The sequence below is a fragment of the Amycolatopsis sp. 2-15 genome (assembly GCF_030285625.1).
In the GTDB taxonomy this organism is placed as follows: Bacteria; Actinomycetota; Actinomycetes; order Mycobacteriales; family Pseudonocardiaceae; genus Amycolatopsis; species Amycolatopsis carbonis.
This window is the reverse complement of record NZ_CP127294.1, coordinates 377,672-435,342: the sequence shown is the minus strand read 5'-3', so window position 1 is coordinate 435,342 and position 57,671 is coordinate 377,672. Positions and strand designations below refer to the sequence as shown.

At 71.7% G+C, this 57,671-nt stretch carries 49 protein-coding genes and 2 pseudogenes (2 of these 51 running past the window's edge); 36 read left to right on the top strand and 15 right to left on the bottom strand.

Annotated elements, in window-relative coordinates; translation table 11 throughout:
- The 7 genes and pseudogenes from QRX50_RS01960 to QRX50_RS01930 form a co-directional block, all read left to right on the top strand.
- On the top strand, positions 1-538 hold the 3' portion of the coding sequence (locus QRX50_RS01960; RefSeq protein WP_285970280.1) for a TIGR02569 family protein. The gene continues 260 nt to the left of window position 1, outside the view; the window shows 538 of its 798 coding nt (coding positions 261-798); its start codon lies beyond the left edge, outside the window; its stop codon occupies positions 536-538.
- 118 nt (positions 539-656) lie between these two features.
- Positions 657-2,699 carry a molybdopterin oxidoreductase family protein gene (locus tag QRX50_RS01955; RefSeq protein ID WP_285970279.1) on the top strand — a complete coding sequence of 681 codons (2,043 nt, stop codon included), beginning with the start codon at positions 657-659 and terminating at the stop codon, positions 2,697-2,699.
- Positions 2,696-4,111 carry an FAD-dependent oxidoreductase gene (locus tag QRX50_RS01950; RefSeq protein ID WP_285970278.1) on the top strand — a complete coding sequence of 472 codons (1,416 nt, stop codon included), beginning with the start codon at positions 2,696-2,698 and terminating at the stop codon, positions 4,109-4,111. The genes QRX50_RS01955 and QRX50_RS01950 overlap by 4 nt, the downstream gene beginning before the upstream one ends.
- Positions 4,112-4,143: 32 nt before the next feature.
- Positions 4,144-5,481, top strand: a complete 1,338-nt coding sequence (locus QRX50_RS01945; protein WP_285970277.1) for an MFS transporter — start codon at positions 4,144-4,146, stop codon at positions 5,479-5,481.
- A complete protein-coding gene (gene nirB / locus QRX50_RS01940; RefSeq protein WP_285970276.1) occupies positions 5,481-8,000 on the top strand; it encodes a nitrite reductase large subunit NirB in 2,520 nt (839 codons plus the stop codon). Before QRX50_RS01945 ends, nirB begins: the two co-directional genes overlap by 1 nt.
- Positions 7,997-8,335 carry a nitrite reductase small subunit NirD gene (nirD, locus tag QRX50_RS01935; protein WP_285970275.1) on the top strand — a complete coding sequence of 113 codons (339 nt, stop codon included), beginning with the start codon at positions 7,997-7,999 and terminating at the stop codon, positions 8,333-8,335. The genes nirB and nirD overlap by 4 nt, the downstream gene beginning before the upstream one ends.
- A pseudogene (locus QRX50_RS01930) lies at positions 8,332-9,433 on the top strand (uroporphyrinogen-III synthase). The gene nirD and the pseudogene QRX50_RS01930 overlap by 4 nt, the downstream one beginning before the upstream one ends.
- A 188-nt stretch (positions 9,434-9,621) precedes the next feature.
- Here the strand turns inward: QRX50_RS01930 and QRX50_RS01925 are convergent.
- The gene (locus tag QRX50_RS01925; protein WP_353074083.1) at positions 9,622-10,665 is read right to left on the bottom strand and encodes an FAD-dependent monooxygenase; all 1,044 of its coding nucleotides are present in this window, start codon (positions 10,663-10,665) and stop codon (positions 9,622-9,624) included.
- Positions 10,666-10,928: 263 nt separating this feature from the next.
- Here QRX50_RS01925 and QRX50_RS01920 point away from each other — a divergent pair, with 263 nt between their 5' ends.
- Positions 10,929-11,402: a MarR family winged helix-turn-helix transcriptional regulator gene (locus QRX50_RS01920; protein WP_285970274.1), complete on the top strand. Its 474-nt coding sequence runs from the start codon at positions 10,929-10,931 to the stop codon at positions 11,400-11,402.
- Here the strand turns inward: QRX50_RS01920 and QRX50_RS01915 are convergent.
- Complete coding sequence (locus QRX50_RS01915; protein WP_285970273.1) at positions 11,399-12,517, bottom strand: DNA glycosylase AlkZ-like family protein; 1,119 nt, start codon at positions 12,515-12,517, stop codon at positions 11,399-11,401. The genes QRX50_RS01920 and QRX50_RS01915 overlap by 4 nt on opposite strands.
- Positions 12,518-12,528: 11 nt before the next feature.
- Complete coding sequence (locus QRX50_RS01910; RefSeq protein WP_285970272.1) at positions 12,529-12,927, bottom strand: DUF3224 domain-containing protein; 399 nt, start codon at positions 12,925-12,927, stop codon at positions 12,529-12,531.
- 61 nt (positions 12,928-12,988) lie between these two features.
- Here QRX50_RS01910 and QRX50_RS01905 point away from each other — a divergent pair, with 61 nt between their 5' ends.
- Both QRX50_RS01905 and QRX50_RS01900 read left to right on the top strand, forming a co-directional pair.
- Positions 12,989-13,966, top strand: coding sequence for a helix-turn-helix transcriptional regulator (locus QRX50_RS01905; RefSeq protein ID WP_285970271.1), 978 nt, complete (start codon positions 12,989-12,991; stop codon positions 13,964-13,966).
- Positions 13,959-14,753 carry a uroporphyrinogen-III synthase gene (locus QRX50_RS01900; RefSeq protein WP_285970270.1) on the top strand — a complete coding sequence of 265 codons (795 nt, stop codon included), beginning with the start codon at positions 13,959-13,961 and terminating at the stop codon, positions 14,751-14,753. The genes QRX50_RS01905 and QRX50_RS01900 overlap by 8 nt, the downstream gene beginning before the upstream one ends.
- A gap of 73 nt (positions 14,754-14,826) precedes the next feature.
- Here QRX50_RS01900 and QRX50_RS01895 read toward each other — a convergent pair.
- A pseudogene (locus tag QRX50_RS01895) lies at positions 14,827-15,644 on the bottom strand (siderophore-interacting protein).
- Between the two features lie 14 nt (positions 15,645-15,658).
- The gene (locus QRX50_RS01890) at positions 15,659-16,000 is read right to left on the bottom strand and encodes an MGMT family protein (RefSeq protein WP_285970269.1); all 342 of its coding nucleotides are present in this window, start codon (positions 15,998-16,000) and stop codon (positions 15,659-15,661) included.
- A 139-nt stretch (positions 16,001-16,139) separates the two neighbouring features.
- On the opposite strand from QRX50_RS01890, the gene QRX50_RS01885 reads away from it, so the two are divergent.
- Together QRX50_RS01885 and QRX50_RS01880 are read left to right on the top strand one after the other, a co-directional pair.
- Positions 16,140-19,313, top strand: a complete 3,174-nt coding sequence (locus tag QRX50_RS01885; protein ID WP_285974326.1) for an ATP-dependent helicase — start codon at positions 16,140-16,142, stop codon at positions 19,311-19,313.
- Entirely contained in the window at positions 19,310-22,732 is a 3,423-nt protein-coding gene (locus QRX50_RS01880) for an ATP-dependent helicase (protein ID WP_285970268.1), read from the top strand. Before QRX50_RS01885 ends, QRX50_RS01880 begins: the two co-directional genes overlap by 4 nt.
- Position 22,733: 1 nt before the next feature.
- On the opposite strand, the gene QRX50_RS01875 is transcribed toward QRX50_RS01880, so the two are convergent.
- Positions 22,734-23,117, bottom strand: a complete 384-nt coding sequence (locus QRX50_RS01875; RefSeq protein WP_285970267.1) for a DoxX family protein — start codon at positions 23,115-23,117, stop codon at positions 22,734-22,736.
- A gap of 106 nt (positions 23,118-23,223) precedes the next feature.
- On the opposite strand from QRX50_RS01875, the gene QRX50_RS01870 reads away from it, so the two are divergent.
- Positions 23,224-24,306: a potassium channel family protein gene (locus QRX50_RS01870; protein ID WP_285970266.1), complete on the top strand. Its 1,083-nt coding sequence runs from the start codon at positions 23,224-23,226 to the stop codon at positions 24,304-24,306.
- A gap of 169 nt (positions 24,307-24,475) precedes the next feature.
- Positions 24,476-24,895, top strand: coding sequence for a hypothetical protein (locus QRX50_RS01865; protein WP_285974325.1), 420 nt, complete (start codon positions 24,476-24,478; stop codon positions 24,893-24,895).
- Here QRX50_RS01865 and QRX50_RS01860 read toward each other — a convergent pair.
- Entirely contained in the window at positions 24,858-27,701 is a 2,844-nt protein-coding gene (locus QRX50_RS01860; protein ID WP_285970265.1) for an AfsR/SARP family transcriptional regulator, read from the bottom strand. The two genes, QRX50_RS01865 and QRX50_RS01860, sit on opposite strands and share 38 nt — an antisense overlap.
- 24 nt (positions 27,702-27,725) lie before the next feature.
- Positions 27,726-28,793, bottom strand: a complete 1,068-nt coding sequence (locus QRX50_RS01855) for a neutral zinc metallopeptidase (protein WP_434533316.1) — start codon at positions 28,791-28,793, stop codon at positions 27,726-27,728.
- A 317-nt stretch (positions 28,794-29,110) separates the two neighbouring features.
- On the opposite strand from QRX50_RS01855, the gene QRX50_RS01850 reads away from it, so the two are divergent.
- The 7 genes from QRX50_RS01850 (at position 29,111) to QRX50_RS01820 (ending at position 35,310) form a co-directional block, all read left to right on the top strand.
- Positions 29,111-30,403, top strand: coding sequence for a DUF7847 domain-containing protein (locus QRX50_RS01850; RefSeq protein ID WP_285970263.1), 1,293 nt, complete (start codon positions 29,111-29,113; stop codon positions 30,401-30,403).
- Complete coding sequence (locus tag QRX50_RS01845) at positions 30,397-31,032, top strand: DUF4129 domain-containing protein (RefSeq protein ID WP_285970262.1); 636 nt, start codon at positions 30,397-30,399, stop codon at positions 31,030-31,032. Before QRX50_RS01850 ends, QRX50_RS01845 begins: the two co-directional genes overlap by 7 nt.
- Positions 31,029-32,168: a DUF4350 domain-containing protein gene (locus tag QRX50_RS01840; RefSeq protein ID WP_285970261.1), complete on the top strand. Its 1,140-nt coding sequence runs from the start codon at positions 31,029-31,031 to the stop codon at positions 32,166-32,168. The genes QRX50_RS01845 and QRX50_RS01840 overlap by 4 nt, the downstream gene beginning before the upstream one ends.
- Entirely contained in the window at positions 32,165-33,148 is a 984-nt protein-coding gene (locus QRX50_RS01835) for an AAA family ATPase (protein WP_285970260.1), read from the top strand. Before QRX50_RS01840 ends, QRX50_RS01835 begins: the two co-directional genes overlap by 4 nt.
- Positions 33,149-33,151: 3 nt before the next feature.
- Positions 33,152-34,444, top strand: coding sequence for a DUF58 domain-containing protein (locus QRX50_RS01830; RefSeq protein ID WP_285970259.1), 1,293 nt, complete (start codon positions 33,152-33,154; stop codon positions 34,442-34,444).
- Positions 34,445-34,534: 90 nt separating this feature from the next.
- Entirely contained in the window at positions 34,535-35,023 is a 489-nt protein-coding gene (locus tag QRX50_RS01825; RefSeq protein ID WP_285970258.1) for an RICIN domain-containing protein, read from the top strand.
- A 35-nt stretch (positions 35,024-35,058) separates the two neighbouring features.
- Entirely contained in the window at positions 35,059-35,310 is a 252-nt protein-coding gene (locus QRX50_RS01820; RefSeq protein WP_285970257.1) for a hypothetical protein, read from the top strand.
- Here QRX50_RS01820 and QRX50_RS01815 read toward each other — a convergent pair.
- Positions 35,307-36,311, bottom strand: a complete 1,005-nt coding sequence (locus tag QRX50_RS01815) for a stage II sporulation protein M (RefSeq protein ID WP_285970256.1) — start codon at positions 36,309-36,311, stop codon at positions 35,307-35,309. The two genes, QRX50_RS01820 and QRX50_RS01815, sit on opposite strands and share 4 nt — an antisense overlap.
- Before the next feature lie 147 nt (positions 36,312-36,458).
- Here QRX50_RS01815 and QRX50_RS01810 point away from each other — a divergent pair, with 147 nt between their 5' ends.
- From QRX50_RS01810 to QRX50_RS01755, 12 genes are all read left to right on the top strand, one after another.
- Complete coding sequence (locus tag QRX50_RS01810; protein WP_353074082.1) at positions 36,459-37,550, top strand: RDD family protein; 1,092 nt, start codon at positions 36,459-36,461, stop codon at positions 37,548-37,550.
- A 3-nt stretch (positions 37,551-37,553) separates the two neighbouring features.
- The gene (locus QRX50_RS01805) at positions 37,554-38,240 is read left to right on the top strand and encodes a DUF2207 domain-containing protein (RefSeq protein ID WP_285970255.1); all 687 of its coding nucleotides are present in this window, start codon (positions 37,554-37,556) and stop codon (positions 38,238-38,240) included.
- Complete coding sequence (locus QRX50_RS01800; protein ID WP_285970254.1) at positions 38,233-39,804, top strand: DUF2207 family protein; 1,572 nt, start codon at positions 38,233-38,235, stop codon at positions 39,802-39,804. The genes QRX50_RS01805 and QRX50_RS01800 overlap by 8 nt, the downstream gene beginning before the upstream one ends.
- 10 nt (positions 39,805-39,814) lie before the next feature.
- A complete protein-coding gene (locus QRX50_RS01795; protein ID WP_285970253.1) occupies positions 39,815-41,110 on the top strand; it encodes a M16 family metallopeptidase in 1,296 nt (431 codons plus the stop codon).
- On the top strand, positions 41,107-42,492 hold the full coding sequence (locus QRX50_RS01790) for a M16 family metallopeptidase (protein WP_285970252.1): 1,386 nt from the start codon (positions 41,107-41,109) through the stop codon (positions 42,490-42,492). The genes QRX50_RS01795 and QRX50_RS01790 overlap by 4 nt, the downstream gene beginning before the upstream one ends.
- Complete coding sequence (gene nudC, locus QRX50_RS01785; protein WP_285970251.1) at positions 42,492-43,499, top strand: NAD(+) diphosphatase; 1,008 nt, start codon at positions 42,492-42,494, stop codon at positions 43,497-43,499. Before QRX50_RS01790 ends, nudC begins: the two co-directional genes overlap by 1 nt.
- Before the next feature lie 343 nt (positions 43,500-43,842).
- Positions 43,843-45,084 (top strand): ROK family transcriptional regulator, encoded by a 1,242-nt coding sequence (locus tag QRX50_RS01780; protein ID WP_285974324.1) that lies wholly within the window; start codon positions 43,843-43,845, stop codon positions 45,082-45,084.
- A 20-nt stretch (positions 45,085-45,104) separates the two neighbouring features.
- Complete coding sequence (locus QRX50_RS01775; protein WP_285970250.1) at positions 45,105-46,481, top strand: extracellular solute-binding protein; 1,377 nt, start codon at positions 45,105-45,107, stop codon at positions 46,479-46,481.
- A complete protein-coding gene (locus QRX50_RS01770; RefSeq protein ID WP_285970249.1) occupies positions 46,478-47,467 on the top strand; it encodes a carbohydrate ABC transporter permease in 990 nt (329 codons plus the stop codon). Before QRX50_RS01775 ends, QRX50_RS01770 begins: the two co-directional genes overlap by 4 nt.
- On the top strand, positions 47,464-48,354 hold the full coding sequence (locus QRX50_RS01765) for a carbohydrate ABC transporter permease (protein WP_285970248.1): 891 nt from the start codon (positions 47,464-47,466) through the stop codon (positions 48,352-48,354). Before QRX50_RS01770 ends, QRX50_RS01765 begins: the two co-directional genes overlap by 4 nt.
- A complete protein-coding gene (locus tag QRX50_RS01760; protein WP_285970247.1) occupies positions 48,351-49,616 on the top strand; it encodes a 6-phospho-beta-glucosidase in 1,266 nt (421 codons plus the stop codon). Before QRX50_RS01765 ends, QRX50_RS01760 begins: the two co-directional genes overlap by 4 nt.
- Positions 49,613-50,623, top strand: a complete 1,011-nt coding sequence (locus tag QRX50_RS01755; protein ID WP_285970246.1) for an N-acetylglucosamine kinase — start codon at positions 49,613-49,615, stop codon at positions 50,621-50,623. Before QRX50_RS01760 ends, QRX50_RS01755 begins: the two co-directional genes overlap by 4 nt.
- 34 nt (positions 50,624-50,657) lie before the next feature.
- On the opposite strand, the gene QRX50_RS01750 is transcribed toward QRX50_RS01755, so the two are convergent.
- From QRX50_RS01750 to QRX50_RS01740, 3 genes are all read right to left on the bottom strand, one after another.
- Positions 50,658-51,167 (bottom strand): SRPBCC domain-containing protein, encoded by a 510-nt coding sequence (locus tag QRX50_RS01750; RefSeq protein ID WP_285970245.1) that lies wholly within the window; start codon positions 51,165-51,167, stop codon positions 50,658-50,660.
- Positions 51,164-51,490, bottom strand: a complete 327-nt coding sequence (locus QRX50_RS01745; protein ID WP_285970244.1) for an ArsR/SmtB family transcription factor — start codon at positions 51,488-51,490, stop codon at positions 51,164-51,166. The genes QRX50_RS01750 and QRX50_RS01745 overlap by 4 nt, the downstream gene beginning before the upstream one ends.
- 71 nt (positions 51,491-51,561) lie before the next feature.
- Entirely contained in the window at positions 51,562-52,467 is a 906-nt protein-coding gene (locus QRX50_RS01740) for an AraC family transcriptional regulator (protein ID WP_285970243.1), read from the bottom strand.
- A gap of 54 nt (positions 52,468-52,521) precedes the next feature.
- Between QRX50_RS01740 and QRX50_RS01735 the strand changes: the two genes are divergently transcribed.
- On the top strand, positions 52,522-53,535 hold the full coding sequence (locus QRX50_RS01735) for an aldo/keto reductase (protein ID WP_285970242.1): 1,014 nt from the start codon (positions 52,522-52,524) through the stop codon (positions 53,533-53,535).
- Here QRX50_RS01735 and QRX50_RS01730 read toward each other — a convergent pair.
- A complete protein-coding gene (locus tag QRX50_RS01730; RefSeq protein ID WP_285970241.1) occupies positions 53,532-54,899 on the bottom strand; it encodes a GntT/GntP/DsdX family permease in 1,368 nt (455 codons plus the stop codon). The genes QRX50_RS01735 and QRX50_RS01730 overlap by 4 nt on opposite strands.
- Positions 54,896-55,390: a gluconokinase gene (locus QRX50_RS01725; protein ID WP_285970240.1), complete on the bottom strand. Its 495-nt coding sequence runs from the start codon at positions 55,388-55,390 to the stop codon at positions 54,896-54,898. The genes QRX50_RS01730 and QRX50_RS01725 overlap by 4 nt, the downstream gene beginning before the upstream one ends.
- A gap of 95 nt (positions 55,391-55,485) precedes the next feature.
- Here QRX50_RS01725 and QRX50_RS01720 point away from each other — a divergent pair, with 95 nt between their 5' ends.
- Complete coding sequence (locus QRX50_RS01720; RefSeq protein WP_285970239.1) at positions 55,486-56,196, top strand: FadR/GntR family transcriptional regulator; 711 nt, start codon at positions 55,486-55,488, stop codon at positions 56,194-56,196.
- A 67-nt stretch (positions 56,197-56,263) separates the two neighbouring features.
- The gene (locus QRX50_RS01715; RefSeq protein WP_434533226.1) at positions 56,264-57,289 is read left to right on the top strand and encodes a cobalamin biosynthesis protein CobD/CbiB; all 1,026 of its coding nucleotides are present in this window, start codon (positions 56,264-56,266) and stop codon (positions 57,287-57,289) included.
- Between the two features lies 1 nt (position 57,290).
- Here the strand turns inward: QRX50_RS01715 and QRX50_RS01710 are convergent, their stop codons facing one another.
- Positions 57,291-57,671: the 3' portion of an FMN-binding negative transcriptional regulator gene (locus QRX50_RS01710; RefSeq protein ID WP_285970238.1), read on the bottom strand. The gene runs 234 nt beyond the window's last position; the window shows 381 of its 615 coding nt (coding positions 235-615); the start codon falls outside the window, past its right edge — the gene reads right to left on this strand; it ends in the stop codon at positions 57,291-57,293.

Sequence of the window (57,671 nt, the reverse complement as noted above, 5' to 3'; positions counted from 1 at the left end):
CTCGGGCACGGCCGAGAACCACGTCGACGGCGCCATGCTCGCCGCGGTAAAACTGCACCGCGCCACAGCCGACCTGCCGCGGCCCGATTTCCTGTCCGCCCGCGACGACCTCGACGCGGTGGCCGACCGCATCGCGTGGGAAGAGCTCGACCGCCCGCTCGACGAGGCGAAGGGCGGCCGCTGGTTCGAGGTGCTCGCGCCCTCGCGCCGGCCGATCAAGCTGCCGTTGCAGGTCGCGCACGGCGAGCTGCTCGCGGGCGTGCTCTTCGACGGCGATGCGGCGCCCGGCATCGTCGACTTCGTGCCGTACTACCGGCCGGGTGAGTGGGGCGCGGCGATCGTGGCTGTGGACGCCATGGCGTGGGGCGGTGCCACCGGCGAGCTGCTCGACCGCTGGGCGCACCTGCCGGAGTGGCCGCAGCTGCTGCTGCGCGCGGTGCTGTTCCGCTTGGCGGCCAACGCGTTGAACCCGCGTTCGACGGGCGCGGCGCTCGACGGTCTGCGCGCGGCGGCGCGTGAGGTCAGCGCGATTCTGTAGTTCTCACCGCGGAGCCGCGGGAAGTGGCGAGTGATGTCAACTGCCTGAAACAATCAGGCATCTCCAGGTAACACGGCGTGCTTAGCGTCGGGGCCATCGCCGACCCCGAGGAGCGCCCGTGCCGCACGTCGACACGCACTGCCCCTACTGCGCGTTGCAGTGCGGGATGCGCTTGACGGGCACGCGCGTCACGCCGCGCGACTTCCCGGTCAACGCGGGTGGCCTGTGCCAGAAGGGCTGGACGTCCGGGGAGCTCCTGCGTTCCGGCGATCGGCTGACGACACCGCTGATCCGGCGCGACGGTGAGCTGACGCCGGCGAGCTGGGCCGAGGCGCTGGATCTGGTCGCGGCGAAGCTGCGTGAGCTGCGTTCGTCGCATGGGCCCGACTCCGTCGCGGTCTTCGGCGGCGGTGGGCTGACCAACGAAAAGGCTTACCTGCTGGGGAAGTTCGCTCGGGTCGCGCTGGGAACTTCGCAGATCGACTACAACGGCCGGTTCTGCATGTCGTCGGCCGCGGCGGCGGGGCTGAAGGCGTTCGGCGCCGATCGCGGGTTGCCGTTCCCTGTCACGGATCTCGCGGACGCGGACGTCGTGCTGCTGGCCGGGGCGAACTCGGCGGAGACGATGCCGCCGTTCATGCAGCACCTGCGGGGTGCCGAGCTGATCGTGATCGACCCGCGGCGCACGCCGACGGCCGAGCTCGCGGCCCTGCATCTCGCGCCGGCGCCGGGGACGGATCTGGCTTTGGCGTTGGGAATCCTGCACGCGGTGGTCGCCGAGGGGCACCTCGACAAGTCCTATGTGGATCTCCGGACGGCCGGGTTCGACGAAGCCTGGCACATTGCCGCGGCCTGGTGGCCGGAGCGGGCCGAGCGCGTGACCGGGGTTGCGGCGGCGGATCAACGCCGGGCTGCTGCGATGTTGGGTGAGGCGCACAACGCGTACGTGCTGACTGCGCGGGGCACCGAACAGCACGCGACCGGGACGGCGAACGTCAGCGGGTGGATCAACCTGGCGCTGGCGTTGGGGTTGCCCGGCCGCGCCGGCTCCGGGTTCGGCTGTCTCACCGGTCAGGGCAACGGCCAGGGCGGGCGCGAGCACGGGCAGAAGGCGGACCAGCTGCCGGGGTACCGGAAGATCGACGACCCGGCCGCGCGGGAGCACGTTGCCCGAGTGTGGGGTGTCGCGCCGGAAAGCCTGCCGGGGCCGGGCCGTTCGGCGACGGAGCTGCTCGAGGCACTCGGGCAGGAGCGCGGGCCGAAGGCGTTGCTGGTGTTCGGCAGCAACGTCGTGGTGTCGGCGCCGCGGTCCCGGCGGGTCCAAGATCGACTGTCCGCTTTGGACTTTCTCCTGGTCGCCGACTTCGTGCTGTCGGAGACGGCCGAGCGCGCCGACGTCGTGCTGCCCGTGACGCAGTGGGCCGAGGAAGACGGCACGCTCACCAACCTCGAAGGCCGGATCCTGCTGCGCCGCAAGGCGGTCGACGCACCGGTGGGTGTCCGGTCCGACCTCGGCGTGCTGCGGGAACTCGCCACCCGGCTCGGGCAGCCCGCCGAGCGGTTCCCGGTGGACGCTCCGACGGTCTTCGAGGAGCTGCGTGCGGCGTCGAAGGGCGGCACGGCCGACTACTCCGGCGTCACCTACGACCGGCTGCGCGCCGGCGAGGCGCTGCACTGGCCGGTGCCTTCGGCGGAGCACCCCGGAACCCCGCGGATGTTCCTCGACCGCTTCGCCCACCCGGACGGCCGGGCGCGGTTCGTCGCCGTCGACCACACCGGGCCCGCGGAGCTGCCCGATGCCGAGTTTCCCTTGCAGGCCACCACCGGCCGGGTGCTGCAGCACTACCAGTCCGGCGCCCAGACGCGCCGGATCCCGGAGCTGGTGGACGTGGTGCCCGAGGTGTTCGTGGAGGTCCACCCCGACACCGCCGCCCGCGCGGGCCTCGTCGAAGGGGAGCGGGCGCGGGTCCGCTCGCGGCGCGGGGAGACGGTCGCCCGGGTTCGGTGCGTCGCCTCGCTGCGGCCCGACCTGGTGTTCCTGCCGTTCCACTTCCCCGGCGAGGGGCGCGCGAACCTCCTGACGAACCCGGCGCTCGACCCGGTGAGCCGCATGCCGGAGTTCAAGGTGTGCGCGGTCGCCCTGTCGAAAGTGGATGCATGAGCGCCCGGCGCGTGGTCGTGGCCGGCTACGGGATGGCCGGGGCTCGGCTGGCCGACGAGATCCGCCGCCGGGACCCGTCGGCGGAGCGGGTGCGGCTGACGATCGTCGGCGCCGAGCCGCATCCCGCGTACAACCGGGTGCTGCTCTCGTCCGTCCTCGCCGGCGGACTGAGCGCGGCGACCGTGCGGCTGCACGACGAGGACTGGGCGGCTCGCGCTCACGTCGACCTGCGGCTGCGGACCTCCGTCACGGGTCTTGACCGCGCGAACCGATGCGTGGAGACCACCGACGGCGCCCTGGAGTACGACGCGCTCGTGCTCGCCACCGGCGCCGCGCCGTGGCTCCCACCGGTCGAGGGGCTCGAGCCGGGGCCGGGCGTCGCGACCTTCCGGACCCTCGACGACTGCACCCGCATCCTCGACGCCGCCCGGCCCGGCGCACCCGTCGTGGTGCTCGGCGGCGGGCTGCTCGGTCTCGAAGCCGCGCGGGGCCTGGCCGGGCGCGGCGCGAACGTGACCGTGGTGCACCCGCACGGCCACCCGATGGAACGCCAGCTCGACGCCGGCGCCGGCCGCGTGCTCGCGCGGCGGCTCGCCGAGCTGGGCGTGACCTTCCGCTTCGACGCCACGGCCGCGCGCCACCTGCCCGGCGACGGCGTGAAGCTCGACGACGGCAGCTTCGTCCCGGCCGACCTCGTGGTGGTCGCCGCGGGCGTCCGCCCGGAGACCTCGCTCGCCGAGGCAGCGGGCCTCGAAGTGGACCGCGGCGTGCTAGTCGACGACCTGCTGCGCACGAGTGACGGCCGCATCCACGCGCTCGGTGACTGCGCGCGGCACGCCCACGCGCCGGCCGGGCTCGTGCAGCCCGCGTGGGAGCAGGCGGCCGTGCTCGCGGACCTGCTCACCGGTGCCGACACCGCCGCGCGTTACCGGGGCACCACCGTGGTCACGCGGCTGAAGGCGCGTGGTGTCGACCTGACCGCGCTCGGCGAGACGCACGCGAATGGCGACGCCGACGTGCTCACGATCGACGACCCGTCCGGCGGTCGCTACGGCAAGCTCGTGGTCCGCGACAACCGCGTGACCGGCGCGATCCTGCTCGGCCTGCCGGACGCCGCCGCTACCGTCACGCAGTTCCACGACCGTGGCATCCCGCTGCCCGAAGACCGGCTCGCCGTGCTGCTCGGCCGCGCGCTGCCAGCGGGCGCGCCGGCGGCCGCGAGTCCCGCCGATCTGCCGGCGTCGGCGCTGATCTGCCGGTGCAACGCCGTGACCAAGGGCCGGCTCGTCGACGCGTGGCGCGGTGGCGCCACCGACGTCGCCGCGCTGGCCCGCACCACCCGCGCCACCACCGGCTGCGGCGGCTGCCACGACACCGTGTCGGCTGTCGCGGGCTGGCTGGCGGCGCAGTGAGCACTCGACTCTCTCTTGCCAAGGAGGACGCCGTGAAGAATCGCTGGATCGAGTACTGGGCACCCGAGGACAAGACCTTCTGGGAGACGACCGGGAAGGGGATCGCCCGCCGCAATCTGTGGTTTTCCGTGTTCGCCGAGCACATCGGGTTCTCGATCTGGACACTGTGGTCGGTCATCGTGCTGTTCATGGGTCCCGCGTACGGGTTCTCGGCGGCGGACAAGTTCCTGCTGGTGTCCACACCGACGCTCGTGGGCGCGATCATGCGGCTGCCCTACACGTTCGCGGTGGCGAAGTTCGGCGGTCGCAATTGGACGATCTTCAGCGCGGGCCTGCTGCTGGTGCCGACCGTGCTGACCGCGATCGTGCTGCACCCCGGGACCTCGTTGGGCACCTTCGTGCTCATGGCCGCGCTGGGTGGCGTCGGCGGCGGGAACTTCGCGTCGTCGATGACGAACATCAACACGTTCTATCCGGAGCGGTACAAGGGCTGGGCACTCGGGCTCAACGCGGGCGGCGGCAACCTGGGTGTGGCCGTGATCCAGCTGGTCGGGTTGCTGGTGATCGGCACGGCCGGGGCGACCGCGCCGCGGCTGGTGTTGTACATCTACCTGCCGCTGATCGTGATCGCGGCCCTGTGCGCGGCGCTGTTCATGGACAACCTCGCCACGGTCCGTGGTGACACCAAGGCCATGCGCGAGGTCGTCCGATATGGACACACATGGGTGATGTCGCTGCTCTACGTCGGCACGTTCGGGTCGTTCATCGGCTACAGCTTCGCGTTCGGGCTGGTGCTGCAGAACCAGTTCGGCCGCACGCCGCTGCAGGCCGCGGCCGTGACGTTCCTCGGGCCGTTGCTCGGTTCGCTGGCCCGGCCGCTGGGTGGCCGGCTGTCCGACCGGCTCGGCGGCGGCCGGGTCACGTTCGCGACGTTCGGCCTGATGGCCCTGGCCACGGTGGTGCTGGTGCTGGCCTCGTCGACGGACTCGCTGGTGTTGTTCACGGTCGCGTTCATCGCCCTGTTTGTCCTGACGGGGATCGGCAACGGCTCGACGTACAAGATGATCCCCGCGATCTTCCAGGTGAAGGCGCGTGCGGCCATCGACCTCGGCGGTGACGAGGCCGCGGAACTGCTCAAGGCCCGTCGCCTGTCGGGCGCGTTGATCGGGCTGGCGGGGGCGATCGGCGCGTTGGGCGGGTTGTTCATCAACCTCGCGTTCCGGCAGTCGTTCGCCGACGCGCACAGCGGGATTCCCGCGTTCGTCGGCTTCCTCGTGTTCTACGGGGTGTGCGTGGGCGTGACGTGGGCGGTGTACCTGCGCAAACCCGCGGCGCGGGCGCAGGTCGCGCTGGCCGGGGCGGAGGTCTGATGAAGACACTCGTGGTGGCCGGGCACGGCATGGTCGCGCACCGGCTCGTCGAAGCGCTGCGCGCGGCGGACACGGCCGGCGAGTGGCGGGTGGTGGTGCTGGCCGAAGAGAACCGGCCCGCGTACGACCGGGTGGCGCTGACGTCTTATGCGGACACCTGGGATCCGTCGGCGTTGGCGTTGGCTGGTGCGGACTACGCGGACGATCCGTTGGTGGATCTTCGGCTGCGTGACGCCGTGGTGGCGGTCGATCGGGCTGCCCACACGGTGACCACTGCGTCCGGTCGCGTGCAGAACTATGACGCGCTGGTGCTGGCCACGGGCTCGCGGCCGTTCGTGCCGCCGGTGCCAGGCCGCGAGCTGCCGGGGGTGTTCGTCTACCGGACGATCGAGGATCTCGACGCCATCCGTGCGGCGGCGTCGAAGCCGGGCCGTGGGCGGCGGTCCGCGGTGGTGATCGGCGGTGGGCTGCTCGGGTTGGAGGCCGCCAAAGCGCTGCGGGACCTCGGCTTGTCGCCGCACGTCGTGGAGATGGCGCCGCGGCTGATGCCGTTGCAGGTCGACGAAGGCGGCGGCGCGCTGCTGCGGCGGCTCATCCAGCGGCTGGACGTGACCGTCCACACGGGAACCTCGACGGACGCACTCGAAGCTGACGGGTCCCGGCTGCTGGCCAAGCTCGGCAACGGCACGGAGCTGGACGTCGACCTCGTGGTGTTCTCCGCGGGTATCCGGCCGCGGGATGATCTGGCGCGTCAGTGTGGCCTGGCAGTGGGCGAACGCGGCGGGGTGCTGGTCGACGCCGAGTGCCGCACCAGCGATCCGGCCGTGTTCGCGATCGGCGAGTGCGCGGCCGTCGAGGGGCGGGTATACGGGATCGTCGCGCCGGGGTACGCGATGGCGGAAGTCGTCGCGGCGCGGCTCACCGGGGGAGCGGCATCGTTCCCCGAGCCGGACACGGCCACCAAGCTGAAACTGATGGGGGTCGACGTCGCCAGCTTCGGCGATGCACATGCGGTGACCGAGGGCGCGCTGGAAGTCGCGGTGAACGACGCTGTGGCCGGCACGTACAAGAAGCTCGTGGTCACCGACGACGGCCGGACGCTGCTCGGCGGCGTCCTGGTGGGCGACGCGGCCGAGTACCACACGCTGCGGGCGCTGGTCGGCCGTCCGTTGCCCGCGGAGCCGGGTGCGCTGCTCGCCCCGGCCGGTGGCGGCGCGGCGGTCGGCGTGGAGGCGTTGCCGGACGAGGCGCAGATCTGTTCGTGCAACGGCGCTTCCAAGGGTGCCTTGACGCGGGCCATCCACGAGGACGGCTGTGACTCGGTCGGCAAGCTCAAGGCGTGCACGCGAGCGGGCACGTCCTGTGGCTCGTGTGTGCCGATGTTGGCGAAGTTGCTGAACGCGTGCGGAGTCGAACAGTCGACGGCGCTTTGCGAACATTTCTCCCAGTCGCGCGCGGAGCTGTTCGAGATCGTGCGGGCCACGCGGATCACCACGTTCAGCGAGCTCGTCAGCCGCTACGGCACGGGCTCGGGCTGCGCGGTGTGCAAGCCGGCGGTCGCGTCGATCCTCGCGACGCTCGGCAACGGCCACATCCTCGGCGGCGAACAGGCGACGCTGCAGGACACGAACGACAAGTTCCTCGCCAACCTGCAGCGCAACGGCAGCTACTCGGTTGTGCCCCGCATCCCCGGTGGCGAGATCACGCCGGAGAAGCTGATGGTGATCGCGCAGGTCGCGAAAGATTTCCGGCTGTACACGAAGATCACCGGCGGCCAGCGGATCGACCTGCTGGGCGCCACGGTGGACCAGCTGCCGGAGATCTGGCGGCGGCTCGTGGACGCGGGGTTCGAGTCCGGGCACGCGTATGGCAAGGCGCTGCGGACGGTGAAATCGTGTGTCGGGTCGACTTGGTGCCGCTACGGCGTGCAGGACAGCGTCGGCCTGGCGATCGAGCTGGAGCTGAGGTATCGCGGGTTGCGTTCGCCGCACAAGATCAAGTCGGGCGTCTCCGGCTGCGCGCGGGAATGCGCGGAGGCGCGCGGCAAGGACTTCGGCGTGATCGCGACCGAGCACGGCTGGAACCTCTACCTCGGTGGCAACGGCGGCGCCACCCCGCGGCATGCGCAACTATTCCTGTCCGATGTGGACACGCCGACGCTGATTCGGACGATCGACCGGTTCCTGATGTTCTACATCCGCACCGCCGACCGGCTGCAGCGCACGGCGCCGTGGCTGGAGGAGCTCGACGGCGGGCTGGAGCACCTGCGCGCCGTGATCGTGGACGACAGCCTCGGCATCTGCGAGGACCTCGACGCCGCGATGGCCAAGCACGTCACGGACTACGAGGACGAGTGGCGCGGCGTGCTGGAGGATCCGGAGAAGCTGGCCCGGTTCAGCTCGTTCGTGAACGCGCCGGGTACGCCGGACCCGTCGATTTCGTTCCGGCCGGAGCGCGCGCAACGGGTTCCGGTGCTGCTGGGTGTACCGCGGCTTGAGAAATCGGAGGTGCGGCGATGACGACGTCGATCGAACGAACCTGGACGGCTGTGTGCGCGGCCTCGCGGGTGGGCGACTGCTCCGGCGCGGCGGCGCTGGTCGAGGGCGAGCAGGTGGCCGTGTTCCGCGTCGGCTCGGAGTGGTTCGCTCTGTCCAACTGGGACCCGTGCAGCGGTGCGGCGGTGCTGTCGCGCGGGATCGTGGGTGACGTCGGGGGTGAGCCCGTGGTCGCGTCGCCGGTCTACAAGGAACGGTTCTCGCTCCACACCGGACAGTGCCTGGACGCTCCGGGTGTTTCCGTGCCGGTCTACCGCGTGCGGGTGCGGGAAGGGATCGTCGAGGTGGGCTCCCCGTGACGGACGTGCTCCCGCTGGCGGGTTTCGTCGCCGGCATCACCGCGGCGCGCCGGGCGGAGGAGCTCGGCGCGCTGCTGGTGCGCAAGGGGGCTGCGGTGCGCTACGGGCCGGCCATCCGCATCGTCCCGCTCGCCGACGACACCGAGCTGCACGCCGCCACCGTACGGCTGCTGGAGTCCACGGTGGACGTCGTGGTCGCCACCACCGGCATCGGCTTCCGCGGCTGGGTGGAGGCCGCCGAGGGCTGGAACCTCGGCGACACGCTCCTGGCCCACCTCTCGCGTGCCCGCCTCGTCGCCCGCGGTCCGAAAGCCACCGGCGCCCTGCGGGCCGCGGGCTTGTCGGAGGACTACTCCCCACCGTCGGAAAGCAACGCGGGTGTGCTGCAGTACCTACTTGACCGGTGTGGATGGTCTGACGATCGCCGTGCAGCTCCACGGCGAACCCCTGCCGTTCTTCACCGAGGCCCTGCGTTCGGCGGGCGCGGCGGTGATCGAGATCCCCGTCTACCGCTGGGTCGGCCCGGCCGACCCCGGTCCGCTCGATCGCCTGCTGGACGCCGTGCTCGACGGCACCGTCGACGCTCTGCCTTTCACCTCCGCGCCGGCCGCCGCGTCGACGCTCGCCCTGGCCCGCCGCACCGGCCGGCTGCCCGCTCTGGTCGACGCCCTGACGTCGCGCGCGGTCGTCGCCTGCGTCGGCCCCATCACGGCCGCACCCCTCGCCGCGCTGGGCATCCCCACCGTCCAGCCCGCGCGCTCCCGCCTCGGCGCCCTCGCCCGCACCATCACCGACGCGCTCCTGGCCCGCACCCCGCGCCTCACGGTTGCCGGCCACGCACTGGAGCTGCGCGGCCACGCCGTCCTCCTCGACGGCGACTGGCACGACATCGCCCCCGCCCCCATGGCCCTGCTCCGCGCCCTGGCCCACTCGCCCGGCCGCGTCGTCTCCCGCCGCGAACTCACCACCTCCCTCCCGGGCGGCGGCGAGGAACACGCGGTCGAAACCGCGATCGGCCGCCTGCGCACCGCCCTCGGTGGCCCGGCCGTGATCCAGACCGTGGTCAAACGCGGCTACCGGCTGGCCGTCGATCGGTGAAGCCGGCGCGGATACTGGAGCCGCACCGCGCATCCAGGCGGCGCCCGTTGGCACGGTAGAGCCGGATCTGTGCGCCGGCATCCGGAGTACCGAGGCCCGGAGTTCGTGCGCCTCGGGGAGCCGCCGGCCGGCGACGGCCGTCTCGGTCCCCGTGCTCTCCGTGCTCTCCGCGAGGAGGTGCACCCTGGTCAGGCGCGGCTGCCGGCCGGCCGTCGACCGGCGAAGTCCGGCAGTTCGAGCGCGCTGTGTTCCGGGCGGCCGGGGGCGTCGGGCAGCGCGGTGAGCCGGCGCAGTTCGGCGTTGCGGGTGGCCAGCGCTTCGGCCGTGGCGGGGAACATGGTGGCGTTGCCTTCGGAGACCAGGGCCTGGTTCAGCTCGACGAACGGGCGCGCGGTTTCTTCGTAGGCATCGAACGCCGTCGTGTGGTCGGCGTTGGTGGCCAGCTCGCCCGCGAGCACGTACGCGCCGACCAGCGCGGTGCTGGAGCCCTGGCCGGTGAGGAACGACGGCGCGAACGCGGCGTCGCCGACGAGCGCGACCCGGCCCGAGGACCAGCGCGGCAGGTGGATCTGGCTGACGACGTCGAAGAACAGGTCGTCGGCTGTGCGCATCGCCTCGACCATGCGGGGGATTTCCCAGCCGTCGCCGGCGAAGACCTCGGCGACGAGCTCGCGCTGCGCGTCCGGGTTGCGGAACGCCGCGAACGGCGGCTCGGGTCGCGCGAAGTTGAGGAAGCCGTGGACCTCCTCGTTCTCGCCCACCGCGTAGAGCGCGGCGCCGCGGCCGGGCAGGCTCCAGAGGGCGCCCTCGCGGTGCAGGCCGAAGGTGTTGGGCATCGTGAAGCCGGCGAAGCAGTAGCCGAGGTAAGTGTGGAACTGCTCTTCGGGACCGAACTTCAGCGCGCGGACCCCCGAGTGCAGGCCGTCGGCGCCGATGACCAGGTCGAACGTGCGGCGGAGGCCGCTGCGGAAGGTCACGTCGACACCGTCGTCGTGGTCGTCGAGGGCGGCGACACTGTCGTTGAAGAGGAACTCGACCTCTTCGCGGATGGTGCGGTAGAGCGCTTCGGCGAGGTCGCCGCGGCGCACTTCGAGGTCGCGGCCCTCGCCGCCGGCGATGGCGTCCGGGCGCAGCGACGCGACCGTGCTGCCGTCGGCGTTGAGGAAGGTGATCCTGCGCGTGTCGACGTGGGCCTCGCGCAGCCGCGGCATCAGGCCCATGCGCTCGACCACGCCGAGGGCGGTGCCGCGGATGTCGATGAGGTAGCCGCCGCCGCGCAGGGCCTCGGCCTTCTCGACGACGGTGACGTCGAAGCCGTATTCACGCAGCCAGTAGGCCAGCGCGGGCCGGCGATGCTGGCGCCGGAGATCAGGACGGTGGTCATGGTGTCTCCTCGATAGCTAAGTTAGGTATGCTTCTCGCGAGCGCGGCGGGCCCTGGACGACTCCTGCGCGCGAGGCAACTATATAGCTAACTTAGGTATGTAAGAGGTGTGATGAGCGACACTGAAGGCCGGCTCGACCCGTTGGCGGTGCTGCCGCGCCTGATGCAGCTGAGCACGGTGCTCAACCGCAGCCACCTCGGGGAACGCGCCATGGAGCAGGCCGGCCTCGCCCTCGACCGGCCGGCGCTCACCGTGATCATCACCCTCCAGATGGCGGGCAAACCGCTGCGCGTCGGCGAGATCGCCACGCGCATGCAGGTCGTCGGCCCGCACGTCACGCGCCACCTGAACGCCCTGGAGAAGCGCGACCTCGTCCGCCGCGTCGCCGACCCCGACGACCAGCGCGCCCGCCTCATCGAGCTCACGCCGGAGGGCGCCGCCGCGGCCGGGCGCTACCTCCAAGCCATCTTGAGCTGGTTCAGCGAGGCGGTGGCCGACTGGTCCGTCGAGGACCAGCGGACGTTCGGCACGCTGCTCAACCGGTTCGTCGACGACCTGACGGCCCGGCTGTCCGAAGTGGACTAGGCCCAGGTGACGGAGAGATCCGCGTATCCCCGGGCCGCGGCGGCGCGGGAAGCTTCTTCCTCGGCCGCAGCCCGATCGGCTGCGCGAAGCGGGTCGAACGCGGTCACGGTGAAGGCCAGGCGTTTGCCCGAACCGCGGGTGCGCCAGACGCCCATCAGCTCACCGTCCACGAGCAACGCGCCAGGGCTGCCGAGGATCTTCCACACCTCCTTCGCGCGGGCCTTGTCCGGCACCAGCACGGCTTTGTCCCGGGCCTGGGTGAACGGATCCAGCGGCGGCAGCAGCCGAACCACCGACGGTGTCGGCGGGTTCTCCAGCGCGGCCACCTGATCGGCCGGCAGGAACGCCCGGCGACCGTCCACTTTGACCTCGACCAGATCATCGGGCCAGGCAGCTGACAGAGCCGTTTTCGCCGTGCCCACGAAACCCGCCGCGTCGCCCTGGGTGGCGGGCCCGTTCGCGACCAGGTAGCCGCGCACCACGCGCGAAACGGCGGCCGCGTCGGGTGATGTCCGCATGCGGCCCCGGTCTTCCAGCGGTGCCAGCGTCGCCGGGGACTGATCGGCCTCCAGGCGCACGCCGCCGTGGAGGGTGGCCAGCCGCATGAGCTGCTCCTGGATGTGCGTGGTGTTGCAGGGGCGGCACCAGCGGGAGTACTCCGGCGGCAGCTCGCGGGTGGCGGCGGCGCTCACCGCGCCCTTCGACATCGGCTGCGTCACGACCTTGCGGATGGCCCGCGCCGCGGTGAAGAGCACCTCCGACGCGGGCACCCCCGTCGCGCCGATTTCCTTTTTCTGCCACAGCATCCGGGCCAGGGCGTCGGCGTCGTCGAGGGGGATCAGCGACGTCACGAGCTCGCGCAGGGCTGCGCGCCGGTGGAAGTGCGGGGCGCCGCGGTGGGACCAGACGAGCACCACGTGCGGATCGTCCACAAGGGATGTCGGCTCGACCGGCGACGAAGACCGCGCCGAGAGCGCGAGCAAGGCGGTGTCACGCATGCTGTCCTGCAGACCGAGGTCGAACAGTGGCGACGCCACCGGGTCCGCGAAGTCCCGGTGCAGGCCGTGCCGCGCGACCCGGTACGCCATCGCTTGCTTGCGTGACACCTCGAGCACAGCGGCCTCCTTCAGCTCAGCGCGTAGTCGAAGGTGTACGACACCGTCGGTTCGCCGATCGTGCCCTGCACCGTGCCCGACCCCGTCAGGCCGGCGAGCTCGCCCGTCGCGGAGCCGGCCACGACGTCGAACTTCGACCAGATGCCCTTCGGGTCGAAACCGCCCTCGTGCCGGACCACGAACGTGCCGCGGCGGCCGTCGACAGTCGCGTCGAACCGCTCGAAGCTCGGTGACGTGGTGCCGCCGCCGTCGTAACCTTCGCCCGCGTAGTACAGCAGGTAATCGCAGATCGACTCACCTTCGATCACGCCGCGGTACTCCATCGTTGCGTGCGCGTAGGCCACGCGCGGGCCGCCTTCGCTGCCGCTGGCGAGGTGTTCGTCCCAGTTCTTCATGCTGAACGTGTTCATGGGACCACTCAACCGCCCATACCTGTCAGCTTGTGTCAGGATTTTCGGTCATACTCGATTCATGCGCGCGTCCCGGTTGCTCACGGTGCTGCTCCTGCTGCAGAACCGCGGCCGGATGACGGCCGAGGAACTGGCCGCCGAGCTGGAGGTCTCCGTCCGGACCGTCTACCGCGACATCGAGGCGCTGTCGGCCTCCGGCGTGCCCGTCTACGCCGACCGCGGCCGCGCCGGCGGCTACCAGCTGGTCGACGGCTACCGCACGCGGCTGACCGGGCTCACCGAGGAGGAGGCGCAGTCGCTTTCGCTGGCCGGGCTGCCCGCGGCCGCAGCGGAGCTGGGGCTCGGTACGGTGCTGGCGGCGGCGCAGCTCAAGCTGTCTGCCGCCTTGCCGAAGGAGCTGCGCAGCCGCGCGGGGCGCGTCGCCGAGCGGTTCTACCTCGACGTCCCCGGGTGGCACCGCGGGATCGAGAGCCTGCCGGTGCTGTCCGCCGTCGCCGACGCCGTGTGGTCGAGCCATCGCATCCGGATCCGCTACGAACGCTGGGGCCAGCGTGAGGTCGAGCGTGTGCTGGAGCCGCTCGGCCTGATTCTCAAGGCGGGCAACTGGTACCTCGCCGGGCGGTGCGAGGGGACCGATCGCACGTACCGGATTTCGCGGATCCTGGAGCTGACGGACCTCGGGGAGGGGTTCGAGCGACCGGCGGATTTCGACCTGCCTCGTTACTGGCAGGAGTGGTCGGAGCAGTTCGAACGGCGCATGTACCCGCGGCTCGCGACCGTGCGCCTGTCGCCGCGGGCGCAGGGGCTGCTGCCGTTCTACGCGGGCAGCGTCGGGGCGCGGGCGCTGCGCGAGGCCCTGGACGGCGGCGCGGTCGCCGATGAGGAAGGCTGGCTCACGATGCGGCTGCCGGTCGAGCCGGGGGAACCCGCGATCGGCGAGCTGCTGCGGTTCGGGCCTCACCTGGAGGTGCTCGAGCCGGCGGACCTGCGGGCGCGGCTCGCGGAAGCGATCAGGGAGATGGACGCGACCTATGGGTGAGCTGGACGGGGTGCGGATCGGCGTCACGGCCGAACGCCGCGCCGACGACCTCATCTCGGCGCTGCTTCGCTACGGCGCGCAGGTGCGCCACGCGCCGACGATCACCATCGTGCCCCTCGCCGAAGACCCCGAGCTTCGGCTCAGCACCGAAGCCGTGCTGGCCGCGCCGGTTGCGTTCACGGCCGTCACGACCGGCGCCGGCTTCCGCGGCTGGCTCGCCGCCGCCGACGGCTGGGGCCTCAAGGACGACCTGTTCACGGCTTTGGGCGCGTCCCGCATCTTCGCGCGCGGCCCGAAAGCTGTCGGCGCAGTGCGAGGTATGGGCTTGCGCGAGGACTTCTCGGCACCGGGGGAGAGCAACGCGGAGCTGTTCGACGCACTGGTCGCCGCGGGCGTCGAGAACGAGCGCGTCGCCGTGCAGCTGCACGGCGCTCCGCTGCCGGAGTTCACCGATCGGCTGGTGGGCGCCGAGGTGGTAGCGGTGCAGCCCTACCGCTGGCACTCACCCGCGGACACCGCCCCGGTCTTGTCCCTCGCGCACGACATCGTCTCCGCCGAAGTCGACGCCCTCGTCTTCACCAGCGCCCCGGCCGCCACCAACTTCCTGACGCTCACCGCCCCCACCGGCGCCCACGACGCCCTCCGCCGCGGCGCGGTCAAGACGTTCTGCGTCGGCCCTGTGACGGCGGCGCCGCTGGAAGCTGCCGGTATCCCCACCCATCAGCCCGAACGGCAACGCCTGGGCGCGCTGGTGAAGCTGGTCGTCTCGACGCTGGGCAGCGCTTAGGCAACGCCCGCCCGCTCGCGCCGATGGCTTCATCGCCGAGTTCCGCCGCGACCAGCCGGCACTGGCGGCCTGCTCAGGAAGCCTCCGCCCGCTCCCTCCCCACCGCTTCCTCACTCAGCCCCTGCCGCCAGTACCCCGTGAAGCAGATGGCCGCCTTGTCGAAGCCGCGGTCGCGGACGAGGTGGCGGCGGACGTGTTTCACGACGTTCGCCTCGCCGGAGACCCAGGCGTAGGGCGCGCCACCGGGGAGGGTGGCGGTGCGGAGGGCCTCGACCAGGGCTTCGCCGTGGGGCCGGGTGCCGCGCACGACCCAGTGCAGCTCGACGGCACCGACGGTCTCGAAGGTCTGACGCTCCGCGCGATCGGGGATCTCGACGTACACGGCGGCCCGCGCGGACTGCGGCAGCTCTCCACGATCGCGCCGATCGCGGGCAGCGCCGTCTCGTCGCCCACCGGGAGCTGCCAGTCGGAGGTCGGAGGCACGTCGTACAGGCTGTGCGGGCCCACGAACGCCACCAGGTCGCCGGCCGCGGCGCGCGCGGTCCACTCCGAAGCCGGGCCCTGGGCGTCGTCGTGGAGGACGAAGTCGACGTCGACCTCCTCGAGCTCGGGGCGCAGCGCGCGCACGGTGTAGGTGCGCATCGGCGGCCGGACCCCGTCGGGCATGGCGAGGTAGGTCTTGTACCAGGACATCACGTCGCCGGTCTGCGGCGCGGGCGGTAGCTGCGGCTCATCCTGGCCCGGCAGCGGGAAGAACACCTTCATGTACGCGTCGGGCCCGACACCGGAGACGGCCGCGAGTGTGGGGCAGCCGAACGTGATCCTGGCCATGTGCGGGGTGACCCGCCGGACCGCGGTGACCCGGCCGCGGTGCGAAGTCAGCAATGCCATTAGGTAAACCCAACCTAAATATCGGGGATCTCAAACAGCCCCGCCGGGCCATCCTCTGCCGCGAGCCCGTCCGGCCGCCACCGGTACTCGCGCAGGTTCACGCGCTGGCCGTCGGCGAGCACGCCCTCCGCGCGCAGGAGTTCGAGCTGCCGGTGGGCCAGGTGCGGCGCCGGAGTGCCGTTGGCGCGCAGGATCCGCTGCCACGGCAGGTCGTGCCCGTCTTCGGCGAGCACGCGCCCGACCAGCCGGGGTGACGGCGCGCCGCTGAGCGTGGCGATGTCACCGTAGGTCGCGACGGTCCCCGCGGGCACGTCCTTGATGACAGCCCGGATCCGTTCGTGCAGTTCGTCGTCCATCCCCGCACTTTGCCGCACCACCCCGACAGTTCAACGTCCCGACCCCGGAAAGGCGTGCCGGTGCGCCACCCGTGCGTGTCAGCATGGTTCCATCGCTGGTGTGAACGGGCGGAGAACAGCACACGGACAGGCGCGGCTCGTGCGCCCGCCCGTCGCCGGCGCACCCACGTTCGCCTGGGACGCGGGCGCACGCCGGCTGCTGTCCCCGCCCGCCGGGTTCCTCCGCGTGCTCGGCGGCCCCGGCACCGGGAAGACGACCTTGCTCGCCACCGCGGCCGCGCGCCGCATCGCCGACGGCGCCGACCCGGAGAGCGTGCTCGTGCTCACCGCGTCGCGCCGCGCGGCCGACGCGCTGCGGGCCGACATCACGCGCCGCCTCACGGCCGATCCCGAGCAGTCGTCGGTGCTGCCGCGCACGGTGAGTGAACCGCTCGTGCGCACGGTGCACTCGTACGCGTTTTCGCTGCTCCGTCTCGAAGCCCGCGCCGAAGAGCTGCCGCCGCCGCGGTTGCTGGCCGGCGCGGAGCAGGACGTGGTCGTGCGCGAGCTGCTGCAGGGTGACCTCGAGGTCGGCGCCCCCGACTGGCCGGACCAGCTGCGTCCGGCGCTGCTCGTGCCGGGCTTCGCCGAGGAGCTGCGCGACCTGCTGATGCGCGCGGCCGAACGCGGGCTCGGCCCCGAGGACCTCGTGGAGCTGGGCCACCGCAAGGACCGCGAGGAGTGGGTCGCGGCCGGGCACTTCTGGGCGCAGTACGAGGAGGTCACACAGCTGCAGGGCGCGGGCGGCAACGCGCTCGGCGTCCGCAGCGCCCCGGCGCTCGACGCCGCCGAGCTGGTCACCTCCGCCCTGCTCGCCCTCGAAGACGACGAGGAGCTGCGCGATCGCGAACGTGGCCGTGTGCGGCACCTGTTCGTGGACGACGCCCACCACCTCGATCCGTTGCAGATCCAGCTGATCCGCCAGATCGGCCGGACCGCGGCCGAGTTCGTGGTGGCCGGCGACCCCGACCAGTCCGTGTTCTCCTTCCGTGGCGCGGATCCCCGGCTGTTCGCCGACGCGGACTCCGACGGCGATCGCACGGTCACGCTCACCACTTCGCATCGGCTCGCCCCGGCCGTGCGCGAGGCCGTGACGAAGCTCGGCGCCACGCTGCCGGGTGCGTCGCAGCACCGGAAACTCGTGTCGCCGCAAGGGAAACGCGGGGGCAAAGTCCGCGTCCGCCTGATGCCGACGCCCGCCGCCGAGGCGAGCTGGATCGCCGACCAGCTGCGCCGCGCCCACCTCGTCGACGGCGTGCCGTGGTCCGAGATGGCGGTGCTCGTGCGCTCGCCCGCGCGGACTTTCTTGGTCCTGCAACGAGCTTTGCGCGCGGCCGGGGTGCCGATCGGCTCGGCGACGCAAGAGCTGCCGCTGGCCAAGCACTCCGCTGTCCGGCCACTGCTGGCCGTGCTGCGGATCGCCGCCGAACCGGAGCTGCTCGACGTCGACCTCGCCGAAATGCTGCTGTCCTCGGCGCTGGGCGGTGCCGACCCGCTCGCGTTGCGCCGCGTCCGCCGCGGCCTGCGCCGGCTCGAACTGGCCGGCGGCGGCCAGCGCTCCAGCGACGAACTGCTCGTGGAAGCGCTGCGCGGCGGCGACATCCTGGTCGGGCTCGCCGACGCCGAGGCGACGCCGGTGCGCCGTGTCGGCAAGCTGCTGGGCGTCACGCACCAGGCGGTCGCGCGCGGTGAAGGCGTGGAGCAGGTTCTCTGGGAGCTGTGGGAGGCCAGTGGCCTGCAGGAACGGCTGTTGCGGTTCGTCGATCGCGGCGGTTCGCTAGGCGCGCAGGCCGACCGCGACCTCGACGCCGTGGTCGCGTTGTTCGACGCCGCCGGTCGTTATGTCGACCGGTTGCCGCGGGCGAGCGTCGCGTCGTTCGCCGACTACCTGTCGTCGCAGAACATCGCCGGGGACACGCTGGCGCCCGCCGCGATCCCGGGTGAGGGCGTGTCGCTGCTGACCGCGCACGCGGCCGCGGGTCGCGAGTGGACGGTGGTGGCCGTGGCGGGCGTGCAGGAAGGCGCGTGGCCGGACCTGCGCCTGCGCGGTTCCCTGCTCGGGGTGGAACGGCTCGTGGACCTGCTGTCCGGAGTGGACGACGGCGACAAGGTCTCCGCCATCGCCCCGATCCTGGCCGAGGAGCGGCGCCTGTTCTACGTCGCCGCCGCCCGTGCGCGCCGGACGTTGCTGGTCACGGCCGTGGCGGGTGAGGACGAGCAGCCCTCGCGCTTCCTCGACGACCTCGAGGAGAACGGCGCCGACGACGGTGCGCTCGACTCCCGCATGAAGCCACCCGGCCGTTCGCTGGTGCTGGCCGAGCTCGTGGGCGAGCTGCGTGAGGTCGTGTGCGACGACAAGGCCGACCCCGAACGCCGGGCCCGTGCGGCGAAGCAGCTCGCGCGGCTGGCCGACGCCGGTGTGCCCGGCGCGCACCCCAGCACGTGGTACGGCCTGCTGCCGTCCTCCACCGACGAGCCGGTGCACAAACCCGGTGACCTCATGCGGATCTCACCGTCCACGGTGGAAATCCTGGTCAAATGCCCGCTGCGCTGGCTCGTCGAGCGCCATGGCGGCAGCGATCCCGCGCAGCTCGCCGCCGTCACGGGAACGCTGGTGCACGGCCTCGCACAGGCCGTCGCGGGCGGCCGCACCGAAGACCAGATCCAGGCCGCGCTCGACGACGCGTGGGTGCGCGTCGACGCGGGAGCCCCGTGGTTCTCCCGGCGCGAGCGCAACCGCGTGGAACAGATGCTGCGCAACTTCGTGGCGTGGCTGGAAGGCAGCCGCAAGGAGCTGATCGAGGCCGGTGTCGAGCAGGACATCGAGGTCGAGCTGCCGATGGGCGACGACGAGGTGCGCGTGATGCTGCGCGGCCGCGTCGACCGCGTGGAGCTGGACAAGGACGGTCGCCCGGTGATCGTGGACATCAAGACCGGCAAGGTGCCCGTGTCCAGCGCCGACGCCGAGCAGCACCCGCAGCTCGCCGCGTACCAGCTCGCCGTGTTGCTCGGCGCGATCGAGGGCAAGAACACCCCGGGTGGCGCGCGGCTGGTGTACGTCGCGAAGACCAACAACAAGACCGGCGCCACGCAACGCGACCAGCCGCCGCTCGACGACGACGGCGGACGGCAGTGGCTCGACCTCGTGCGTTCGGCGGCGGCCGCTGCGGCCGGGCCCGACTACCAGGCCCACGAGAACCCCGACTGCGACCGCTGTCCCGCCCGCGGCTGCTGCCCGCTGCGCCCCGAGGGTAGGCAGGTGACCGGCCCGTGAGCTTCCGGCTCATCGCCAACCCGGTCGAGCCCGCGGAGATCGCCGACGCACTGGGCCTGCACCGCCCGACCCCCGAGCAGGCCACGGTGATCGCCTCGCCCGTGGAGCCGTCGCTGGTCGTCGCCGGCGCCGGCGCGGGCAAGACGGAGACGATGGCCGCCCGCGTGGTGTGGCTGGTGGCCAACGGGATCGTGAGCCCCGAGCGCGTGCTGGGCCTGACGTTCACACGCAAGGCCGCGCGCCAGCTCGGCGAACGCGTGCGCGCCCGGCTGCGGCGCCTGGCCGGGTCTGGGCTGCTGGAGAAGCTGGACCCGACGGGCGGGCTGCGCGCCACGGTCGTCGCCGGCGAGCCCACCGTGCTGACTTATCACGCGTACGCCGGGCGGCTGCTGTCCGAACACGGCCTGCGGCTGCCGGTGCAGCCAGGGGTGCGGCTGCTGTCGGAGACGTCGTCGTGGCAGCTCGCGCACCGCGTGGTGTCCACATGGGACGACGACCTCGACACCGACCGCGTGCCGTCGTCGGTCACGGCGCAGCTGCTCGCACTGGCCGGGGAGCTCGGCGAGCACCTCGTGTCGACGGAACGGCTCGCGGAGTACACGACGTGGCTGTGCGAGGTGATCGAGAACGCCCCGCGCGCCAAGGGCCAGCGGGCGGCCCTTCCGCAGAAGCTGCAGGAAGTCATGGCGGCGCAACGGTTCCGGCTCGCGTTGCTGCCGCTCGTCGAGGCCTACCACCGGCGCAAACGGGCCGAGGGTGCGCTCGACTTCGCCGACCAGATGTCGCTCGCGGCACAGCTGGCCGACGGCTACCCGGCCGTGATCACCGGCGAACGCGAGCGCTACGGCGCCGTGCTGCTCGACGAGTACCAGGACACCGGCCACGCGCAGCGCGTGCTGCTGCGGTCGCTGTTCGGCGGCGGAGACCACGCGCCGATGCCGGTCACGGCCGTCGGCGACCCGGCCCAGGCCATCTACGGCTGGCGCGGCGCTTCGGCCGCCAACCTGCCGCGTTTCACCACCGACTTCCCGCGCCACGCCGACGGGCGGCTCGCGCCCGCGCACGAGTTCGGCCTGCTCACCAGCTTCCGCAACCCGCCGCAGATCCTGGACCTGGCCAACGCCGTGGCCGAGCCGTTGCGGGCCCGCGGCCTCGGCGTCGAGCCGCTGCGGGCGCGCGAGGGCGCCGGCCCGGCGGACATCGCCGTGGCGCTGCTGCCGGACGTGCGCGCCGAACGCGAGTGGGTGGCCGACGCGCTGGCGCGGCGCTGGCTCGCCGAAAAAGAGGAGATGGGCAAGCCGCCGACGGCCGCCGTGCTGGTGCGCCGGCGCGCGGACATGGCGCCGATCGCGGCCGAGTTGCGCATGCGCGGGTTGCCCGTGGAGGTCGTCGGCCTCGGCGGGCTGCTCGACGAACCGGAGGTCGCCGATCTCGTCAGCACGCTGCGGGTGCTGGCCGATCCGCTCGCCGGCAGCGCGGCGGCCCGGCTGCTCACCGGCGCGCGGTGGCGGCTCGCGGCGGCGGACCTGGCCGCGCTGTGGCGGCGCGCGGGGGAGCTGTCTTCGCCCGTGCCACAGGCGGATTCCGAAGACGAACCCGTGCTCGTCACCGAACGCGCCGAGCAGGCCGGGCTCATCGACGCCGTCGACGAACCCGGCAAGCCTGAGCGCTACTCCGAGGACGGCTACCGGCGGATCCGGCGCATCGGCGCGGAGCTGGCCGCGTTGCGCCGGCGTCTCGACCAGTCGTTGCCCGAGCTCGTGGCCGACGTCGAACGCACGCTGCTGCTCGATGTCGAGTCCCTCGCCCGCCCCGGCTCGGCCGGCCGCGCGCACCTCGACGCGTTCGCCGAAGTCGTCACCGACTACGCCGAGACGGCGCCGACCGCGACGCTACTGTCCTTTGTGGACTACCTCAACACCGCCGCCCACGCCGAAGACGGCCTCACCCCCGGCGAGGTCGAGGTGGTGCCCGATCGCGTGCAGGTGCTCACCGTGCACTCCGCCAAGGGGCTGGAGTGGGAGGTCGTGGCCGTGCCGCACCTCGTGGCTGAGGTGTTCCCGAGCAAGCGCCGGTCCTCGTCGTGGCTGCGCACCGCGACGTCGCTGCCCGCGTTGCTGCGCGGCGACTCGGCGGACCTGCCCGAGCTGCGCGTGTCCGACGGGTTCGACCGCAAAGAGGTGCAGGAGGCCCTCGAACTGCACGAGGAGGGCTTCGCCGAGCGGGAGGCCGACGAGGAACGCCGACTCTGCTACGTCGCTCTCACGCGCTCGGAACGCGCGCTCATCGTGTCCGGCCACTGGTGGAACGAGAGCAGCACGCGCGCGAAAGGACCGTCGGTGTTCCTCACGGAGATCGCCGACGTGCTGCGCGAGGCCGACCCGCCGATCGGCGTGCTCGACGCGTGGGCCGACGAACCCGCCGACGACGAGGAGAACCCGCTGGTCGCGGACTCGCGCAAGGCGAGCTGGCCCGTCGACCCACTGGGGGACCGGCGGACCGGGGTTTCGACGGGGGTTGAGATGGTGTTCGCCGCGATGGCGGCCTTGCCCGAAACGACTGAGACGCCGGAAGCGACAGCGCCGCAGCCGGTGAAGGCCGAATCCGAGCCGCCGGAACTGTTCGGCGTCGCCGAGGACGACGAGGTGCCGCTCCCGCCCGAACCGGACGAGTTCGACGAAGAACCTTACGAGGACGAAGAAACCTACGACGACGAAGACGAAGACGCGGTCGACCCCGAAGACCCCGACGGCTGGGCCGCCGACACCGACGTCCTGCTCGCCGAACGCGCCCGTGCCCAGGCCACTGTGGACCGGGTCGTGCTGCCGGCCCAGCTTTCCGTGAGCCAGCTCGTGGAGCTCGCCGCCGACGCCGAAGCGCTCGCCCGGAAACTGCGCCGCCCGCTTCCCTTGCCGCCCAACACTTTCGTCCGGCGCGGCACCGCGTTCCACACCTGGCTCGAACAGCGCTTCTCCGGCGAGGGCCTGCTGGACATCGACGACCTGCCCGGCGCCGCCGACCTCGGCGAGGCTCCCGACTCCGATTTCGAGGCGCTGCAAGAAGCCTTCGAACGCAGCGAGTGGGCCGAGCGGGTGCCGCTGGCCGTGGAGGTGCCGTTCTCGGCCGACGTCGAGGGCATCACCGTGCGCGGCCGGATGGACGCCGTCTACGCGGATCCCGACGGCGGCTGGACGGTGGTGGACTGGAAAACCGGCTCCGTGCCGTCAGCCGAGCGCCTGCCCGCGCTCGCCGTGCAGCTCGGCGCGTACCGGCTCGCGTGGGCGGCGCTGAAGAACGTGCCGGTGGACCGCGTGCGCGCCGCGTTCCACTACGTCCGCCACGGGCACACGCTCAGCCCCGCCGACCTCCTGGACGCCGAAGGCCTGCGTGACCTGCTCCGCAGCGTCCCGCGCGAGTGACTCAGGCGTTGTCGCGAACCTTCAACGCCCACTTCACGAGCGGCCACTGTGCCGTCAACCGGAACCAGGCCGCCGCGCGCACCGGCGCCGAAAGCTTCTTGCGCTCGAAGTCCAGCGCCATCTTCACGTTGCCGGGGAACACACCCACGAACAGCAGCGCCGCCGCGAGCCCGCCCAGCCGGCGCGTCCGGGGCAGCGCGATGGCCGCGGCCACGCCGAGCTCGGCGGCGCCCGAGGCGTACGTCCACGCGCGACGCGAACCGGGGAGCTTCTCCGGTACCAGCGCGTCGTACTGCTTGGGGCGCACGAAGTGCGTCAGGCCGGCGGAGGCGAGGAAACCGGCCAGCCAGTACGCGGGCCGTTGCGGCCTGCTCGAGTCGGGCATGCATCCAGCCTGCCACAACGTGATCACCGCGACGGGTGTGCGGGCGATGACCTTCGGCTATCCTCCCCGCTGTGAGTGACGCCGAACACCCGCGGGGAGCCGGTGCATGAAAGCCCTCAAACGGCTGCCCCTGAACGTCCGGCTCAACGACCGCCCCGACCACGAGCTCGTCGGCGTGATCCGGATGCCGGAGTTCACCACGAGCCCGATGCGCTCGATCGTCAAGCGGATCATCGGCGCGCTGCTGGCTTTGCTGGCGACGGTGCTGATCGTGTTCGCCGACCGCGGCGGCTACCGCGACGTCAACGGCGACGGGGTGTCCTTCCTCGACGCGATCTACTACTCCACCGTCTCGCTCTCCACGACCGGCTACGGCGACATCGCGCCGGCGTCGGCGTCGGCGCGGCTGGTGAACGTCCTCATCATCACGCCCCTGCGTGTGCTCTTCCTCATCGTCCTCGTCGGGACCACGCTGGAGGTGCTCACTGAGCGCTCCCGGCAGGCATTCAAGATCCAGAAGTGGAGGACGAAGGTGCGCGACCACACCGTCGTCGTCGGGTTCGGCACCAAGGGCCGCTCGGCCGTCAACGCGCTGCTCGGTGACGAGGACGTGCAACCCAGCCGCATCGTCGTCGTCGACACCGACCAGCAGGCGCTGGAGGCCGCGAGCTCGATGGGCCTGGTGACCGTGCACGGCTCCGCGACCAGGGCCGACGTGCTGCGCGTGGCCGGCGTGCAGCACGCCAAGGCCGTGGTCGTGGCCCCGAACCGCGACGACACCGCAGTGCTCGTCACGCTCACTGCTCGCGAGCTGGCGCCGAAGTCGCACATCGTGGCGTCGGTGCGGGAGGCGGAGAACGTCCACCTGCTCAAGCAGTCGGGCGCGAACCAGGTCGTGGTCTCGAGCGAGACGGCCGGGCGCCTGCTGGGCATGGCGACCTCGACGCCGCTCGTGGTCGACATGGTCGAGGACCTCATCACGCCGGAGTCGGGCCTGGCGATCGCCGAGCGCGCCGTGGAGCCGTCCGAGGAGGGCGGTTCGCCGCGGCACCTGCCCGACATCGTGCTGGGCGTGGTCCGCGACGGCGTGCTCTACCGCGTCGACGCCCCACAGGCCGACGCGATCGAACCGGGCGACCGGCTGCTGTACGTCAAGAAGGTCACCTCGGCCGACAAAGTCGAATCCTGAAGCGTCGAATCCTGAGCCGTGACTTCCTGACCACTGGGTGACGGCCGATCGGCGGACGGTGACCAGGGCCGCCGGGACCTCACTGGGTTTTGCCCCGTGGATCTGGAACCATGGCGGCGTGCAGCTCTCCGACCTCACGAGCAAGACCTCAGCCCAGAGGTGGCTGCAGGTGGGCCTCCCGGCTGCCGCCGGCGTGCTCGTGGTGGTGCTGGCGTGGCTCGCCGGGCCCGGCCTGTTCGGCATCGCGGGCGACGGTGCCGGCGCGCCCGTGCAGGCCGAGGTGACCCAGCCGGCCGCGTGTTCGGCGGGCAATCCGGTCGAGTCCGTCACGTTCAGCCTCGGCGGCAAGCCGCGCCAAGGCACGCTCAACGGCTGCGGTCACGCCAAGGGGGAACGCGTCGAGGTCGGCGTGCCCGTGGACGCTCCGGCCGACGGTCCGATCACCGTCAGCGCGGCCGACACGTCGGCGGGCGCTCAGGACGCGCGCGGGCCGATCGCGCTCGTGCTGCTGGTCTTCGCGTGCTTCTCGGGCGGCATGTACGCGTTCCTGGTCATCCGGGGCTCGGGGAAGCTGGCCCTTCTGCACTGAGTGCGCGCTCGATCTCGCCGAGCTGCCTACGGGCACCGTAGGCGTCCGGCACGTCGTGTTCTTCGATGATGTCCACCGCCTCGCGCAGGAAGCGCCGGGCCTGCTCGTGGTCACCGGCGGCCGTGTGCGCCTTGACCACGTGTTCCAGCACTTGCAGCGCCCAGCGCCAGCCTTGCGAAGCAAGGAACCGATCGATCGAGGTACGCCAGATCTCCGTGGCCCCGGCCAGGTCGCCCGCCGCCAGCCGGACCTGAGCGATCGCCCCCTGCGCGGTGCGCAGCGCGAGCTCTTCGCCGGCCGCTTCGCACAGCGCGGCCGCGTGCTCCGCCAATGCCACCGCCTCGTCGAGCCGGCCGAGCTTGGCGAGGGGGTACGCGATCCCTGCCGTCGCGATCATCTCGGCTTTGGTGTTGCCGGCTGCCCGATGCAGCTCCATTCCCCGCCGGAAGTGGTCGACGGCTTCGGCGTACCGGTCCGGGCCGCCGATATCGCCCAAGATCTGCCCGAAGTTTATGTGCAGGTAGGCCAGCTCGGCGTCGTCGGTCTGCAGGTCCATCGAGCGGCCCAGCTCACGCAGGCAGTCCTCGTAACGCTGCACGGTGTAGTACGACAGGCCGAGGCTCCGGTGCAGCTGCGCGACCAGCGGGTCGTCGCCGTCGATGAGCTCCAGCGCCAGCTCGATGCCCGATGCCCATTCCTCGCCACGCACGAACTGCTCGTAGGGCATGGCCAGCGAAAGCGCCAGCGGCGCCGTTTCGGAGCGCAGTGCCGGGGTCGCGGCCAGCTCCCGGACCAGCAGGGTCAGGGTGGGCAGCTCGGCCTCGTACCACGCCACGGCGTCGTCGTACCCGCCGATCCGGGTCACGGTCACACCCGGCTCCGCCACCGGTACGTGGTCGTTGGGTGGCCTCACCGGTCGCAGTGCCAGGGTTGCCGCGTGGGCGACGCACCGGTAGTGGTTGACCAGCCGGCGCAGCGCCGCCGCCCGCTCCTCGGGTGAGTCCGTGGCCTCCATCAGCTCCAGGGAGTAGGCGCGGACCAGATCGTGTGCGGTGAAGCGGTCCGGCCGGTGCTCGCTGAGGTACCGGATGCGCGTGAGTTCTTCCAGCAGCTTGCGGCCCTGAGGCAGCGGCACGCCGGCGAGGCTCGCCGCGGCCTCGGCGGAGATGTCGGTGCCGTGGTGCAGGGCCAGCAGCCGGAACAGCCGCGCCGCCGCCTCGCTGAGCGTCTGGTACGACCAGGAGAAGACGGTGCGGACGTCGCCGACGTCGTCGGTGCGGAAGGCCGCCAGCGTGCCGCGGGTTTCGCGCAGCGTGGTGGCGAGGGCGGTCAAGGTCAGCTGCGGGCGGGTGCGCACGCGGGCCGCCACGATCGCCAGCGCGAGCGGGAGGCGGCCGCACAGCCGGATGATCTCGGCGGCGGCCTCGGGTTCGGCCGTCACCCGCTCTTCGCCGAGCCGCCGGGCGAGCGCGCGGCGGGCTTCGTCCTCGGTGAGCGTGTCGAGCGTCAGCACCTCGGCGCCGTCGGACACGACCAGGGACGCGAGGCTGTTGCGGCTGGTCACGATCACCGCGCAGCCCGGGGTGCCGGGCAGCAGCGGCCGCACCTGCTCGGCGTCGCGGACGTTGTCCAGCACCACGAGCATCCGCCGCCCGACCAGCAAGCTGCGGTAGAGGCCACTGCGTGCGTTGAGTCCGGTGGGCACCGAGCCCGGCGCGAGCACCTCGAGGAAGCCCCGCAACGCATCGGCCGGGCCCACGACCGCGCCGCCGGGGTCGAAGCCGCGCAGGTCGACGTAAAGCTGGCCATCCGGGAACTGCGCGGCCACCCGGTGGCCCACGCGGATGGCCAGTGACGTCTTGCCCACGCCCGCGAGCCCGTCGATCACCACCAGCGGCATGGTCCGGGCGGCCGCGGCCGTCTCCAGGACGCGGGACAACGTGACCAGTTCGGTGTCGCGGCCGGTGAACGCCGCCAAGCCCGGTGGCAGCTGCGCGGGCCGTACTCGCGGAGCGGCGGGCCGTTCGGGCTGCCGCTCCGGTTCGGCGAGCAGCTCGCGCTGCACTTGGGCCAGCTCCGGCCCGGGCTCCACGCCCAGCTCGTCGACCAGCCGGTCCCGGATCGCCCGGTACACCTCGAGGGCCAGCGCTCGGCGACCGAGCGTCGCCAGTGTGCGCATCAGGCGCGCGTGCACGCCTTCGTCGAACGGGTCCAGCGCGGCCACCCGCTCCAGGTGCGGCAGCAGCGGCTGCGGCGACTGCCCCGTGTCGAGCGCGAGGTCGGCGGCCTGCATCAGCACGGTGGCGACTTCGCGGTCGATGCCGGCCAGCAGCGCGGCGACGCGCGTCGGCACGGCCGCCCCGGCCCCGGCGGTGGCGCGGCACAGGTCCAGTGCCTTGACGAACCAGGCCATCGCCTCGCCTGACGCCTCGACCTGCCGGGCCTGCTCCGCGAACGCGCGGAACTCGGCGAGGTCCGACGTCGTGGCACCGGGCCGCAGCGCGTACCCGCTCGAATCGCGCACCAGCCACGAGCCCTGCGCCCGGGCGGGCAGGTCGGGTTCCACGAGCCGCCGCAACGCGCCGACGTAGCGCTGGATCACGTTGCCGGCGCTGGCCGGCACCTCGTCCTCCCACAGCAGGCCGACGAGCTCGTCGAGCCCGGCCGGGCGGCCGCCGCGCGCGAGCAGGACCGTCAGCAGCAGGCGCTGCGCGGGCGGCCCCAGGGCGAGCTCACGACCTCCCCGCCAGGCGCGCAGGTGGCCGAGCAGCTCGAACCGCACCGTCGGTGCACTGGGTGTGCTCACGGGACCTCGACCGGCACCGGATCCCTAGCTGACCAAGGACGACGGCGCCGCGAACGTGTTGCAGTCGGCGATCCGGTTGGCTTTCGCGCCCTGGCGCCACCAGTAGGCGTAGTGGGCGTTGGTGCCGTGATCGTGGCTGTGGGAGGTGTTGTCGCCGCGGGTCTCCTGGTCGTTCCACGCCTTGTTGTACATGTCGCGGGTGATCGTGCCGCCTTGGTCGACGTGGGCGCCGAGGAACATGCCCGAGAAGCACTGGGCCTGCAGTTCCTTGCGCCGTGACATCTCCAGGCCCTCGGGGCTGTTCTGGCCGGCCGCGTAGATCTTCTGCCACGCGGCGTCCATGATCCCGGCGACCTCCTGCACGTGGTGGCCGTACTCGTGGGCGAACAACGCCAGGTATACGCCCGGGTTGTTGCCGTACTGGTCGGTCTGCAGGCCGGCGAAGGGCACGTACAGGTTGTCCTCGCAGTAGTACGCCGCCGTCGCGATGCCGACCTGGATCGTGCCGCACGCGGTCTCGAAGCTCGGCCCCGTGGGGAAATGCAGCGCGGGCGGGGTGAACGGCAGGTCGTAGGCCTGGAGGAACGGGCCCCACGCCGCGTCGAGGCACTTGCTGGCCGCGGTGAAGAACGCTTCCGCACGCGACTGCGTGCTCTGCCACGTCGGCAGGTCGCAGACGCGGTTCTGCAGCCCGGCGTTGGGGTCTTGCAGGATCGGGTGGTCGGCCAGCTTGAGGATCTTCTGCGGGCCCGTGGAGCTCGGCTCGGACGACTCGGTCGGCGCCGACGACGCGGTGGAGGACGAGCCGTTGTTCGGCGGCAGCTCGAACGCGCTGGTCGGCGCGGGCGCCGGCGGGTTCTGGTAGCCGGTGGCGTTCGCGCCCTGGCTCGGCCGGTTCAGCGCGACGATCGCGACGATCCCGAGCACCAGCACCGTGACGGCACCGAGCGCGATCCCGATGATCGCGCCCGGCGACTTCTTCTGGTGCTGCGGCGGAAAGCGCTGCGGTGGGTACTGGCCCAGCCACGGGTTCTGCGGTGGCGGCCCCTGCGGAGGTCCCGGTGGCGGGCCCTGCCTGGCCGGACCCTGCATGGCCGGCCCCGACACGGGCGGACCCGGCGGTCCCTGCCTGCCGGGCCCGTGACCCGGGACCGGCGGCGGTTGAACGGTCCCGCGAGGCGGCACCTGGCCGTAGGGCGGTTGCGTCATCAGGGCAGTCCCGGAGGGTCTCGGCACGGGCCGGGCGGCCCCCGGCTTCCGTTCAGCATATCGGGGGAACGGGGGCGGTACGCACCACTCGTGCCGACGCCGTCACCCGACCCGGGTGTCACCCCAGGTCTGGCCCGGTTTGGGCGCCTCTGGAAGAGTGAGCGGCAGCAAGTGACGGGTCGTGAGTACGAGGGGCTTCGATGACAGACACACCCGGTTCGCCGGGGTCCGGCGCGCCCGAGGACGACGCGCCCACCCCGAGCCAGGGTTTCCAGCGCCCCGAACCGACCAATCCCGACCAGACCGGCGCCACGGGCACGCCGGCATCCGGCACAGCCGCTTCTTCCGGCACACCTGCTTCTTCCGGCACAGCGCAGCCCGAAGGCTCGCCGCAGACGCCTGGCACCGGCGGCGTTTCGCAGCAGCCCCAGACTCCGCGGACCCCGCCGTCCGGCGGCTGGCAGTCACCCGGCCGGCAGCAGACCCCGCCGCCCGGTGGCCAATGGCAGTCGCCCGGTCAGCAGCACGGGCAGCCGATGCCGCAGTATCCCGGCGGCGCCTACGGGCAGCAGGGCGGCTGGACCCCGCACGGCCTCGGCAAACCCGGCGTGATCTCGTTGCGCCCGCTCAACGTCGGCGACATCCTCGACGGCGCGATCACCGCCGTCCGGCGCTACCCGGTGCTGATCCTGGGCACGTCGGCGGTGATCGCGGTGATCGTGGCGGGCCTGAACCTCATCGTGCAGCTCGTGGTGCAGCCCGACCTCAACCGCGTCGCGACGCTCGGCCCGGCCGCCACGCAGCAGGAAGCGCTCGACGCGATGTACAACCTGCTTGGCAGCACCGCGTTGTCGCTGGTCCCGACGCTGATCATCACGCTGCTCGGCCAGACGTTCCTCACCGGCTTCCTCACGGTCGTGATGGGCAAGGCGGTGCTCGGCCGTCCCGTCGACTTCCGCACGGCCCTGCGCGAGGCCGCGCCGCGGCTGCTGCCGCTGCTGGGCCTGACGGTCCTGTACGCGCTGGCCACCATGGTCGCGGCGATCTTCTGCCTGCTGCCGGCCGTGATCCCGTACGTGTTCTGGGCGCTCGCGAGCCCCGCGTTGGTCCTCGAACGCGGCACCGTGCGCCAGGCGTTCGGCCGTTCGCGCACGCTCGTGTCGGGCGCGTTCTGGCGCGTGCTCGGCATCCTGCTGCTGGCCGCCGTGATCGGCTGGCTGATCTCGGCGATCATCGGCATCCCGTTCGACCTCGGCTCGGGCGCGTTCTCCGGCCTGTTCGACCCGCAGGCCACGGTGCCGGTCCAGACCACCGGCAGCCTGGTGCTGAGCGCGGTGGGCACGGTGATCTCGTCGACGATCGTCACGCCGTTCACCGCGCTGGTCACGGTGGTCCTCTACATCGACCAGCGGATGCGCCGCGAGGGCATGGACATCGAGCTGGCGCGGGCCGCGGGCCTCAACCCGCCGCCGGCGCCGCGGCAGGCGTGGTGACGTTCCTGCTCACCGACGTCCCGGTCGACATCGACCGGGACCCCGCCCGCCTGCGGGCGATCCAGGAGCTGAGCGACCCGGCGTATGCGGCCGCGCGGCCCGGGCTGCTGCAACAGGTCGCGCACTGGCTGGGGGAGAAGTTCAGCGAGCTGCTGAACAGCCTGTCCGGGGTGCCGGGCGGGCCGCTGGGCCTCCTGCTGATCATCGGACTTCTGATCGTGCTGATCGTGGTGGTCCGGCTGCGCGTCGGGAAGGTCGGGCGCGCGGCGCAGGCGGCGCGCCAGGTCTTCTCGGGCCGCCGGCGCAGTGCCGACGAGTACCGGAAAGCCGCCGAACAGGCTGCCGCGCAAGGACAATTCGCCGACGCCGTGCGTGAGCGGTTCCGCGCGATCGTGCGGGGCCTCGAAGAACGCGCGCTGCTCGACTCGCGTTCCGGCCGCACGGCCGATGAGGCCGCCGCCGAAGCGGGCGCGCTGCTGCCCAACCTCGCCGCCGACCTGGCGGCGGGCGCCCGGCAGTTCGACGACGTGCACTACGGCGGCCGGGCCGGCACCGAAGCCGCCTACCGCGCCCTGACCGACCTCGACAACCGGGTCCGCCGTGAGCGGCCGGTGCTGGTGGGCGCGTGACGACCTCCGTTTCGCCTGATCTCCGGCGTATTTGGCGCGGCGTGCGGGTTCCGCTCGCGCTCCTGCTGCTGATCGTGCTCGTCGCGCTGGCGCTCGTGCTCAGCCGCGGCGACCAGACGAGCGGCGAGCTCGAACCGGGTTCCTACGAACCGAACGGCAGCCACGCCCTTTCCCACCTGCTGCAAGAAGAAGGCGTCGACGTCCACCCCGTCCACACGATCGCCGAGGCGCTGGCGCAGGTCGACGGCGGCACGCTCGTGATCACCTCGCCGGACCAGGTGCCGGGCAACGGGCTCGTCGACCTGCGCCGCCGCGTCGCGCACCTCGTGCTGCTGGCGCCCGGGCCGGAGGCACTGTCCCAAGTGCTCCCGACGGTGCGGGCGATCGGCAGCGGCGACGTCGCCACGCTCGACCCGGGTTGCACGGTCGGCGCGGCGGTCGGCGCAGGATCCGCGACACTCGGGGGCACGCGTTTCCGCACCGACGACCCCGAAGCCCGCCAGTGCTACCGCGACGGGTCGGCGCCGACGTTCGTCCAGGTCGCCGACCGTTCGGGCACCGTCACCGTGCTCGGCACGGGTGCGCCGCTGACCAACGACCGGCTCGCCGAGGAAGGCAACGCGGCGCTCGGCATGCGGCTGCTGGGCGACCACCAGCGGCTGGTCTGGTACGTGCCGTCGCCGACGGATCCCGCGCTCGGCGGCGGGCAAAAGTCCTTCTATGACCTCATCCCGCCCGGCTGGCGCTACGGTGCCTTCACGGCCGGGATCGCCGTGGTGCTGCTGGCTTTGTGGCGCGCACGCCGCCTCGGCGCGGTGGTGAGCGAACCGTTGCCGATCGTGGTGCGGGCGGCGGAGACGGCCGAGGGGCGCGCGCGGCTGTACCGCCGGGGCGGCGCGGCCGGGCACGCGGCGGAGACGTTACGGGAAGCAGCCCGCGCGCGGCTGCGCACGAGGCTGGGCTTGCCGCGGGACGCCGAAGCGGCTGCGGTGGTCGAGACAGTGAGCGCGCGCACGGGCCGGAACCCGGCCGAGGTCGGCGGCGTGCTTTACGGTCCGCCCCCGGCCGACGAAGCCGGGCTGGTCCGGCTGGCGGACGAACTGGACAGCGTGGAACGAGAGGTGGAGCGGTCTTGAGTACCGAACAGACGCAGGCGCCGAATCAGGCTCAAGACGCGCGAGCGGCCCTGATCGCCCTGCGCACCGAGGTCGGCAAGGCCGTGGTGGGCAACGACGCGGCCGTCACCGGGCTCATCCTGGCGCTGCTCTGCCGCGGGCACGTGCTGCTGGAGGGCGTGCCCGGCGTCGCGAAGACGTTGCTGGTGCGGGCTTTGGCGGCGTCGCTGGACCTGAAGACCACGCGAGTGCAGTTCACGCCCGACCTGATGCCGGGCGACGTCACGGGTTCACTCGTGTACGACGCGCACAGCGGGGAGTTCTCGTTCCGCGAGGGCCCGGTGTTCACGAACCTGCTGCTGGCCGACGAGATCAACCGCACGCCGCCGAAGACGCAGTCGTCGCTGCTGGAGGCGATGGAGGAGCGGCAGGTCTCGATCGACGGCAAGCCGCGGCCGTTGCCCGACCCGTTCATGGTCATCGCGACGCAGAACCCCGTGGAATACGAGGGCACCTACCCGCTGCCGGAAGCGCAGCTGGACCGGTTCCTGCTCAAGCTCACGATGCCGGCGCCCTCGCGTGAAGACGAGATCGGCATCCTCTGGCGCCACGCGCAGGGCTTCGACCCGCGGAACCTCGCCGCCGCGGGCCTTCGTCCCGTCGCCGGCGCCGAGCAGCTCGCGACCGCACGCCAGGCCGTGGCGCGCGTGACGATCGGGCCCGAGGTGATCGGCTACGTCGTGGACCTGTGCCGCGCGACGCGGGAGCTGCCGGCCGTGCGCATCGGTGTTTCCCCGCGTGGCGCAACGGCTTTGCTCGCCGTCACGCGCGCGTGGGCCTGGCTCGCCGGCCGCGACTACGCGACGCCGGACGACGTGAAGGCGCTGGCCCGGTCCGCGCTGCGGCACCGGCTCGACGTGCGGCCCGAGGCCGAGCTCGAGGGCGTGACGGCCGACGGGGTCCTCGACCGGGTGCTGGCCTCCGTGCCGGTGCCGCGCTGAGCGGTGGCCCTCACCGGGCGGCTCGGGCTGCTGGCGCTGCTGGGTGCGCTGGTGGTCGGGCTGCTGTTCCCGTCCGCGGCCGGCGTGCTCGGCGTCGTCGTGGTGCTGCTGGTGCTGGTGGCCGTGGACCTCGTGCTCGCCGGCAGCGTGCGCGCGCTGCGGTTTTCGCGCAGCGGCACCACTTCCGTGCGCCTCGGTGAACCCGCCGAGGTCAGCTTGACCGTCACGAACCCGGGCCGGCGCTCGGTTCGTGGGCTGCTGCGCGACGCGTGGCCGCCGAGTGCGGGAGCCGACGACCGGCACCGGATCTCCGTGCCACCGGGCGAACGGCGGGTCTACACCACCGCGATGCTGCCGACTCGCCGCGGCGACCGCCGGGCGTTCCGCGTGACCGTGCGCGCGGCGGGACCGCTCGGCCTCGCGGCGCGCCAGGGTTCACACGAGGTGCCGTGGTCGGTGCGCGTGCTGCCGCCGTTCCACAGCCGCAAGCACCTCCCGTCCCGGCTCGCGCGGCTGCAGCAGCTCGACGGCCGCAGCGCCGTGATGATCCGCGGCCAGGGCACGGAGTTCGACTCCCTGCGCGAATACGTGGCCGGCGACGACGTCCGCTCCATCGACTGGCGCGCCACCGCCCGCGCGGCCGACGTGATGGTCCGCACCTGGCGCCCGGAACGCGACCGGCACGTGGTTCTGGTGCTCGACACCGGCCGCGTTTCCGCCGGCCGAGTCGGCGACGCACCCCGGCTCGACGCCGCCATGGACGCCGCACTGCTGCTGGCCGCCTTGGCCTCCCGCGCCGGCGACCGCGTGGACCTGCTGGCCTACGACCGCCGCGTGCGCGCCGCCGTGCCTGGCTCATCGGCCACGACGTTGCTGCCGTCGCTCGTGAACGCCATGGCGCCGCTCGAACCGTCGCTCGTCGAGACCGACTCCCGCGGCATGGTCGCGGAAATCCTCCAGCGCACGCGTCGCCGCGCGCTGGTCGTGCTGCTGACGGGCCTCGACGCGGCGCCGCTCGAAGAGGGCCTGTTCCCCGTGCTCAGCTCGCTGACCTCCCGGCACCAGGTGATCGTCGCGTCCGTGGCCGACCCGCGCGTCGCCGAGATGGCGGCGGGCCGCGGCGACGCCGAAGCCGTCTACGACGCCGCCGCGGCCGAGCGAACGCTGGCCGAACGCGCCTCCGTCACCGCCCGCCTGGGCCGCCGGGGGGTCGACGTGGTGGACGCCGTGCCGGAAGACCTGCCCCCGGCGCTGGCGGATCGGTATCTGGCGCTGAAGGCTGCCGGCCGGCTGTAGGGGTCCGGCACTCGATGGAGTGGCTTCCCTTGGTCCGCCGCACTCCCGGCTGTTAAGCCGGAAACAACTTCGGCTCGAGGGAGTGCGCGCGTGCGTCGGCTGCTGTTCGTGGTGGTGCTGCTGTTCATCGGGTCCGGCGGGGTGGCCGGCGCGGCCGAGGGTGCGCCCGTCTACCTCGCCGACGGTGGGGGCACGGTCTCCCTCGCCACCGCCGGTGGCAAGGTGCAGCTGGCCGACGCGAAGGACCCGGGCGCGGCCTGGACGTATGACAAGGCCTCCCAGCACTACCGCAATGTCGCGAGTGGACAGTGCCTCGCCGCGCAGAGCCCGGTCGACGGCGTGGGCGTGCTGCTGGCCGCCTGCGCCGACGGGGACCACAAGCAGCAGTGGCGCCGCGTCGCGGGCAACCCGGGGCTGGTGACGATCGCGAACGTCGCCACCGCGCGCTGCCCACCGCCGAGGCGCCGACGCCGGGCGCGCGGCTGTACCAGGAAGTCTGTTCGCTGCCGGGCCTGTCCAACGCGTGGGCCGCGGGTGGCCGCACGCTCGCCATCCTGTCCGGCAACGGCCAGCACCTGACCACGAAAGACCCCGCAAACCCGTTCGTGGTTCGGGTGATCGGCGAGAACGGCCAGCCGGCGCCCGACGTGCCGGTCACCTTCTACGTCCACGCCGCCCGGGCGCAGAACGTCCTGGTCTTCGAAGGCGGCAAGGAGACGGCGGCGGCGAAAACCGGCCCGAACGGAGAAGCCACGAGTCCCAAGCTCGTCCTCACCGACCCCGGTGAGTTCGACATCCGCTTCACCGGCAGCGCCACCCTCGACGACGGCAACTCCATCGCCTTCGAGGGCAGCTGCCTCTGCTAACCGGCCTCGGGCAGCGCGTCGCCGGTGTAGCGGCGGTCGAGATCACCCAGCTCGCCGTCGCGGGCGGCGCGGCGGCCGAGTGTGAAGACGTAGGTCAGGAACAGCAGCTCCACGACCGCGCCGATACCGATGCGCACCCACGTCGGCCAGCCCGAAGGCGTCACGAAGGCCTCGATCACGCCGGACACCAGCAGCACGCATGCCAGCCCCAGCGCGATCACGACCACGGACCGGCCCTGTTCGGCCAGCGCGGCGCTGCGCGAGCGGCGGCCGGGGTCGATCACGGTCCAGCCGAGCTTCAGCCCGGTGCCCGCGGCGATGAACACGGCCGTGAGCTCCAGCAGGCCGTGGGGCAGGAGCAGGCCGAGCAGCACGTCGCCGCGGCCGGCCGAGGACATCAGGCCGATGGCGATGCCCGCGTTGAGCGCGTTGAGCCACAGCGCGCTGATCACGGGCAGGCCCAGTGCGACGCCCAGGAACAGGCAGGTTGCGGCCACCCAGGCGTTGTTCGTCCACACCTTCGCGGCGAACGAGCTCGCCGGCCCGGTCGAGTAGTACGTCTCGTACTGGCCGCCGGGCGCCGTCATGGCCTTGATCTCGTCGGGGGAGACCAGCGCCGAACGCACGGACTCGTCGCCCGCGATCCACACGCCGAGCACGGCCATCACGACCACCGACGCCAGCGCGGCGGGGATCCACCAGCGCCGGCTGAGGTACACCGCGGCCGGGAAACGACGGGTGAAGAACAGCGCCACCTCGCGCCACGCCGGGCTGTGCGAGCCCGTGACCGCCGAGCGGCCCCGCGCGACCAGTGCCGACAGCCGCGCCAGCAGGGCCGGGTCGGGTGCCGTCGAGCGGATGATCGACAGGTGCGTCGCCGTGCGCTGGTAGAGCGTCACGAGCTCGTCGGCCTCGGCCCCGGACAGCCTTCGCTGCCGCACGAGCTCGCCGAGCCGAGCCCACTCCGCGCTGTGCGCGGTGACGAAGACGTCGACGTCCACCCGATCACCTCCTGGACCCCAGCCTAGGGCTCACTACGCGTCTGTTGCCGATCCGGCCACAGCCACGGCGGAAACGTCGCGACATGCAGGCGGCGCTCGGTTGGGTGTCCGCCTCCTTTTGGCCGGACCGGCAACTAGGCTTGCCCGGTGCAGGAAGAGTCCGATCTCGTCACCGGTGAGGCCGTGGTCCTCGACCTCCGGGTGGCCAAGCTCGCCAGCCGCGGCGTCGCGATGCTGCTCGACGTGCTGGTGCAGGGCGCGCTCCTGCTGATCGTCGTGATCACCGTGGCCGCGACCTCATCCGACCTCGACCCGGCGCTCACGATCGCGCTGCTGCTGTCGGTGTTCGTGCTGATCGTGATCGGCTACCCGGTGCTGTTCGAGACGCTCACCCGCGGCCGGTCGCTCGGCAAGATGGCGCTCGGCCTGCGCGTGGTCCGGCTCGACGGCGGCCCCATCCGCTTCCGCCACGCCCTCACCCGCGCGCTCGCCGGCTTCTTCGTCGACTTCTGGGCGCTCGGGTTCCTGGGCGCGGTAGCCGTGATCGTGTCGCTGAGCTCGTCGAACGGCCGCCGCGTCGGCGACTACCTCGCCGGCACGCTGGTGATCCGCGAACGCGTGCCGCAGAGCGCGCAGACCTACGTCATGATGCCGCCGGGCCTCGAAGGCTGGGCCGCGCAGCTCGACCTCAGCCGGCTGCCCGACGATCTGGCGCTCGCCGCGCGCCAGTACCTGAACCGCTTCCACGACCTGCGCCCCGACGCCGCCCACGCGCTCGGACAGGGGCTTGCCGACCAGACGGCCCACGCGGTGGGGGTGGCGGTGCCGTACGGGATGCCGGCGTGGGTGTTCCTCTCGGCGGTGCTGGCGGAACGGCGCAACCGCGACCAGGCGCGGCTGGCGCAGCAGGTGCACGCGGGGCCGCGGCCGGCTTACGCAGGGCCGCAGCAGCAGGCGTATCAGCCGCAGCCGTTCCAGCAGCAGGCTCATCAGCCGCAGCTGTTCCAGCAGCAGCCGCCGGCCCAGCAGTTTCAGCCGGTGGCCCAGCAGACCCAGCCGCCGGCCCAGCAGCTTCAGTCGGCCGCCCAGCCCCAGTCTCAGCAGTACCCGTCGCCAACGGCCGAGCAGTCCCAGCACTACCCGCCAACGGCCGAGCAGTCCCAGCAGCCCCGAGAGCCCCAGCCGACGGCACCGCAGCCCGCGCCGGAGCCGGAGAACCCGTTCACCCCACCGAGCTGACCCGTGTTCCTCGAACTGGCCACGGCACTCGCCGGGCTCACTGCCGACGTCACCGCCACGGCCCACCCCGACGGCTCCGTCACGGTCACCGAACAGGTCACCACAGCCACTCCCGCCACCCACCGCATCGCCCTACGCGTGGCCACCACCGACGACGAGGACCGCGTCTACACCATCCGTGACGCCCGCGTCACCGGCTTCGGCCATCTCGACGAGGACTCCGACGGCCTCGTCGCGACCTACACCGGCCCCGCCACCCTGTCGTACACAGTGGACGGTGCCGTCGCCGACGGCGGGCAGCTGCGCTGGCAGGTCACCGGCGGCTGGGACGCCGACCTCACCCGCCTCACCACCGCGTTCAGCGCCCCCGGGATCTCCACTGTGGACTGCTTCGCCGGCGCGATCGGCTCGGCGCGCCACTGCACGTTCTCCGAGCTCGGCGCCGGCGGCATCGCCCGCGTCGAACAGGACGGCCTGCGCCCCGGCGAGCGCGTGGACCTCGCGGTCGCGATCCCGCCCGGCGCGCTGCCCGTCAACGCCCGGTTCGTCGCGGTCTCCCCGGTGGCCGACTTCTTCGAAGGCCCGGGGATTCCCGTGCTCGCGCTGGTCCTGCTGCTGATCGCCGCCGTCCCGACGTGGCTGCACCGCCGCCGCGGCAAGAACCGCTTCGAGGTGCTCAGCCGTGGTTAGCCTCCGCGGCTTCGCCGTCGCCCTGGCGATCCCGGCCCTGGTCCTCGTCGCCACGCCGGCCGTTGCCCAGGATCTGCCCGCCCTGCCGCAAAGCGCCGAGGTCACCCTCAAACTCCAGCGCGACGGCACCCTGTCGGTCACCGAGGCCGTCTCCGTCCCGGCCGGCACCACGATGACGCGCACCCTCCCGCTGCGCACGTCCGCCGACGCGGGCCACGACCGTGTGCTCACCGTCCGTGACCTCAGCATCGAGGGCGCCGGCAGTGCGCAGACCACCGACGACCAGGTCGTCGTCGACCTGCGCGGTGGCGCTTCGGTGGTCCGCTACACCGTTGTCGGCGTTGTCGGCGCTGTCGGCCGGACGCTGGGCGTCGAGCACCTGACCTGGGACGTCGCCGGCGGCTGGGACACCCGCCTGGAGCTGCTGCGTGCGACCTTCGCCGCGCCGAACCTGCCCGACGCCGTGACCTGCTTCGCGGGCCCGCCCGGCTCCGTCATCCCGTGCGGCGCCGCGCAGCTCGACCACTCCGGGCTCACGCGGGTGTCGGTGTCGAAGCTGGCGCCGGGCGACCGGGTGGAGCTCACCGCGGAGCTGCCCGCCGGCACGGTGCCCGCGACCGAACAGCTGGTGCCCGCGAAGTCAGTGGCCGGCGCCTTCCTCGTCACCGCCCCGGTCCTGGCGGCGTGGCTCACCTTGGCGGTGCTCGTCCTCGCCGGCCTCGGCACGCTGCTGGTCCTGCGCCGACGCGACCGGGCCGCCGTGCTCCCGGTCCGCCTCGAAGCCGGCGGCCAGTTCTCCTCACCCCAGGGCGTGCTGCCCGGCCACGTCGGTTTCCTGCTCACCGGCCGCACCGACGACCTCGACGTCGCCGCCACCGTGCTCGACCTCTGTGTGCGCAACTACCTGTGGGTCAGCGAAGACGGGCCCGGCTGGACCCTCCACCGCCGCAACCCACCCGACGAGTACCTCACGGCCTTCGAACGGGCGGTCTACGAAACCGCCGTCCCCGGCGACTCGGCGCCGCTGACCACGATCACGCCGGACATCGAGGACGAACTGCGCACGGCCGTCGTCCGCCGCGGCTGGCTCACCCGACGGCCGGCCCTGCTCGCCAGGATCGCCGTCCGCCTCTGCTTCTACGGCGTGTTTCTCACTGCTCTGCTGGCCTTCACCGCCGGCTACGCGCAGCTCGGCCTGGTCGTCGTCGCCACCGGTGCCGCACTCGCCCTCTTCACCCAGTGGCTGCCTCCGCGCACCCGGGACGGCAGCCTCCTGCGCGACCAACTCCTGGGCCTGCGCACCGAACTGGCCAACCCGGCCGAAGTCACCGAACTGATTTTCTCCCGTGCCCTCCCGTACGCCCTCGCGCTCGGCGAAACCGACCGTTGGCTCGGGACACTCGCGGCACCCGATTGTTCGCTTCAGGCGTACTGGTTCGGCGCCCCCGCCACACCCGCCCGGAGCAGCGCTTTCCTGGCCGCGCTCGGCGCCGCGACCACGAGCGCGCGCCACGCGCTGGGAGCGGTGCCACCAGCCGAGCCGAGGGTCGGGTCCTCTGCGTAGGGTGGGGGGCATGGCCGATCCCGAGCTCGTCCGTTTCACGATTGACAACGGTCTGCGCGTGGTGCTCGCCCCGGACCCGACCGCGCCTGTTGTCGGGGTCAGCGTGCACTACGACGTGGGCTTCCGTTCCGAGCCGGAGGGGTTGACGGGTTTCGCGCACCTCTTCGAGCACTTGATGTTCCAGGGCAGTGAAAGCCTGGAGAAGCTGGCCCACTTCCGCCACGTGCAGTCGAGCGGCGGGACCTTCAACGGGTCCACGCACCCCGACTACACCGACTACTACGAGGTGCTGCCTTCGGCGGCCCTCGAGCGCGCGCTGTTCCTCGAAGCCGACCGTATGCGCGCGCCGAAGCTGACCGCGGAGAACCTGGCGAACCAGATCGAGGTCGTCAAGGAGGAGATCCGCCTCAACGTGCGCAACCGCCCGTACGGCGGGTTCCCCTGGATCCTCCTGCCGCCGGTGCTGTACTCGACGTTCGCCAACGCCCACGACGGCTACGGCGCGTTCGAGGACCTCGAAGGCGCGACGCTCGACGACTGCGCCGCCTTCTTCGACACCTACTACTCGCCGGCCAACGCGGTGCTCACCGTCGCCGGCGATTTCGAAGTGGTCAACGCGAAGACGCTCATCCAGAAGCACTTCGGCGACGTGCCGCACCGGCCCGCGCCGGTCCGTCCGTCGTTCGCCGAGCCGCTGCCCACCACGGAGCTGCACGGCGAGCACGAGGACGCGCACGCGCCGCTGCCCGCGATCGCCGTGGGCTACCGCATGCCCGACCCGATCAACGACCTCGACGGTTACCTCGCGTATCTCGTGCTGGCCGGCGTCCTCACCGACGGTGACGGCTCCCGCCTGCAGCAGCGTCTGGTGCACCGCGAGCCGCTGGTCGTCGACATCGGCGCCGGCGCCGGGCTGTTCGGCCCGTTCGAGGCGCGCGACCCCGACACGTTCACGATCACCGCGATCCACCCGCCGGACGTGGAGCGCGAGCGCGTGCTGGCCGCCCTCGACGAGGTGCTGGAAGAGCTCGCGACGACGCCGCCCGACGAGCAGGAGCTCAAGAAGGTGACCGCGCGCTGGGCCGCGAGCCTGCACTCGGAACACGACCGGCTGGTGTCGCGCACGCTGGCGCTGGGCGCGTTCGAGCTGCTCTACGGCGACGCGTCGTTGGTGCACCGGCTGGCCGACCGCATGTCGGCGGTCACCGGCGAAGCCGTGTCGGCCGCGGCGAAGGCGCTGCGCCCCGACGCGCGCGCCGTGCTCGTCGTGAAGCCCGCCAACTCCGAAGGGATGGACGAGCAGTGACTTCGGCTACCCACCGCAGCGCGCAGGAAATCGGCCGTACGTCGAGCGGTCCGCGCCCGCTGCCCGAGCTGGGCGACCAGCGAGCCGCCACCGAGCTGTCCCACGTGGACACCACGCTGAGCAACGGCCTGCGGGTGCTGGCCGTGCGCAAGGCTTCGGTGCCACTGGTCGAGGTGCGGCTGTGGATCCCGTTCGCGGGTGAGGACGCGCTGCACTCGGCCACCGCGGAGGTGCTGGCCGAGACGCTGATCACCGGGACCGCGAAGCGCGACCGCGTGGAGATCGACGCCGAGCTGGCGCTGATCGGCGGCGACCTCGGCGCGGGTGTGGACCCGGAACGCTTGTACCTCAACGGTTCCGCGCTCTCCGATGGCCTGCCGACGCTGCTCGACGTGCTCGGCGACGTGCTCACCGGCGCCACCTACGGCGAGCCCGAGGTGACCCGCGAGCGCGAGCGGCTGATCGAGCGCATCGCGGTGTCGCGCACGCAGCCGCGCACGATCGCGCGGGAAGCGTTGCAGAAGCAGCGCTACGGCGACCACCCCGTCACGCGGGAGGTCCCGCAGGCCGAGGATGTCGCCGTGGTGACGCCCGAGCAGGTGCGGGCGCTGCACGCGGCTTCGGTGCTGCCGCGCGGTTCCGTGCTGGTCATCGTGGGCGACATCGACCCCGACACCGTGCCGGCCGAGCTCGAACGCGCGCTCGGCGGCTGGGCCTCGGATCGCTCGGCCCTCGTGCTGCCCCCGCTGCCGGAGCTGACCGGCGGCAACGTGCTGCTGGTTCCGCGCGCCGGCGCCGTGCAGTCGCAGATCCGGCTCTCGGCGCAGACGGTGGCCCGCACGCACCCGTCGTACCCGGCGCTGCAGCTGGCGAACCTGGCCTTCGGCGGGTACTTCTCCTCGCGTCTGGTCGAGAACATCCGTGAGGACAAGGGTTACACCTACGGTGCCCACTCCGGGTTCGAGTTCACCGGCGAGAACGCGGTGGTGAACGTCGACGCCGACACGGCCAACGAGGTCACCGCCGCCGCGCTGCTCGAAACGCGCTACGAGCTGGCGCGCCTCGGGCTCGTGCCGCCGACGGCCGAGGAGGTGGAGTCGGTGCGCCAGTACGCGATCGGTTCGCTGCTCACCTCCACGTCGTCGCAGTCGGGCCTGGCCGGGCAGCTGATGGCGCTGGCGACCACGGGTCTCGGCGCCGAATGGCTGCAGGAGCACCCGGCGCGGCTCGCGGCCGTGACGGGGGAGCAGGTGGCCGAGGCGGCGCTGGAGTACTTCGCGCCCAAGCGGTTCACGGGCGTGGTGGTCGGCGACGCGGAGCTGCTCGCGCCGAAGCTGACCGCGCTGGGCGACGTGACGGTGGGTTCGGAGACGGCCGACTGATGACCGTACCGTTCACCCTGGAGTCGCTGCCGACCCTGTCGCGGTCCACTGTGGACCGTCAGGAGACGTTGCGCACCAACCCGGAACGCCTGATCTCCAAGTGGTCCGAAGCCCGCGTGGTGCTGCTCGACGACACCGGCCGCACGCCGGTGGCCGAGGGCAGCTCCTCGCTGGCCGCCCGCAAGGCCATCGACTTCGGCACGGAACCCCCGGCCGACGCGGTGTTCCTCGGCGAGTGGGAGGACACCGACTACTGGTCGCTGCCCGGCCGCCCCGAGGGCGACGTCGACACCGTGCAGATGTCCGGCAGCTGGGGCGTGGTCGAAGAGGTACCGCGCGTCGACGGCGAGATCTGGGTCGAGCTGCGCGGCTACGGCGACCAGCTGGACGACACGTCGGCCGGCCTGTTCACCACCGCGCAGGCCCTGCGCCACTGGCGGCGCCAGGCCCGCTTCTGCACCCGCGACGGCTCGCCCACGAACCTGATCCAGTTCGGCTGGGCCAGCAAGTGCGAAGCCAAGGGCCACGAGGAGTATCCGCGCACCGACCCGGCCGTGATCTGCCTCGTGCACGACCAGGACGGCGTCAACGGCTCCCACGTGCTGCTCGCCCGCCAGCCCGTATGGCCCGCCGGGCGCTACTCGGTGCTGGCCGGCTTCGTCGAGGCCGGCGAGTCGCTGGAAGGCTGCGTCTCGCGGGAAATCCGCGAAGAGGTGGGCGCTTCCGTCACGGACATCCGCTATCTGGGCAGCCAGCCCTGGCCCTTCCCCCGCTCGATCATGCTGGGCTTCACCGCCCGCGCCGACCGCTCCGCCCCGCTCGTCCCCGCGGACGGCGAGATCGAAGAGGCCCTGTGGGTCTCGCGCGACGAGGTCCGCGCGGCCTTCCGCAACAGCGGCAGGTCCACTCCGACGCCCATCGCGGGCGGCGCTTCGGAGATCATCCTGCCGGGCAACTCGTCGATCGCCCGCGTGATGCTGAAGGCGTGGGCTGACGCGGAGGAGTGACCTTCGGTTTGTTGTGACAGGGCCCTTCCCGGCAGAGCTGGGGAGGGCCTTCGTCGTTCGACGTCAAGGGTGATTCGACACTGTGTCTCGGGGGTTGTTACGTCAAGAGCCCACCGCAGACGGCCCGCAGGACCCCTCAGTGGCGTTGCGAATCGCGACGGTGCGCACGCTGAGCAGTGGATCAGTCACCTTCGGCGTCCGCCGAAACCTCCCGGACTCGAAGTGTTACCCGCTCGTTCCGGATGACCATTGACGCGATGTGGTCCCGATCACTACAGTCGCCCGAAACCGTCTGTAAAGTATCCTAATTAAGGGGCCACGAGTGCGCGCCGGAAGCCCGCGGATGTTGCGCGAGATCAACGATCGCGCGGCGATCGAGGCGTTGCTGCGTGGTGGGCCGCTGACTAGGGCGGAGCTCGAGGTCGTGATCGGGCTGTCGAAGCCGGCCACGGCGCAGCTGCTCACGCGGCTGGAGCAGGACAACCTCGTGGGTAAAGCCGGTGAACGCGCGGGTGGCGGGCGTGGGCCGCGGGCGCAGCTGTGGGCTGTCAACGGCAGCCTCGCCCACGTCGCGGCGGTGGACCTCACGCCGCACCTCGCCGATTTCGTGATCGCGGATGTCGCGGGGACCGTCGGAGCCGAGTATCAGGTCGAGCTGCCCGTGCACGAGGGCGCCGACGTGATCGGCACGTTCGGCAAGGCGCTCAAGCACGTCACCCGGAAAGCCGGCAAGAACCTCGACGACCTGGCCAACGTCGTTATCGGCGCGCAGGGGGCGTTCGACCCGCGCACGGGTCTGCTCTCCTCCGCGCCGCACATCCCCGGCTGGCTCGGGTTCGACGTCCCGGCAAGGCTCAGCGAAGAGCTCGGCATCGCCGTGACCATTGAGAACGACGTGAACCTGGTGGCCGTCGAGGAGATGACGGTCGGGAAAGCCCAGGACGTCGACGACTTCGTGATGGTGTGGCTCTCCGAAGGCGTCGGTGGCGCCGTGGTCATCGGGCGGCGGCTGTTGCGCGGCGCGACCGGCGGTGGCGGCGAGATCGACTGGATGCGCGTGCCCGATCCGGCCACTGTGGACACTGGCGACCGTTGGCCCGAGGCCGGCGCGCGCTTCGGCAACCTCGTGGACTCACCCGGCATCACGCGCCTGGCGAAGGCCCACGGTCTCACCGCGAACAAGAGCTGGGACGCTGTCACTGAAGCCAAAACCCAAGGCAATGAACGCTTTCTCGACGACCTGGCCCGTCGCGTCGCCGGTGGCCTCGCGAGCCTCGTGGCCGTGGCCGACCCGCAGCTCATCCTGCTCTCGGGCGACACGAGCCGAGCCGGCGGCGAGGATTTCGCGGCGAGAGTCGCCGACAAGCTGCACGAACTGGTCCTGCCCCGCACCCCCGTCGCGCTCGCTTCGGTGCAGGGCAACGCCGTGCGCGCGGGCGCGTTGCAGTCCGCGCTCGCGACCGCCCGTGAGGACGTCTTCGGCGTCGTCACCCCCACGCTCCGCGGGCCGAGCCGACCCTCGGAGAACACAGCGGGAGCGCCTCGCACGGCACTCCCGAGCTCTGCCCCGTCCCCGACCGAATAACCACCATGAGGAGGAGGGTCATGGCCCCCACGACCCGCATCCGGAGGATCGCGCGAAGGCGTGGTTCTCTGCTGCTGTCCGCCGCGGCCGCCGCCACGCTGCTGGCGACCGCCGCGTGCGGCGCGGCCGCGCCGAGCGGCTCGGGTGACGCCGCCGCGCCGCCGAACAAGGACGACAAGCTCACCCTCACCGTCTACAGCAAGTTCACCGACCGCGAGTACGGCGTGGTCACGGCCGCGTTGAACAAGCTGAAGGCCAAGTACCCCAACATCACCATCAACCACGAGGGCAACCAGGACGACGACAAGCTCACGCAGTCGATCCGCGGCGGCAACCCGCCCGACGTGGCCATCTCCTTCTACACCGACAACCTCGGCGCGTGGTGCTCCACCGGCAGCTTCCAGGACCTCAAGCCGTACCTGGACCGCGACAAGATCGACGTGAACCAGATCCCCCAAGCGGTGCGCGACTACACGTCGTACCAGGGCAAGCGCTGCGCCATGCCGATGCTCGCCGACGTCTACGGCCTGTACTACAACAAGGACATGTTCGCGGCGCACGGCATCTCCTCGCCGCCGAAGACCACGACCGAGCTGTTCGAGGACGCGAAGAAGCTCACCGAGTTCAACGCCGACGGCTCGATCAAGACGATGGGCTTCATCCCGTCGATGCCGTTCTACGCCAACCAGGCGCAGTACTGGGCCCCGAACTTCGGTGCGCAGTTCATCGGCCCGGACGGCAAGTCGTCGATCTCGTCCAGCCCCGGCTGGAAGGCGATGTTCGAGTTCCAGAAGAAGCTCATCGACTTCTACGGCGGCCACGACAAGGTCGAGACGTTCAAGGCCGGCCTGGGCGACGAGTACTCCGCCGACAACGGCTTCCAGAAGGGCAAGCTGGCGATGATGTACGACGGTGAGTTCCGCACCGCGTTCATCAAGGACCAGACCCCGGCGCTGAACTACGCCACCGCGCCGGCGCCGGTGCTCGACAGCATGGCCGACCACTACGGGGCCGGCTTCGCGACCGGCACGATCATCGCGATCCCCAAGGGCGCCAAGAACCCCGGCGCCGCGTGGGAGCTGATCAAGCAGGTCACGCTCGACACCGACACGCTCGTGGACATGGCCAACGGCCTCAAGAACGTGCCCAGCACCACGGCTTCGCTGTCCTCGCCGAAGCTCGACGCGCCGCCGCAGTTCAAGACATTCCTCGACATCTACGGCAGCGGCAAGCTGGTCGCGAACCCGTCGACGCCGATCGGTGACGCCTTCCTCAAGGCGGTCAACGACTTCGCCGAGAAGTGGCAGGCCGGTTCAGTGCCCGACCTCGACGCCGGGCTGAAGCAGGTCGACGCCCAGGTGAATGACGAACTCGCGCAGAAGGGCGCCGGCGGATGACGTCGGTTCTACCCGCTGAGACGGCCACCTCGTCCGCACCCGCCAAGGTGCGGGCGGGGTCCCGCAGGGCCAAGCGCCGTCGCACGGTGTTCTACTTCATGGCACCGGCGACGCTGGGGTTCCTGATCTTCTTCGGGTACCCGCTCATCGCCACGATCTACTACTCCTTCACCCGCTACGACCTGATCAACCCTCCACAGTGGATCGGGTTCGACAACTACGTGCGCATGTTCACCAGCGAGCCGCTGGTGAAAACCGCCGCGTACAACACGTTGTGGCTCGTGATCATCCTGACGATCTGCCGGGTGCTGTTCTCGCTCGGCGTCGCGTCGGTGATCTCGCGGCTGAAGTCGGGCGTCGGCCTGGTGCGCACGCTGTGCTACTTGCCCGCGCTGGCGCCGCCGGCCGCGGCGACGCTCGCGTTCGTCTTCGTGTTCAACCCGCAGTTCGGCCCGGTGAACCGGTTCCTGCACCTCGTGGGCATCGACGGCGGGCTGTGGTTCAACAGTCCCGTGATGTCGAAGCCGTCGCTCACCCTGCTCGCGCTGTGGGGTTCTGGCGAGCTGATGATCATCATCCTGGCCGCGTTGCTCGACGTGCCGGCCGAGCAGTACGAGGCGGCCGAGCTCGACGGCGCCGGTCCGGTCCGCCGGTTCTGGCACGTGACGCTGCCTTCGATCTCACCGGTGCTGCTGTTCGGTGTGGTCAACTCGATGATCTACGCGCTGCAGTTCTTCACCCAAGCCATCGTGGCCGCGTCCGCCTCGGCGGGCACAGCCGACGTCGCCGGGAACTCGAAGCTGATCGGCGCGCCCGAGAACTCGACGCTGACGTATCCGATCTGGCTGTACGTGCAGGGTTTCCGCTACTTCAACATGGGTTACGCGGCGGCGATGGCCGTGCTGCTGTTCATCGTGTCCGCGGCCTTCACATGGGTGTTGGTGCGGCAGTTGCGTAAATCCCAGCACCAGGAGGAGGGGGCATGACGACGATTTCGGCACCCGCCACCAAACCCGCGCCGGTCCCGCCGCGCGTGCAGTTCCGGCGCCGGTGGGACAGGCGGCTGGGCTTCATCGCGACCCACGCCATCGGCATCGCGCTCGGCGTGATCTTCGTGCTGCCGCTGCTGTTCGTGTTCCTCACCGCGGTGATGAAGAGCGACCAGGCGATGACGTCAAGCCTGTGGCCCACGGAATGGCACTTCGAGAACTTCGTCGAGGTGTTCCGGAAAGCGCCGCTGCTGGAGTACTTCGGTAACAGCCTGCTCTACTCGGCCCTCGCGACGATCGGCGCGCTCGTGTCCGCCATCCCGGCGGCGTACGGGCTGGCCAAGCTCAAGTGGCGCGGGCAGAACCTGTTCTTCATGCTCACGGTGGCCGCGATGATGCTGCCTCCGCAGGTCACGGTCGTGCCGCTGTACGACCTGTGGGTGCGGATGGGTCTCACGGGCACTCTCGTTCCGCTGATCGTGCCGTATTTCTTCTTCGACGCGTTCTCGATCTTCCTGCTCCGCCAGTTTTTCCTTACCATCCCCAAGGATTACCTGGAAGCGGCGAAGATCGACGGCTGCAACGAGTTTCGCGCGATGACCCGGGTGCTGCTGCCCATGGCTCGCCCCGGGATCGCGGCCACCGCGATGTTCTGTTTCCTGTTCACCTGGAACGACTACTTCGGACCGCTGCTCTACACCGGCGAGAACCAGGACAACTGGCCGCTTTCGCTGGCCATCGCCTCGTTCCGCGGCATGCACCACGTGGAGTGGAACCTCACGATGGCCGCGACCGCGCTGATCATGGCGCCGGTGATCGTGCTGTTCGTGTTCGCGCAGAAGTCGTTCGTCAAGGGCATCACGTTCACGGGAGTCAAGGGATGAAGCTGGCAGTCGTCGGTGGCGGGTCGACCTACACGCCGGAGCTGGTCGACGGCATCGCGGGCCGTAGGTCCACGTTGGACGTCGACGAGATCGTGCTGATCGACCCGGACGCCTACCGCGTGGAGACCGTCGGCGGGTTCAGCCAGCGGCTGCTCGACCACGCCGGGCACCCGGCGCGGGTGCGCACCACGGCGAACCTGGAGGAAGGCGTCGAGGGCGCTTCGGCCGTGCTCATCCAGCTGCGGGTGGGCGGTCAGAAGGCGCGGGCCTCGGACGAGACGTTCCCGCACGCGTGCGGCTGCGTCGGCCAGGAGACGACGGGCGCGGGCGGCCTCGCCAAGGCCCTGCGCACGGTGCCGGTGGTCCTCGACATCGCCGAGCGCGTGCGCGAGGTCGCGGGTGACGACACGTGGATCGTGAACTTCACGAACCCCGTCGGCATCGTCACGCGGGCGCTGCTGCAGGAGGGTCACCGCGCGGTGGGGCTGTGCAACGTCGCGATCAACCTGCAGCGGAAGTTCGCCAAGCTGCTGGGCGCGTCGACCGGTGACGTGCGGCTCGTCCACACTGGACTCAATCACCTGAGCTGGGAACGTGGTGTGCTCGTCGACGGCGTCGACCGGCTGCCCGAGCTGCTGGAGAAGCACGCGGAATTCCTGGGCGAAGAGGTGACCGCGCCCGTCGAGTGGATGCGCCGGATGAACGCCGTGCCGTCGTACTACCTGAAGTACTACTACTCGCACGACGCGCAGGTGGCCAAGCAGCTCACCGAGCGCCCGCGTGCCGAGGTGGTGAGCGACGTCGAGGAGGAGCTGCTGAAGATCTACCTCGACCCGGAGCAGGTCACCAAGCCGGATTCGCTGGAGAAGCGCGGCGGCGCGTACTACTCGGAGGCCGCCGTGCAGCTCGTGCACGCGCTGACGGCGGGCGGGCCGGCGGAGGAGCACGTGGTGAACGTGCGCAACGACGGCACGTTCTCCTTCCTGCCCGACGACGCGGTGATCGAGGTCTCGTCCACTGTGGATTCTTCCGGTGCACGGGCGATTCCCCAGCAGAAGGTGGAGCCGCGCTTCGCCGGCCTCATCGCCGCGGTGACGGCCTACGAGCACCTCGCGCTCGAAGCCGCCGTGAAGGGCGGGCGCGACCGCGTGGCCGACGCACTGCTGGCCCACCCGCTCATCGGTCAGTACACCAAGGCCGACCAGCTGGCCGACTCCCTCGTGTCGATCAACCGCGACTTCCTGCCGTGGGCGCGCGGATGAGCGAAGTCAGGCCCGCGGTCGTCGCGATCGACGGGGGGAACAGCAAGACCGAGGTGCTCGTGGTGTCGCGCGAGGGCGGCGTGCTCGCCGAGTCGCGCGGCCCCGGTGCCTCACCGCAGAACGTCGGCGTCGACGGGTGCGTTGCGGCGCTGGAGACGTTGGTGCTGTCTGCCTTGACGTCGGCGGGTCTGCCGACGACACGGCCGTTCGGCGTGCACACCTCGGCCTACCTCGCGGGGCTGGATTTCCCGCGTGAGGAAGAGGCGTTGCACGCGGCGTTGTTCGCGCGCGGCTGGAGCTCCACCTTGCACGTGGGCAACGACGTGCTCGCCCTGCTGCGCGCGGGCAGCTCCGACGGCACGGGCGTGGCCGTGGTGTGCGGTGCCGGGATCAACGGCGCCGGCGTCGGCCCGGACGGGCGCATCCACCGTTTTCCCGCGCTGGGCAAGGTCTCCGGCGACTGGGGCGGCGGCTACCGCCTCGGTGAGGAAGCGCTGTGGTGGGCTGTGCGCGCGGAAGACGGCCGCGGGCCTTCCACGGCGCTGAAGGCGGCGGTTTCGGGCTTCTTCGGTGTTTCGAGAGTGTTCGACGTGGTGCAGGGCCTGCACTTCAAGGAGATCGACTCCGCGCGGATCCACGGCCTGTGTCCACTGCTGTTCGACGTCGCCGCCGCCGGCGACGAGGTCGCGCAGCAGGTCGTGACGCGGTTCGTGGAAGAGGTGAGCGTGTTCGCCGCCGTGATCCTGCGGCGCCTGGACCTGACCCACGCGGCGCCGGAGGTCGTGCTCGGCGGGGGAGTGCTGACGGGCGTCGGCCCGTCGGTGATCTCGGAGATCGAGCGACGGTGCCTGAAGGTGGCGCCGCGCGCGGTGGTGCGGGTGGTCGACGTGAACCCCGTCGTCGGCGCGGCTCTGTTCGGCCTCGACGAGCTGGGTGCTTCCTCCTCGGCCAAGGCGGCGCTGAAGGCCGCCACACAACGCACCCCAATGTGGCGTTCGGTGCGTTGAGCGCACCGAACGCCACATCGGGGCGGTGGAAGCCTCAGCCCACGATGTTCTTCCCGGTCTCCAGCACGGACTTGAGGTCGGAAAGCACCCAGGCCCAGCCGCCACCGGCGTTCTCACCCGGACCGGCGTCGACGTTCTCCATCGCACCCGACACGAGCGCCGCGTGCCCGGGCGCGTCCGTGACGTCGTGGGTCACGGTCAGTCTGGTGCCGGCGGTCTTGGTTTCCTCGATGTCATACGTGAGCGTGGTGTAGGGCTCCGCGACGAGGCTCGGGTCCATCAGTAGCTTCCACGTGATCACGAGCTTGCGCGGCGGGTCGGACTCGAGCACCTCGCCGTCGAGCAGGTCGCTCGTGAACCCCGCGTCGATGAACTCCTGCGTCGGCTTGGTGCGGTGCTTGCCGCCCCTCTTGAGGTCGAACTCGGCCAGCCCGGAGTAGCCGTACTTCTGCGTCCACTCCGGCTTGGTGATCGCGTCCCAGATCGCCTGCGGCGTCGCCTTGATGTACACGCGGTTGACCTGCACGGTCTTGGTCTCGGTCATTTCGGTGGCTCCCTCTCCAGATCGGTCTTGAGCTCCAGCAGCGCCGACACGTGGCGCTCGGTGTACTTGTCGATCCACCGGTCGTGGATCTCCCGGATCGGCACGGGGTTCAGAAAGTGGAGCTTCTCCCGCCCCTCCTTGCGCGTGACGACGAGCCCGGCTTCCTCGAGCAGTTTCAGGTGCTTCATCACCCCGAACCGCGTCATGTCCACTTCGGACTCCAGCTCCGTGAGCGTGCGGCCGTCACGCTCGAACAGCCGGTCCAGCAGGCCCCGGCGGGTCGGATCCGCCAGCGCCTTGAACACCAGGTCGTCGTCAGGCACACGACGAGAATAGGTGACCAAAAGGTCACATGTCAACCCATGCTCGAACCGGGGCGTGGTGTTTGTGCTGATCAGCGAGTTCGGCGGCCCGCCGGCGACCGGCCCGTCACCCGCTTGAACGCCGCGCTGAAGGCGCTCTCCGAGCCGTACCCCCACCGCGAAGCCACGGAAGCGACCGTCCTGCCCTCGGCGAGCTCCCGCGTGGCGCCGGAGATCCGCCGGTGCAGCAGGTAGTCCATCGGCGACGACCCCACCAGTGCCTTGAACCGCATGGCGAACACCGTGCGCGACAGGCCCGCCTCGCTCGCCAGGCGGGCCACCGTCCAGCCGAACGCGGGGCGCCGGTGCATCGCCGCCAGCGCGGCGCCGATGGCGGGGTCGCGGAGGCCGACCAGCCAGGCGGGGCGCGCGTCGGCGCCGAGGAGGCTGCGCAACACGTGCAGGGAGAGGATCTGCGTGAGGTGCTCACGCATCACGCCGCCGCCGGGCCGGCCGGCGGTTTCGAACGCCAGCAGCCGCAGCGTCGAGTTCAGGACCTCGGCGGTGTCCGGGTCGGTGATGTGGACCGAGGAACCGAGGTCCTCCAGCAGCACCGCCACCGCGGGGTCGGCGAAGTCCAGGGTGGCGCCGACCAGGGCGACGTCGGCGGCGGAACCGGCCTGCCCGTCGGCGCCGGTGAACACGCTGCGGGCCTCGACCGGTGCGACGTCCGGCGTGCTGGCCGTGACGTACGCGGCGTCGCGGCCTATGAGGTAGCAAGAACCCGCCGACAACGAGACCGGTAAGCCGTCTTCGGGCAGCACCCAGCACGAGCCGGCCGTCACGGTGATCACCTTGGGGTGCGAGCCGCCGAACCGAACCGCCCACTCGCCGCCCGCCGTGAGCCGGGCCGGGAGCGCCGGGCGGACGTCGGCCATCGACAGGACGCCGGCGAGGGGATCCGGACGATCCAGCACGAGCTCCGAACGCTCACTCATGGTCCGCACCCTCCGCTCTGCCTAGCGTGGAAAGCACCGAAGAAAGGAACCTCCGTGCAGTACCAACAACTCGGCGCCACCGGAACTTTCGTGTCCAGGATCGCACTGGGCACCATGACGTTCGGTGGCTCCGGCCGGAAGCCGTGGGACGTGATCGGCGGGCTGGACCTCGAAGCGGCCGACGAACTGGTCGGCATCGCACTGGACCAGGGCGTGAACCTCATCGACACGGCCGACATGTACGCCGGCGGCGAGACCGAGGAACTGCTGGGCAAGATCCTCAAGGGCCGCCGCCGTGACGTGGTGCTCGCCACCAAGGCGTACTCGCGCATGGGCGCCGGTCCCAACGAGGTGGGCCTCTCCCGCGTGCACCTGCGCCACGCGATCGAGGACAGCCTCCGCCGGCTCGGCACCGACCACATCGACCTGTACCAGATCCACGCCCACGACCACCTGACCCCGATCGAGGAGACGCTGTCCGCCCTCGACGACGCCGTGCACCAGGGCAAGATCAGCTACATCGGCACGTCGAACACCTTCGCCTGGCAGCTCGCCAAGGCCCTCGGCGTCGCCGACCTGCGCGGCTACCCGCGGTTCGTGTCGCTGCAGGCGTACTACTCGCTCGTCGGGCGCGATCTCGAGCGCGAGCTGCTGCCGCTGGTGAACGAGGAGAAGCTCGGCCTGCTCGTCTACAGCCCGCTGGCCGGCGGGTTCCTCTCCGGCAAGTTCACCCGCGATAGCCACGACGCCTCCGGCCGCCGCGCCCAGGCCGACAACCCGCCGATCGACCGCGAACGCGGCTACGACATCGTCGACGCGCTGCGCAAGGTCGCGGCGAAGCACGAGTCGACCGTCGCCCGCGTGGCGCTGGCCTGGGTGCTGGCGCAGCGCGGCGTGACCAGCGTGATCGTCGGCGCGAAGCGGCCTGACCAGCTGCGCGACAACCTGGCCGCCGGCGAGGTCCAGCTTGACGCGCAGGACCTCGCCGAACTGGACGCCGTCAGCGCGCTGCAGCCGGAGTACCCCGCCTGGACCCTCAACGGCGCCTACCCGTCGCGAACGCCCTAGAGCAGCGCCCCCAGCGGCAGGATCAACGCGATCGACACCACCGAGATCACCGTCTCCATCACCGACCAGGTCTTCAGCGTCTGCCCGACGGACATGCCGAAGTACTCCTTGACCAACCAGAACCCGGCGTCGTTCACGTGCGAGAAGAACAGCGAACCGGCGCCGATGGCCAGGACCAGCAGCGCGTTGTGGGTCGGGTCGAGGGTGGCGGCGAGCGGCGCGACGATGCCGGCGGCGGACACGGTGGCGACGGTCGCGGAGCCGGTCGCCAGGCGGATCGCCACGGCGACCAGCCAGCCGAGCAGCAGCGGCGACAGGTGGGCGCCGGTGGACAGGTTGGTGATCACGTCGCCGACGCCGGCGTCCACCAGCGTCTGCTTGAACCCGCCGCCCGCGGCGACGATCAGCATGATGCCGGCGATCGGGGCGAGGGAGTCGCTGATGATCGACGACAGCTTCGCGCGGTGCAGGCCCGCCGGGCGGCCCAGCGTGACCATGCCGACGAGCACCGCGAGCAGCAGCGCCACCAGCGGGTCGCCGACGAAGTCGAGCACGCGGCGCACGGCGTTTTCCTTGCCCAGGGTGATGTCCGAGAGCGCCTTCAGCAACATCAGCACCACGGGCAGCAGGACCGTGGTCAGCGTCGCGCCGAAGCTGGGCCGCTTGTCGACCTCGGTGCTCTCGGACTCGGGCACCAGGCGCGGCGGCGGCGTGGCGTCGGGCACCCACCGCGCGGCGACGCGGCCGAACAGCGGACCGGCGATGACCACCGTCGGGATACCGACGAGCAGGCCGAGCGCGAGCGTGATGCCCACGTTGGCACCGAGCGCGCCCGCCGCGGCCAGCGGCCCGGGGTGCGGCGGGATCAGCCCGTGGAGCACGGACAGGCCCGCGAGCGCCGGGATTCCCAGCAGCAGCACGGGTTTCCCGCTGCGCTTGGCGACCAGCAGCACCACCGGGATCAGCATCACGAGGCCGATCTCGAAGAACATCGGCAGCCCGATCAGTGCGGCCACCAGCGCCATCGCCCACGGCAACCCCTTGCCGTGAACCCGCCCGAGGATCGTGTCCACGATCCGGTCCGCACCACCGGAATCGGCCAGCAGCTTGCCGAGCATCGCGCCGAACGCGATCAGCAACCCGACCGAAGCGACCGTGCTGCCGACCCCGCTTTCGAAGCTCTTCAACAGCTTGTCCACGGGCATGCCGGCCACGAGGCCGAGCACCCCGGAGCCGATCGTCAACGCCAGCAAGGGGTGCAGCTTCAGCCTGCTGATCAGCACCACGATCACGGCGATGGCGAGCACCGTCGCCAGGATCAGGCGGGTGTCGTGGCCGGTCCAGCCGGCGGCGAGGGTGGTCATGCACGCTCCCGGAACGCGTGAAGCGCCGCCTCGACGAGGGCGGCGGGGCTTTCGGTGATCTCGAAGACTCGGCCCGGCTCGTCCGGCTGCAGCGGTTCGAGGTCCGCGAGCTGGGAGTCGAGCAGTGAAACGGGCATGAAGTGGCCCTTGCGGGTCTGCATGCGCTCGGCGAGCACGGCGCGCTCGCCGTGGAGGTGGAGGAACCAGACTTTCCCGCCGGCTCTCAGCTCGTCGCGGTAGCGGCGTTTCAGCGCGGACGACGACACGACCCCGCCGGACTCCTGGTGCGACGTGATCCAGTGCGCGATCGCTTGCAGCCAGGGCTCGCGGTCGGCGTCCGTCAGCGCGTGGCCGGCGGTCATCTTCTCGATGTTGGCCTTCGGGTGGAAGGCGTCGGCCTCGGCGTACTCCACGCCCAGGCGCTCGGCCAGCGCCTCGCCGACAGTCGTCTTCCCCGAGCCGGATACGCCCATCACGACGATGACGGTCATCCGCACCTCCTTGTGTCCGGAAGAGTCAAACTCAAAAGTAGTACTTATTCAAGAAGAAGTAGTACTTAATCGAATCAGCGCGGTAAGTTGTCCGGATGGGGAGCGATCGGCACGAGGAAGTCCTCGACGTGCTGGGCGCGGCGATCGCCAACGGCGAGCTGGCGCCGGGCGCCGTGCTGCGCTCCGACGAGCTGCAGGAACGCTTCGGCGCCTCGCGCACGGTGGCACGCGAAGTCGTGCGTGTGCTGGAGACTATGGGGCTCACCACGAGCCGCCGCCGCGTCGGAGTGATCGTGAGCGATCCGGCCGGGTGGAACCACTACGACCCGCGTCTGATCCGCTGGCAGCTCGACGGTTCCGGGCGCGCGGCGGCGCTGCGGACGTTGACGGAGCTGCGCTCGGGCGTCGAACCGTCGGCCGCGCGGTTCGCGGCGTTGCGCGCGACGCCGGAGGACCGCGGTCGGCTGCGCGCACTGGGTCACCGCCTGGAGGAGACGGCTCGGGCCCGCGATCTGACGACGTTCCTCGGCCACGACATCGCGTTCCACGACCTGCTGCTCACCGCGTCGGGAAACCCGATGTTCGCGCAGCTGTCCTCGGTGGTCGCCGAGGTGCTCGCGGGCCGCACCTCCCACGGCCTGATGCCCGAGGAACCGCAGCCCGAGGCCGTCGCGCTGCACGTGGAAGTGGCCGTGGCCGTGGACGCCGGTGACGCGGATCGAGCCGAGCGCGCGGTGCGCGACATCGTGGACCAGGCACGGGACGAAATCGCCGCCGCGGTGTCGAGTAATCTCGGCGGGCAGTAATCAGCGGCACTGACCTCGCCGGGCCTTCGTCCCGGCGGCATCGAACCACGTTCCCGGGGGGCTACTGGTGAGCGCGGCACGCGCGATCGGCTTGATGCTCGGCCTGGCGGCCGACGGCGTCCTCGGCAACGCCCGGCACCGCCCGCCCGTCACGGCGTTCCGCCGCGTGGCGACGCTGGGCTCCGGCGCCGGGCAGGGCAGGGATTCCGCCGCGGCGCTGCGCGCGGGGGCTGGTGTTGTTGTTGGGGCGCCTGGGGAATCGGCTGTCGCGCAGGCCGCCGGTGCGCCCGCCGCCACGATCTCCGCCCGCGCCGCCGCCACCGGCCTCGGCCTGGCGGGTGCCGCCGTCGCGGTCGGGCTGTTCGCCGAACGTGCCGCGCGCGACCGGCCCGTGGCGCAGGCCATGGTCACGGCGGTCGCGACCTGGGCCGTCGTCGGCGCCGCCGGCCTCGCGACGCAGGGCACGGAGCTCGCGCGCGACCTTGAAGAAGGCCGCCTCGAACCCGCGCGCGGCACACTGTCCGAACTGGACCCGCGCGTGGCCGACGGCCTCGGCATGATCGCGCTTTCCCGTGCGTCCGTGGAGACTCTGGCCGAGAACACGTCCGAAGTGGTCGTCGCGCCGCTGCTGTGGGGAGCGCTGGCCGGCGTGCCGGGCTTGCTCGCGTCCCGGACGATCAGTGTCCTCGCGCGCGGCTCGGCGGGCCACTGGCTGGTCGCCCGGCTCGACGAACTCGTCCACCTCGTACCGACGCGGATCGCGGCCGCCCTCACGGTGCTGGCCGCCCCTGTCGTCGGTGGTTCCGCGGGCGGCGCCTGGCGGGCTTGGCGCCGCGACACGATCGCCCACCCGAGCCCCAACGCGGGCCGCGTGGAAGCCGCGTTCGCCGGTGCGCTGGAGATCCGCGTCGGCGGGCGCACGGTGTACCCGCACGGGGTGGTGGAGCTGCCCGTGCTGGGTGTGGGCCGCAACCCGGACGCCGGTCACGTCACGCGCGCGGTGGAGCTGTCGCGGGTCGTCGGCTGGCTGGCGGGCGCGACCTCGGTGACGGTGGCCGTCCTCGCCGGCGCGCGCCGCCGCCGTCGCAGGTGAGTCAGCTGCGCCGCTGAAGGTGCTCCAGCGCGGCCGCGTCCAACGGCCCGTCCCGAGCCGCCAGCTTCCCCGAGATCCGCCCCCGGTCGGCCGGCGTCTTGTTGCCGCCGTACTTGAACTTCGCCTGCACCGACGTCACGGTCAGCTCGATCCCGCGGATCCCCGGCAGGAGTCGCCGGTCCGGGGCGTCGACCGAGGACACCGGCGTCCGGCCGCTACCCGGCTCGAAGTGCCCGAGCTGCCGGTTGAGCACCTCCGCCTTCTCGGCCGGGTCGTCGACGATCCGGACGTCGCAGGCGAGCTGCGCGGTGGCGTAGTACGAGGTCGGCACACCCACCGCCGGGTCGTCCGCGGTGTTCCAGTCCGACGGGATGAACGTGTA

What these genes read in the sequence shown, in the direction of transcription:
- QRX50_RS01775 (WP_285970250.1), top strand. Translation starts at nt 45,105, where the DNA reads ATGGCCCCCACGACCCGCATCCGGAGGATCGCGCGAAGGCGTGGTTCT.
- QRX50_RS01905 (WP_285970271.1), top strand. Translation starts at nt 12,989, where the DNA reads ATGCGCGCGTCCCGGTTGCTCACGGTGCTGCTCCTGCTGCAGAACCGC.
- QRX50_RS01765 (WP_285970248.1), top strand. Translation starts at nt 47,464, where the DNA reads ATGACGACGATTTCGGCACCCGCCACCAAACCCGCGCCGGTCCCGCCG.
- QRX50_RS01720 (WP_285970239.1), top strand. Translation starts at nt 55,486, where the DNA reads ATGGGGAGCGATCGGCACGAGGAAGTCCTCGACGTGCTGGGCGCGGCG.
- QRX50_RS01850 (WP_285970263.1), top strand. Translation starts at nt 29,111, where the DNA reads ATGACAGACACACCCGGTTCGCCGGGGTCCGGCGCGCCCGAGGACGAC.
- QRX50_RS01725 (WP_285970240.1), bottom strand. Translation starts at nt 55,390, where the DNA reads ATGACCGTCATCGTCGTGATGGGCGTATCCGGCTCGGGGAAGACGACT.
- QRX50_RS01770 (WP_285970249.1), top strand. Translation starts at nt 46,478, where the DNA reads ATGACGTCGGTTCTACCCGCTGAGACGGCCACCTCGTCCGCACCCGCC.
- nirB (WP_285970276.1), top strand. Translation starts at nt 5,481, where the DNA reads ATGAAGACACTCGTGGTGGCCGGGCACGGCATGGTCGCGCACCGGCTC.
- QRX50_RS01755 (WP_285970246.1), top strand. Translation starts at nt 49,613, where the DNA reads ATGAGCGAAGTCAGGCCCGCGGTCGTCGCGATCGACGGGGGGAACAGC.
- QRX50_RS01740 (WP_285970243.1), bottom strand. Translation starts at nt 52,467, where the DNA reads ATGAGTGAGCGTTCGGAGCTCGTGCTGGATCGTCCGGATCCCCTCGCC.
- QRX50_RS01900 (WP_285970270.1), top strand. Translation starts at nt 13,959, where the DNA reads ATGGGTGAGCTGGACGGGGTGCGGATCGGCGTCACGGCCGAACGCCGC.
- QRX50_RS01760 (WP_285970247.1), top strand. Translation starts at nt 48,351, where the DNA reads ATGAAGCTGGCAGTCGTCGGTGGCGGGTCGACCTACACGCCGGAGCTG.
- nirD (WP_285970275.1), top strand. Translation starts at nt 7,997, where the DNA reads ATGACGACGTCGATCGAACGAACCTGGACGGCTGTGTGCGCGGCCTCG.
- QRX50_RS01795 (WP_285970253.1), top strand. Translation starts at nt 39,815, where the DNA reads ATGGCCGATCCCGAGCTCGTCCGTTTCACGATTGACAACGGTCTGCGC.
- QRX50_RS01910 (WP_285970272.1), bottom strand. Translation starts at nt 12,927, where the DNA reads ATGAACACGTTCAGCATGAAGAACTGGGACGAACACCTCGCCAGCGGC.
- nudC (WP_285970251.1), top strand. Translation starts at nt 42,492, where the DNA reads ATGACCGTACCGTTCACCCTGGAGTCGCTGCCGACCCTGTCGCGGTCC.
- QRX50_RS01920 (WP_285970274.1), top strand. Translation starts at nt 10,929, where the DNA reads ATGAGCGACACTGAAGGCCGGCTCGACCCGTTGGCGGTGCTGCCGCGC.
- QRX50_RS01750 (WP_285970245.1), bottom strand. Translation starts at nt 51,167, where the DNA reads ATGACCGAGACCAAGACCGTGCAGGTCAACCGCGTGTACATCAAGGCG.
- QRX50_RS01855 (WP_434533316.1), bottom strand. Translation starts at nt 28,793, where the DNA reads ATGCAGGGTCCGGCCAGGCAGGGCCCGCCACCGGGACCTCCGCAGGGG.
- QRX50_RS01730 (WP_285970241.1), bottom strand. Translation starts at nt 54,899, where the DNA reads ATGACCACCCTCGCCGCCGGCTGGACCGGCCACGACACCCGCCTGATC.
- QRX50_RS01780 (WP_285974324.1), top strand. Translation starts at nt 43,843, where the DNA reads ATGTTGCGCGAGATCAACGATCGCGCGGCGATCGAGGCGTTGCTGCGT.
- QRX50_RS01890 (WP_285970269.1), bottom strand. Translation starts at nt 16,000, where the DNA reads ATGGACGACGAACTGCACGAACGGATCCGGGCTGTCATCAAGGACGTG.
- QRX50_RS01875 (WP_285970267.1), bottom strand. Translation starts at nt 23,117, where the DNA reads ATGCCCGACTCGAGCAGGCCGCAACGGCCCGCGTACTGGCTGGCCGGT.
- QRX50_RS01870 (WP_285970266.1), top strand. Translation starts at nt 23,224, where the DNA reads ATGAAAGCCCTCAAACGGCTGCCCCTGAACGTCCGGCTCAACGACCGC.
- QRX50_RS01950 (WP_285970278.1), top strand. Translation starts at nt 2,696, where the DNA reads ATGAGCGCCCGGCGCGTGGTCGTGGCCGGCTACGGGATGGCCGGGGCT.